Consider the following 57,143-nt stretch of genomic DNA (forward strand, 5'->3'; position numbering starts at 1 on the left):
CCGGCCACGAAGGGCGCAAAGGTGCGGATGAAAGGCATGAAGCGCGCAATGATGATGGTGACGCCGCCATGCTTTTCGTAAAACGCGTGGGCCGCATTGAACGCCTTGCGATTGAAGAAGCGCGAGTCCTCCCACTGAAACACCTTGGGCCCGAAGTACCGGCCGATGCTGTAGTTCAGCTGATCTCCCGCGATGGCGGCCACCAGCAGCAGGGCAATGGCCAGCGGCAAGCTCAGCGAGCCCGTGGCGGCCAGCGTGCCCACCATGAACAACAGCGAATCGCCTGGCAAGAAGGGCATCACCACCAGCCCGGTCTCGACGAACACGATCAGGAACAGCAAGGCGTACACCAGCGTGCCGTAGGCCTCGACAAACTCCTTGAGGTGCTTGTCGACGTGCAGGATGAAATCGATGAGGAAGAGAATGACGTCCATGAGGCCATTATCGAGCGGCTGTGGCCCCCATCAGCCCCTTTCAGCCCCCTCAGGCAGGCGTGCCACGTAAAATGCGTGGATGAGCCAAGCCCCCGCCGAACGCCGCACCATCCGCGAACTGCCCGACGAACTGATCAGCCAGATCGCAGCCGGTGAAGTGGTGGAGCGCCCGGCCTCGGTGGTGCGTGAGCTGGTGGACAACGCACTCGATGCCGGCGCCACCCAGGTCACGGTGAAGCTGCTGGCCGGCGGCATCCGCCAGATCCTGATCGAAGACGATGGCTGCGGCATCCCGGTCGACGAGCTGCCCCTGGCCCTCAAACGGCACGCCACCAGCAAGATCCGATCGCTCGACGACCTCGAACACGTGCTGACCATGGGCTTTCGCGGTGAGGCCCTGGCCGCGGTGTCGTCGGTGGCTGAAATGGCCATCAGCAGCCGCACGCCCGATGCCGCCCACGCCCACCGCCTCGATGCCCGCTCGGGCGAACTCAGCCCGGCCGCCCGCAGCCAGGGCACCAGCATCGAAGTGCGCGAGCTGTTTTTCAACACCCCGGCCCGGCGCAAGTTCCTCAAGAGCGAGGCCACCGAACTGGCCCACTGCCTGGAGGCCGTCAAGCGCCATGCGCTGGCCCGCCCCGACGTGGGCTTCACCGTGTGGCACGAAGGCAAGCTGATCGAGCAATGGCGCGCCGCACCGCTGGAGCAACGCCTGCGCGACGTGCTGGGTGACGACTTCATCCGCGACAGCGTGGCCGTGCAGTTGCAAGTAGGCCCGGTGCGGGTCAGTGGCCGCGCTGGCACCCCGGATGCCGCCCGCTCGCGCGCCGACCACCAGTACTGCTACGTGAATGGCCGCTACGTGCGCGACAAGCTGCTGGCCCATGGCGTGCGCTCGGCCTACGAAGACGTGCTGCACGGCAACCGCCAGCCGGTGTACGCGCTGTTCGTGGAGATCGCACCCGAGCTGGTCGACGTGAACGTGCACCCCACCAAGATCGAGGTGCGCTTTCGCGACGGGCGCGAGGTGCACCAGGCCGCGCGCAAGGCGGTCGATGCCGCACTGGCCGTGTCGCGGGCCGGTCAGCCCGATGTGGGCACAGGGCCCGCCGAGCTGCAGGGCGCCCCGCACGCACCCGGCACACCCAGCACGCACCCAGGCCCGACCCCGGCCTACGCCGCCGGCCAGCAAGGCATGCCCGCGGGTGTGAGCCACACAGCACCCCGCCCGGTGCCCACCCGCGAGCAAGACCGCCTGCCCTGGGGCACCGCCCCGGGCGTCGAGCCCCTGATGGCCCAGCGCTGGGCCGGCTGGCCCACGGACAGTGCGCAAGCCGCGCCATCCGCGCCCGCCATCCGTGCGCGGGCCGACGATGAAAACGGATTCGGCGCTGCCGTGGCCACGGCCCAGGAAGCCACCCCGGCCCTCGCCCGCGCACAGGGTAATGGCTGGAACCCGGTGGCGGCAAGCGCCGCACCGGCCAGCCAGGCCTTGCCTGAAACAGATGCAGGCCAAGATCCCACCTGGGCCGAAGCGGCCCCGGAAGACTGGCCCCTGGGCCGTGCCATCGCACAGCTGCAAGGCATCTACATCCTGGCCGAGAACGCCAAGGGCCTGGTCATTGTGGACATGCATGCGGCGCACGAACGCATCGTGTACGAGCGCCTCAAAACCCAGATCGCCCAGGAAAAGCTGCCCAGCCAACCCCTGCTGATCCCGGTCACCTTCGCGGCCACGCCCCAGGAAGTGGCCGCCGCAGAAACGCATGCCACCGCCCTGGAAACACTGGGCCTGGAGGTCAGCCCCCTGGGGCCCAAGACCCTGGCCGTGCGTTCGCGCCCCATGGCCCTGGCCCAGGCCGACCTGGTCGAGCTGGCCCGCTCGGTGCTGGGCGAGCTGGCCGGTTTCGATGCCACCACCGTGGTGCAGCGCGCCCAGCACGAACTGCTGGCCACGATGGCCTGCCACGGCGCCGTGCGCGCCAACCGCCGCCTGACGCTGACCGAAATGAACGCCCTGTTGCGCGACATGGAGGCCACGGAGAGGGCCGACCAGTGCAACCACGGGCGCCCCACCTGGCGCCAGCTCACCCTCGGTGAGCTGGACAACCTGTTCCTGCGCGGGCGCTGAGCGCTCGCCCCACCGCTTTGCCTGCCCGGACATGACCGAACGCAAGAAGATCAAGCTGCCCACCAGCAGCACCCCCAGCACCGACGGCCCGCGCCGTCGTCCGGTCCGCCCTGGCACCGCCCCGCGCACCCGCGTGCTCAGCGAGGTGCAGGCTGAACGCGCCGAGCGCAAGGCCAGGCAAGAGGCCTGGCAGGAGCGCGGTGAGGGCCGCGGAGACCGTGGTGATCGCGGAGATCGCCCCCCGCGCCGCGACGAACGTGGCCACTGGGAGGAACGCGGCCCTCGCAGCGAGCAGCGTGAGGGCTACCGCGATGGGCCACGCGAAGGCCAGCGAGGTGCACCCCGCGATGGACGACGTGACGAGCGACACAGCGATGACCGCCGTGGCCCGCGCCCTGATGGCCGTGGCCAGGGCCCGCGTGACACCCGCCAGGCCGACCGCGGTGACGCGCCCCACAAACCCCGCGAGCGCGTGAATCCCAAGCCCTGGGAGCGCCGCGACGACGGTGACCGGGGCTACCGTTCCGACCGCCCCCTGCGTCAGGAAGGCGACCGTGCGCGACGCGACGACCGGGATGAGCGCCACAGCCGCAACGACCGCCCTGAGCGCCTGGACCGCACCCTGCGCGATGACACGCCCCGCACTGCGGTGCCCACCGTGCGCCAGGCCCCTGAAGACGGCCGTGTGCGCCTGTCCAAGGTCATGAGCGAGAAGGGTCTGGCCTCGCGCCGTGAGGCCGACGACTGGATCGTCAACGGATGGGTGCGTGTCGATGGCCAGGTGGTCACCGAGCTGGGCACCCGCATCTTCCCTGACCAGCGCATCGACATCGACGCGCAAGCCCGCGCCGAGCAATCGCGCCAGGTCACCATCCTGCTGCACAAGCCCATCGGCTATGTCAGCGGCCAGGCCGAAGACGGGCACGAGCCCGCCGTGGTGCTGATCCACCCCGACAACCATTGGGCCGAAGATCCGATGCCCTGGAAGCTGCAACGCGGTCACCTGCACAAGCTGGCCCCTGCAGGCCGTCTGGACATCGACTCCACAGGCCTGCTGGTGCTGACGCAAGACGGCCGCATCGCCCGACAGCTGATCGGCGAAGACGCCCTGGTGGAAAAGGAATACCTGGTGCGCGTGGTGTGGCAAGGTGCCCCCGAGGCCGAGAACGTGATGGAAGCCACCCCGCCTGAAGTGCTGGAGCAGCTTCAATACGGTCTGAGCCTCGATGGCAAGCCGCTCAAGCCTGCCAAAGTGTCGTGGCAGAACGAACACCAGCTGCGCTTCGTGCTGCGCGAAGGCAAGAAGCGCCAGATCCGCCGCATGTGCGAGCAGGTGGGCCTGAAGGTGGTGGGCCTCAAGCGGGTGCGCATGGGCCGTGTGGTGCTGGGCAAGCTGCCCATGGGCCAATGGCGCTTCCTGCGCCCTGACGAACAGTTCTGAGGCCGCTGGCCCCCTTCATGAACCCGGTCGTCATCATCCTGGCGCTGTCGTTCCTGCTCGGCTTGCAGCCGGTGGCGACCGACCTCTACCTCCCCGCCCTGCCGCAGATGCAGCAGGCCCTGCAGATCACGCAGGCCGATGCGCAATGGACGTTGTCGTCCATCGTGCTGGCTTTCGGGGTCTCCCAGATGGTGTGGGGCCCGGTCTCCGACCGCATTGGCCGGCGCCCTGTGCTGCTGGCCGGCCTGAGCCTGTTCGTGCTGGCCTCGGCCGGCACGGTGCTGGCCCAGAACCTGGGGCAGATGGTGGCCCTGCGCACCGTGCAAGGGGTGGGCCTGGCCGCTTCGGTGGTGTGCGCCCGCGCCATGATCCGTGACCTGTACGAGCCCGAAGCCGGCGCGCGGGTGCTGTCCAAGGGCCTCAGTGGCCTGGGCGTGATCGCGCTGGTCGGGCCCATCGTGGGGGGCCTCACGGCGCAGCACCTGGGCTGGCGGGCCACCCTGGCCGAGGTGGGGCTGTTCGCTTTCGCCGGGCTGGTGTTCATCGCGCTGGCCCTGCGCGAAACCTTGCCCGTGCACCGTCGCCAGCGCGGCATGTCGCTGGGGCAGCGCCTGTCGCAATGGCACGAGATCACCGCCCAGCCCATGTTCCGCGCCTACACGGCCCTGACCTCATCCACCTATGGCGGGCTGTACGTGTTCCTCGCGGCATCGTCCTTCGTGTTCATCCAGGTGCTGGGTGTGAGCAAGCCCGTTTACGGCGGCATCATGGCCAGCATGTCGCTGGGCTATCTGCTGGGCACCGTGCTGTGCCGCGCCCGGCTGCGCACCATGGGCCTGCCCGACACCGTGCGCCTGGGCACCGTGCTGTCGATGGCGGCGGCCGTCTGGCTGATCGGTCTGTCGGCCGTGTGCGGGGTGCTGGACTGGGTGCCCCCTGCATGGGTGCTCATGCCCGGGCTGTGGTGCTATGCCATCGCCCACGGCGTGCACCAGCCCTGCAGCCAGGCGGGCGTGGTGGCATCGTTCCCGCAACAGGCGGGTGCGGCTTCGGCCCTGTCGGGCCTGGTGATGAGCGTGCTGGCCTTTGTCATCGGCGCCCTGCTGGCCGCCTGGAGCCAGCAACCCGGCTGGGCCGGCACCCTCTACCCCATGACCCTGGGGGTGGGCCTGGGCGCCCTGCTCACGGCCCATGTGGGACGCACCCGCGTGCAGCGCCATGGCCACCCGGTGGTCACCACGCAGATCGACTCGGGCATCACCGAGCCGGAGGGCACGGCATGAGCCCGGACACCCGCACCCTGATCCTCGCAGGGCCCACCGCCTCGGGCAAAACCGCACTGGCCCTGGCCCTGGCCGAACACCTGCCCCTGGAGATCATCAGCGTCGACTCGGCCCTGATCTACCGCGGCATGGACATCGGCACGGCCAAGCCCACGCCCGACGAGCAAGCCGCGGTGCCCCACCACCTGATCGACATCCTCGACCCGCTCGAGAGCTACAGCGCCGCGCGCTTTGTGGCCGACACCCGGCGGCTGATGGGCGAGATCCGGGCGCGTGGCCGCACGCCACTGCTGGTGGGTGGCACCATGCTGTACGTCAAGGCCCTGATCGACGGGCTGGACGACATCCCGGCCTCCAACCCCGAGGTGCGCGCACAGATCGACGAACGCGCCGCACGCGAAGGCTGGCCTGTGCTGCACGCCGAACTGTGCCGCGTCGACCCCGTGCTGGGCCAGCGCCTGGCCCCCCATGATGCGCAACGCATCCAGCGCGCGCTGGAGGTGTTCCTGAGCACGGGCCAACCCCTGTCCAGCTTCCAGCGCATCCACCAGGGCCCCTTGCCCTCTCAACAGGCCCAGGCGCCCGAGGGCACAGTGATGGTCTCGCTGGAGCCCGACAACCGCCGCTGGCTGCACGACCGCATCGGCCTGCGCTACCAGCTGATGATGCAGCAGGGCCTGGTCGACGAGGTGCAGCGCCTGCGTGCACGCGGCGACCTGCACCTGGAGCTGCCCTCCATGCGCTGTGTGGGCTACCGGCAGGTGTGGGAAGCGCTCGATGCTGGCCTGGACCTGAGCCAGCCCGCCGTGCAGGCCGAAGTGGCCGAACGCGGCGCGGCGGCCACGCGACAGCTGGCCAAGCGGCAGATCACGTGGCTGCGCAGCATGCCCTGGCGCACCGCCCTGCCCTGTGACACCCTCAGCCCGGCCGACATGCTCGCCGGTCTGCGGCAGGCACTGCGCTGTTGAGGCCGGCGCGTCGGCTCAAACTGTCACCGCGTCAGGGCCCCCAGAACCACCCGAAGCCTTGAATCGTTCGGCATTGGCCAGCAAACGACGCAGCATGCCCAGCATCTGCAGCCACTCGTCCTCGGTGAAGCCGCTCAGGTAAGCGTTCTGCACCTGCGACAGCACCACCGGCACCTGCTCGGCGGCCTGCCGACCGGCATCGGTCAGCTCCAGCAACGACACCCGTCGATCGGCCGTGCTGCGCACCCGGCGGCACAGCCCCTTGGCTTCCAGGCGGTCGAGCGTGCGGGTCAGCGCGCCCGGGTCAAGCTGCAGCTCGCGGGCCAGTTCTGCCAATGTGGATGCCCGGCCCTTGAACAACATGAACAACGGGGTCCACTGCGCGTGGGTCAGGCCCTGTTCGGCCAGGCGCCGGTCCACCTCACCCGTCATGGCGAGCATCAGGCGCTTCATCAGGAAGCCCATGGAGTTGTCACTGGAATAGGACTGCGCCGAGTAAAAGCAAGCGGGAGCGCCATCGGGCGCACCCGAGGAAGGATCGTCGGGGAGCATGGGTTCATCTTGATTGCCTGGGCAACCATTGTCAAGGCACGATAATGGTGGCATGAGTTCGTCTGCATCGCATTCCGCCCCGGTGGCCCCCGCCCCCCAGGAAGCCTCAAGGCCCGCCGTGGCACCGGGCGCCCTCAAGGCCCTGACCCCGTTCCTGCAGCCCTACAAGGGCCGCATTGCGCTGGCCGGCATCTTCCTGGTGATGGCCGCTGTCACCACCCTGGTGCTGCCACAGGCCCTGCGCCAGCTGATCGACCAGGGCTTTTTGCCCACCGACCCCGGCGAGCGCATTGCGGCCATGCGCGAACACTTCCTGGCGCTGGCCGCAGTGGGCGTGGCCCTGGGCGTGTTCTCGGCCCTGCGCTACTACTGCGTCACCTGGCTGGGCGAGCGCATCTCGGCCGACCTCAAAGACGCGGTGTATGCGCACGTTCTGCGCCAGAGCCCCCAGTTTTTCGAAACCACCCGCACTGGCGAGGTGCTGTCACGCCTGACGGCCGACACCACCCTGATCCAGAGCGTGGTGGGCTCCAGCCTGTCGATGGGCCTGCGCAACGTGATCATGGGCGTGGGCGCGCTGACCATGCTGGTGATCACCAACCCCACGGTGATGGCCTGGGTGCTGGGCGTGATCGGCCTGGTCGTGGTACCGGCCGTGCTGGCCGGGCGCCGGGTGCGCAAGCTGTCTCGGGCCAGCCAGGACCGCGTGGCCGACTCGTCGGCCATTGCGGGCGAAGTGCTCAATGCCGTCCACGAGGTGCAAAGCTACACCGCCGAAGCGCGTGAAGCCCTGCGCTTTGCCGATGCCACCGAGCTGGCGTTCAGCACCAGCGTACGACGCGCACGCACGCGTGCCGCCCTGGTGGCCTTCCTGATCAGCGGCATCGCCAGCGCTTTGCTGTGGGTTCTCTACCAGGGGAGCCAGGCCGTGGTCGAGGGCCGCATCAGTGCGGGCCACATGGGCCAGACTGTGGTGTACGTGATCCTGCTGATCAGCTCGACCGCCGCGCTGTCCGAAATCTACGGCGAGCTGCTGCGTGCCGCTGGCGCCACCGAGCGCCTGGTCGAACTGCTCAACACGCCTGCGAACATCGCATCACCATCGCAGCCCATGGCCTTGCCACCTGTCAGCCAGGGCACCGCCGTGCGTTTTGATCAGGTGGGATTTCATTACCCATCGCGCCCAGGCCAGCCTGCCCTGCAGCGCTTCGACCTGGCCATCGAGCCTGGCCAGACCGTCGCCCTGGTGGGCCCCAGCGGCGCTGGCAAGACCACGGTGTTCCAGCTGCTGCAACGCTTTTACGACCCCCAGCAAGGCCGCATCGTGGTCGATGGTGTGCCCATCCAGCAACTGAGCCTGGACGCCCTGCGCGGCCGCATCAGCGTGGTGGCACAAGACAGCACTGTGTTCTCCAGCTCCGCCCTGGAAAACATCCGATATGGGCGTCCCGACGCCACCGACGACGAAGTGTTCGCTGCCGCACGCGCAGCGCATGCGCACGATTTCATCCAGAATCTGCCCGAAGGCTACGACACCTTCCTGGGCGAACGCGGCGTGCGCCTGTCAGGGGGGCAACGTCAGCGCATCAGCATCGCCCGGGCGATTTTGAAGAACGCCCCGCTGCTGCTGCTGGACGAAGCCACCAGCGCACTCGACACCGAAAGCGAACGCGCCGTGCAGGCTGCCCTCGAGGCGGCCATGAAGGGGCGCACCACGCTGGTCATTGCCCACCGCCTGAGCACCGTGGTCAATGCCGACCGCATCGTGGTATTGGAAGGTGGCCAGATCGTTGACACGGGAACTCACCACGAACTGATGGGGCGAAATGGACTGTATGCGCGCCTGGCGGCCATGCAGTTCGACCGCTTCGAGCAAAGCGACGCCGCCTGACCCGGTCAACGCCGGCCACCGGCAATGCGTTGAACACCCAGCTTTCACTTTCACAGCCCCCATGACCCACACCGCACTGACCCGTCTGCCCGCCCGCCTGACCCTCATCACCGCCCTGGCCGCCACCGTGCTGGCCACCGGCTGCGCCAACATGGACGACACCCAACGCCGCACGGCCACGGGCGCGGCCATCGGTGCCGTGGCAGGTGCCGTGCTGGGCAAGGCCACCGGCAACAACGCCGGCGCAGGCGCGGCCATCGGTGGCATTGCCGGTGCCGTGATCGGCAACGTGTGGTCGCAGCGCATGGAAGCCCAGAAAAAGGCCATGGAGCAGGCCACTCAGGGCACGCCCGTCGAAGTAACCCGCACCGCCGACAACCAGCTCAAGCTGGAGATTCCGGCCGACATCTCGTTCGACAAGAACAGCGCCGCCATCAAGCCCGAACTGCGCAGCGTGCTCGACACCTTCGCCGACGGTCTGCGCAAGAACAGCACGGGCATGGTGGTGCGCATCGTGGGCCACACCGACAGCACCGGCAGCGACGCCATCAACAACCCGCTGTCGCTGCAACGCGCTGAAAGCGTCAAGGATTTCCTGACCGACCGCAGCGTGCCGGCCAGCCGCATCGAAACCCAGGGCCGCGGCTCGCGTGAACCCATCGCCAGCAATGCCACCACCGAGGGCCAGGCCAAGAACCGCCGCGTGGAAATCTTCCTGCGCGAGCCGGGCCAGAACGGCTGAAATCCCTCACCGGTCGCCAGCGCGCGGCAGTGAGACAATGCAAGGCCTCGGCACACCCGCCGGGGCCTTTTTCGTTGTCCAGCCAGTCGTCACCCAGTCGCCACCATGAGCCGCCCTGTCCGCAGCCAGTACGAAGACTTCATGCGCCATGTGCACACCCAAGGTGTGCTCAAGACCGACCGCACCGGCACCGGCACCCGCAGCGTGTTCGGCCACCAGATGCGCTTCGACCTGAGCGAAGGCTTCCCCCTGGTGACCACCAAGAAGGTGCATCTGAAATCGATCATCGTGGAGCTGCTGTGGTTCCTTCGTGGCGACAACAACGTGAAGTGGCTACAAGAGCGCGGCGTCACCATCTGGGACGAGTGGGCGCGTGAAGACGGATCGCTGGGCCCGGTGTATGGCGTGCAATGGCGCAACTGGCCCAAGCCTGGCGGCGGCCACATCGACCAGATCAGCGAAGTGATCAAGCAGCTGAAGACCAGCCCCGATTCGCGCCGCATCATCGTCAGCGCCTGGAACGTGGGCGAGATCGAGCAGATGGCCCTGCCGCCCTGCCACGCCTTCTTCCAGTTCTACGTGGCCCCACCGCAGGCCGAGGGCCAGCGCCCCAAGCTCAGCTGCCAGCTGTACCAGCGCAGCGCCGACATCTTCCTGGGCGTGCCCTTCAACATCGCCAGCTACGCCCTGCTCACCCACATGGTGGCCCAGCAGTGCGACATGGACGTGGGCGACTTCATCTGGACCGGCGGCGACTGCCACATCTACAGCAACCACACCGAGCAGGTCGAGCTGCAGCTCAGCCGCACGCCCCACCCCTACCCGGTGCTGAACATCAAGCGCAAGCCCGATTCGATCTTCGGTTACGAATACGAAGACTTCGAAGTGCTGGAGTACCAGCACCACGCGCCCATCAAGGCGCCCGTGGCCGTCTGACCACGGGCACTGGCTGCCGGTTCAGCGTCAGTCTCAGCGCCAGCTGCTGGCCACCAGGTTCACCAGCGTCTTGGGCGCATCGGCCGGCAGGCTGGTCGCACCTGCAGGTGGCGTGAAGCTGGCCATGGCCGACACCAGGGCGTCGACCTTGCTGGCGCTCAGGCTCTTGCCGTCCATGGCCCTGAAGGTCTCCACGCGGTAGGCGCTGCCCTTGTACCAGTCCTTCACCGTGACCTGGTCCTGCGAGCCCAGCACGCTGACCTGCAGGTCAGTGCCCACGCGCTTGAACCACAACTGGTTGGACGCACTGGCATTGAAACGTGCCGTGTCACTGACCAGCAAGGTGCTGTCGTTTTCCACGATCACGTCCTTGCCGAAGCCGGCATTGAACTCGTACAGGTCGGCGCCTTTACCGCCCAACAAACTGTCGTTGCCGGCACCGCCGTTGAGGGTGTCATTGCCGCTCAGGCCGCTCAGGGTGTCGTCCCCGATGTCGCCGACCAGCGCCTCCCGACCCGATGTGCCCGTGAGATTCAACGCGGCCGCGCGCTTCCACACGTCAGCCGTGGACAGCACCGTGCCATCGGCGAACTTCAGGGCGCCGATCCCCGCACTGGCCATCTGAATCACCACCGACTCCGACCGGCCTTTGAAGCCGACCCGGGTGTCGGTGTTGGTGCTCAAGGGCGTGGTGTCCACCCGCTGAATGACCAGGTCAGCAGCGTTCAGCCCCGCACCCAACACCACGGCATCGCCGTCGAACATGCGCACGGTGTCGTTGCCGTCGCCCACATTGAACAGGATGGTGTCGCGCCCAGACCCCATCACCAGGTCATTGCCCGCGCCACCTCGCAAGGTGTCGGCCAACGAGTCGTAAGACAAAGCGCTGTAGCCATAGGCGCTCACGTCTTCGTAGGCATACAGGCTGTCGTTGCCCGCCCCGCCCGAGATGAAGTCGGCGCCCTCCTGCCCGCGGATGAGGTCATTGCCACTGCCGCCCCACACCGTGTCGGCGCGTGAGCTGCCAATGACGGTCTCCCCGACGGCTTGGGTGCGATGGTCCAGGTTGACCGACACCGGCGCACGGCCCGTCAGGCGAGCGTTGGCGATGTCGGTGGCATCCCACACCTCACCGTTGGCGAATTCCACACGGTTGAGCCCGCCCACCGTCAGGCTGCCCGGCTGGTCGGTGAACGACAGCACCTGACGCTTCTTTTCGCCATCCTGCCAGCCCAGCTGCACATTCGACGGGTCGAGGCCCACGCCCAGTTTGACCGTCAAGGTGCCGCCATAGCCCCAGGCGCCGGGGTCGCGGCCGTAAAACACCAGTTGGTCATAGGCCTCGTCGAAACCGTCACCCGCGTTGTAGACCACCGTGGTGGCCTGGATGGTGTCGTTGCCTCGGCCGCCAGCCACCTCGGTGCCCGTCAGCACATCGTCACCAGCGGTGGGTTGTGCGCCGGCGGTGGCCACGGGCAGGCTCAACACCTGCATCTGCCCCGCCAAAGAAGCCTGCAACGCCGACGCCTGGATCACAGTGCCATCGGCAAACACCAATTGGCGCAAACCGGTGCGCGCAGCATCAGCAGGATCAGAGAATGACGACAGGCCTTCAAAGCGGCCCAGCTCAATGGCACCACTGCCATCGGCCATGGCCAGCACCAGGCTGTCGCTGGTATAGGCCCCCGAACGGTAGATCAGCACCAGGTCAGAGGGCTTCACCCCCGCTGCCAGTCGAACGTCGAACGTGCCTGTGCCAGGGGCGCGCGTGACGCGGTCGTCACCCTGGCCCGGGCCCCACTCCACGGTCACGGCCGTGCCTTGAAGTTGCACCACATCGTTGCCCGCACTGGCTTGCACGGTGTCGCCAGCCTGGGCCAGCAAGGTGTCGGCACCAGAGGTGCCCGCGATGGTCTGCGCCATGTCGATGTCTCCCTATGAACAGCGTTGGATGAATGCCGTCATTAGGCCAAGCATCGGGTGCGTCTCTCCTCTGGAATTTCCCTGAGCAGCCCCTGGGATAATCCCGGGCATGACCCGCCCGCTTATCAGCCTGATCGCTGCCGTGGCCGCCAATGGCGCCATCGGCAAGGACAACGACCTGCTCTTCAACGACCCGCGCGACCAGAAGCACTTCCGGGCCGCCACACTGGGCAGCCCGGTCATCATGGGCCGTCGCACCTGGGATTCGCTGCCCGAGCGCTTCCGCCCCCTTCCTGGTCGGCGCAACATCGTGGTCACGCGCCAGGCGGGCTGGCAGGCCCCGGGCGCCGAAGTGGCGCATTCGCTGCCTGAGGCGCTTGATCTGCTGGGGGACGCCGCCGCGGTGCCCAAGGCCTTCGTGATGGGAGGCGGCCAGTTGTACGCCGAAGCCCTGCCCCTGGCCGACGAGCTGGAACTCACCGAAGTGCATGCCGCATTCGAGGCCGACACCTTTTTCCCGGCCTGGCCGCGCGAGGCCTTTGAAGAAGTGCGCCGGGAACCCCACCCCGGCACCGCGGAAGGTGGTCCGGGCTTTGACTTCGTGACCTACCGCCGGAAAACCAGCACCTGACATTCAGGAAAAAACTGAAGATCAATCCACAACCATTCGCTGGCTGTTTATCCTGTCTGGCGTGAAGATCTGTGAAGTTATCCAAACACACACTCGTCACACCATGGAATTCCTGCTCGACCCGAACATCTGGATCGCTTTTGCGATGCTCACCGCCCTGGAAATCGTCCTGGGCGTCGACAACATCATTTTCATTTCGATCCTGGTGGGTCGTCTGCCCGCCGAAATGCGCGACAAGGCCCGCCGCCTGGGTCTGGGATTCGCGATGGCCTCTCGCCTGGCCCTGCTGTTCTCGCTGAGCTGGGTGATGGGCCTGAAGGAAGACCTGTTCCATCTGTTCGGGCAAGGCATCTCGGGCCGTGACCTGGTGCTGCTGGGCGGTGGCCTGTTCCTGCTGTACAAGGCCTCGCACGAAATCTTTGTCGAAGTCGAAGCCCGTGAAGAAGACGGCCCTCCCGCCACCGACGAAGCCACGCTCAAGGCCGCCGGCGCCCGCATGTTCTGGGGCATCATCGGCCAGATCGCCATCATCGACATCGTGTTCTCGCTGGACTCGGTCATCACCGCCGTGGGCATGGTCGACCAGATCGGCGTGATGGTGGCCGCTGTCGTCACCTCGGTGGGTGTCATGCTCTTTGCAGCCAAGCCCATCGGCGAGTTCGTCGATGCTCACCCCTCGGTGAAGGTTCTGGCCCTGGCCTTCCTGGTCATGGTGGGCATGGCCCTGACGGCCGAAGCCTTCGAAGTGCACATGCCCAAGGGCTACATCTACGCCGCCATGGGCTTCTCGCTGGCCGTGGAAGCACTGAACATCCGCGCTCGCAGCAAGCGACTGGCTCAACGCGCAGCCTGAGCCGGCGCAAGCTGGGTGGCGCAGAGGCGGGCACAATACGGCTCGCCTCTCCGAAGGGCCCGTCAGCCGTCACGCCATGGCGGCCCTGCTGAACCGAGATGGCCTCACCCCACCTCACCCTGCCCATGAAGCTCGCCACCTGGAACGTCAACTCCCTGTCTGTCCGACTGCCTCAGCTGATCGACTGGCTGGCCGCCAACCCGGTCGATGCCCTGGTGCTGCAGGAAACCAAGCTGACCGACGACAAGTTCCCGCAGGCCGACCTGGAAGCGGCGGGCTATCACGCCCACTGGTTCGGCCAGAAAACCTACAACGGCGTGGCCCTGCTCACGCGCGAGCCGGCCACCGACCCGGTGCGCAACATCCCCGGGTTGGCCGACGAGCAGGCCCGCGTGATCGCGGCCACCGTGCCCCACGCCACCCACGGGCCCGTGCGGGTGATCGGCGCTTACTTCCCCAATGGACAGGCGCCGGGCAGCGACAAGTTCGCCTACAAGATGGGCTGGCTGGAAGCGTTGAATGCCTGGGTGAAAGACGAGCTGTCGCGCCACCCGCGCCTGGTGCTGATGGGCGACTACAACATCGCCCCCACCGACGCCGACGTGTACGACCCCGTGGGATGGAAAGACCAGATCCACTGCACGGTCGAAGAACGCGAGCACTTCCAGCGCCTGCTGGGGCTGGGCCTGCACGACGCCTTCCGCCTGTTCGAACAGGCCCCCAAGCTGTGGAGCTGGTGGGACTACCGCAACCTGGCCTTCCGCAAGAACCAGGGCCTGCGCATCGACCACATCCTGGTCAGCGAGGCCCTGAAGCCCGCGGTCAGCGCCTGCGTGATCGACAAGGCCCCGCGCAAGAACGAACGCCCGTCGGACCACGCCCCGGTGGTGGTCACGCTGGCCTGACTTGACGTGCACGGCGCCAGCCCCTTACATTGAAGGCATGAACTCGCTGCACGTCGTTTCCCAACACACCGCCTCGTGGCGCTGGTGGCCCTGCCCACCGGCGAGCATGCGCGTGTGAACAGCCCCAGCAGCTGAACCCCCGACCACCATGCCGCCACACCGGGCGGCATGTGTGTTTCTGGCAGGCAGTTCCTGAAGCATCCATGGCCGCCCTGGCTGACACCCCCGCCTTCAGGAGATCACCATGCATGCTTTCAACACTGCGTTCGACGCCTCGTTCCTGCAGCCCCTCGTGGTGGCTTGCGACACCGTCCAGGAAGCCCTGACCCGTGCCGACCAGGCCCGCCGCCAGGTGGCACTGGCCCAGGCCGAACTGGCCCATTACGAAGCCCAGGCCCAAGCGCTGCGCCAACAGGTCGCTGCCCCCGCCACCGCACCAGCCCCTCAGCGCCCGGTCAACCAGCGCTGAAACGGGGCGGGAAAGCCCAGCGTGGCCATCCCTTCAGCGCTGCGGGGGCTTGGCCCGGCCGCCACGGGCTCCATGGCAGCCACCGGGTCAGCGGCCTGTGACGCTTGCAGCACAGCCTGCACGTCCACTTGGGCCGGCACGCTGAGGCGGCTGAGGTGCAGCACCCAGTCCAGGTGGGTCAGCACATGGGTGATGGGCGGCTGTGTGTCCACGCGCTCGGGCTGCAGGGCCTGCTGCACCCGCAGGGCGGCGCCTTCACTGGCCCACATGGGGAAGGTCCACAGGCCCGCCCACACGCCTGTGTCGGGGCGTTGTGCCACCCAGGTCTGTCCGCCCTGCTCGATCCACAGGCACCAGCTTTCACGGCGCGAGCGCTTGAGTTTGCGGGTCTTGACCGGCAACTCGGCGGCACGCCCGGCCTGCAGCCCCAGGCATTGCGGCTGCCAGGGGCACAGCAGGCACTGCGGCTTGCGCGGCGTGCACACGGTGGCCCCCAGGTCCATCAGGCCCTGGGTGTAGGCCGGCATGTCGGCACCCTGCTCGGGCACCAGCAGGCTGGCGGCGTCCCACAGCCAGCGCTCGTGGCGAGTCACCGACAGGTCGCCCTCCCAGTTCAGCGCCCGGGTCAGCACGCGTTTCACGTTGCCATCGAGGATGGTCACCCGCTCATCGAAGCAAAAGCCCGCGATGGCCGCCGCGGTGGACCGGCCAATGCCCGGCAAGGTGGCCAGCACCTCGGCCTGGCGCGGGAAGGTGCCGCCGTGCGCGCTCACCACGGCCTGCGCACAACGGTGCAGGTTGCGGGCGCGGCTGTAGTAGCCCAGCCCGGCCCACTGGGCCAGCACCTCGTCCAGGCTGGCTGCGGCCAGATCGGCCACGGTGGGCCACAGCGCCAGGAACCGGTCGTAGTAGCCCAGCACCGTGCTCACCTGGGTCTGCTGCAGCATGATCTCTGACAGCCACACCCGGTAAGGGTCACGGGTGTTCTGCCAGGGCAGGTGGTGGCGCCCATGCTGGCGCTGCCAGGTCACCAGGCGTTCAGACAGGGTCGGGCCCATGCCCTGGGCGGCTGCCATCAGGCGAACCTGCAGATCCGGCGTGCTCACCCGCTCAAGCTTCCAATCGAGGCGGCATCAGGCAGCACCGCCGGTGCCCATCAGCGCGGCGGCATCGAGCACCATGCGCTTCGGGGTGGCATCGACCACGGGCATCGGGTCACGGGAAGCCTCAGCCACCAGTTCCTCCACCAGCACGGTCAGGCGAGTTTGCAACTGCAGCACACGCTCGTCCTGGGCTTGCACTTCCTGCAGGCGGGTGTCGAGCTCGTTGGCCGCCGACTGGATGCGGTCCAGCGACTCGTAGCGGCGCTTGAAATTGCGGCGACGCTCGCGCAACTGGCCATCGACCTGGGCCGAGGCCGTCTTGTTCCACATCTCGATGTCGTTGCTGATGGTCTCGAACACCACGCGCAAGCGCGAGATCAGCATGCGGCGGAACTGTTCCTGGAAGCCCGGCTGGGCCAGACGGAAGGCCTGGCTCAGGCCCAGGTACTGCACGTAGTTCTTTTCGATCAGGTCGAGGTCATCGCGGTACTTGCGCACATCGATGGCCTGCTCGACCGCCAGACTGAAGCCGAACTCGGCATTGAGCTTGGCAAACGAGGCCACCAGCATGGCCTGGATCTCGTCGCTGCGCTGCTGGGCCTGCTCGATCAGGTCACGCAGGCGGGCGCACAGTTCGATGAAGGCGCGTTTGGCGCCCAGGGGCAGCCACGAGCCCCCCAGCACCTGCTGCAGCACATCGACCTCCTGGCGCAGGCGGTCAGACGAGAGGTCTTTCAGGGCCTCCTTGAGCATGCGGGCATGCACCGAACGCATGGCGGCCAGGCGGGCCGTGCACTGCTCGAACTCGGTGGCTTCGCCCTGCACGCGCTGCAGCATCAGCTGAACCTTGCCGCCGCTCTTGCCACGCAGGCTGCGCAGCTCGGACATCTGCTCGGCGTGCAGCCGGCGCAACTCGCCAAAGCGGCGGGTGAGCTGGTGCTGCAGTGCACGAGCACCGTCGACAGCGCCCGCCGCCAGGGTCTCACGCCGTCGGGGCAACAGCCCTTCGGACAAGGCCTGCTCCAGTGCGGGCAAGCGGCTTGCGTTCAGGCCTGCCTCGTCACCCGCAAGGCGGGCGGCCAGGCCCTGGCGTGCCGAAATCGGGAACACGTGCTCGTGCGGGATCTCGAGCGTCTGGGCCACGCTCTGGGCCTGGCGCTCGATGGTGGCCAGCACCTCCTGCGGTGTGCTCAGCGGATCGGCCAGCGTGTCGATCTTGTTGAGCGCCACGAAACGGGCCAGGGCCGGACCACACAGGTGGTCGCGCCAGATGCTCAGGTCGGAGCGGGTCACGCCCGTGTCAGCCCCCAGGATGAACACCGTGGCATGCGCCTGGGGCAGCAACCCCAGCGTCAGTTCGGGCTCGGTGCCGATGGCGTTCAGGCCCGGGGTGTCCAGCACCACCAGGCCGCGCTTGAGCAGCGGGTGCGGCAGGTTGATGCGGGCATGGCGCCACAGCGGCACCTCGACCTTGCCCTCGGCGTCACACGGCGGGTTGTCATCAGGGCGCTCGTCGTCCCAGAAACCCAGTGCAACGGCTTCGTCCTGGCTGACATGGCGGGTGCGCATGACCTCGGCCAGGGCCTGGGCCATGCCATCGGGGTTGTCCAGCGCCAGCGGGATGTGGGTCCAGGCGCCGGGCGAGCGACGGTACTCGGTCAGCGAAGTGGGCTCGAGCCGCGTGTCGATGGGCAGCAGCGACAGCCCCACCGGGTCTTCGGCGTCATAGCCCAGCTCGACCGGGCACATGGTGGTGCGGCCCGCAGAGGCCGGCATCATGCGGCGGCCCTTGTCGGAAAAGAAGATCGCGTTGATCAGCTCCGACTTGCCACGCGAAAACTCGGCCACGAAGGCCACCATGAGCTTTTCACCCGACAGGCGAAAACGCATGGCTTCGAACCATTCCGACAGGCCATCGTCCAGCAGGTCGTGCTCGCGCACGAACCGGGCCAGTTCGGCCAGGCGCGCGTCGGTGGCTTGCCGCCACTGGCCAAGCGCATCAAGGTGGGTGGCAAAAGTCGGTTTCATGACTTGGATGCTAGCTCATGGGGATGCATCACATCCAGAGTGAAAGTGGGGGAATGCACCACAGACCGACCAACGGTTCACCGACGCTGACAGGTGGCACAGAAATAGGTGGCACGCTGCCCCTGCACGATGCGCCGCACCGGCTGGCCGCAGCCCCCGCAGGGCAGCCCGGCGCGGTCGTAGACCCGAGTGGCCTGCTGGAAGTGCCCTTGCTGCCCCAAGGCGTTGCGAAAATCTCTCAGGGTGGTGCCCCCGGCCGCCACCGCCTCGGACAGCACCTCGCGCACGGCGTGCACCAGGCGTTCGCAGCGCGGTCTTGACAGCTTGCCAGCGGCCAATCGCGGGTCGATGCCCGCGCGAAACAAGGCCTCGCTGGCGTAGATGTTCCCCACGCCCACCACCACGTCTCCGGCCAGCAAGGCCTGCTTGATGGCCACGCGGCGGCCTTTCAAGGCCTGGTGCAGGTGCCGAGTGGTCCATGCGTCGGTCAGGGGCTCCACCCCCAGGCCCGCCAGCAGCCGCGCCACCTGCCCTTCGTCCAGGCCCTGCCCCCACACCAGCGCCCCGAAGCGCCGCGGATCGTGCAGGCGCAGCAGGCCGCGGTCGGTCAGCATGTCGACGTGGTCGTGAGGACCTCGGGGCGGCGCACTCTGGCCCGGCCACCAGCCCAGCGAGCCTGACATGCCCAGGTGCCAGAGCAGCCCACCCGAAGAGCGCTCCGGCGCATCGGCCTGCAGGGGCATCCACAGGTACTTGCCCCGGCGCTGCACCGCACCGATCACCTGCCCGCCCACGACCGCAGGGTCGCATCCCAGGGGCCAACGCAGCGGCTTGCCCATCTGCAAGGCCAGCACACGCGCACCAGCCATGGCCTCGTCCACCGTTCGGCGCGTCACTTCCACTTCGGGCAATTCAGGCATGCACCCCACTCCTGCGAGCGTTTCGATCAGCCCCTGATCTTCGCTCAAAGCGGGGGGCTGTCGCCTGCGTCACACACTTGTCCCGACGTTTCTCCGGTCATCAGGCGCACCGGGCATGCCTAGAATGGGGCGCATCACTGGAGTGTCCATGCGCCTTCGCACCGCTGCCCTTGTCAGGTCTGCCTTGTCTCTGCCTCTGCCTGCCGCCCGGCGCCCGACCGCCACGCCGTGGCCGCTGGGCCGCATCACGGCCGGCCTGGTCATGTCGCTGGGTGCCCTGGCGAGCCCGGCCCTGGCTGCCCCTGCCCCAGAAGTGACCGGAGACAGCCCAGCCAGCCGCCCGCTTCGTGGCCCGGAAGTGGTCAACTCCGCCATGGACGCACAGCTGTTCTATCAGCTGCTGATCGGCGAAATCGCTGCGCGCGACGGTGACCTGGGCACGGCCTACCAGCTCTACCTGGAGGGTGCCAAGCGACAACGCAGTGCGCAACTCTTCCGCAAGGCCGTCGACATCGCCCTGGCCGGTCGAGCGGGTGAGCAGGCCCTGACCGCAGCACGCGCATGGCGAACAGCGCTGCCCCAAGACCGGGATGCCGCCGAGTTCAGCGCCCAGATCCTGATGGCCCTGGGCCGCTACGATGAAATGGCCGAACCGGTTCGCGCCATGTTGCGCAACAGCCCCCCCGAAGCGCTGCCCGGCCTGCTGACCGGACTGCCTCGCTCGTTCCTGCGCATCAGCGACCGGCAACGTGCCGCCCAGCTGATCGACGAGACCACCGAACCCTGGCGCAGCGGCAACGGCGCACAGGCCGCAGCATGGACGGCCAGCGCCGAGGGCTGGCTGATGGCTGGACAACCGGACAAGGCCCGCGCGGCCCTTCACCAGGCACAGGCGCTCAATGCCGACGAACCGGCCGTGGCCCTGGTGGCTTCCGAGCTCATGGCCAGTCACCCTGACACTGAAGCACTCATCACGGCCCAGCTGGCCCGCAAGCCACAGGATGTGGTGCGTCTGGCCTACGCACGGCGACTGATCGCCGGGGGCCGGCTGGCCGATGGCGCCCGACAGCTCGACGCCGTGGTGGCCAACCAGCCCGACAACGTGACCGCCCTGATGACCCTGGCTGCGGTGCAGGTCGAATTGCGCCAGCTGGCACCAGCCGAAACCCACCTGCAAAAGCTCCTGAGCCTGAACACAAACCGCAAGGAAGGCCAGCCGACCATCGACACGGAAACCGTGTACCTGCTGCTGGCCCAGGTGGCCGAACTGCGCAAGAAACCTCAGGACGCAGACCAGTGGTTGCGCATGGCCGACCCGCAACAGGCTCGCATCAAGATCCAGACCGCGCGAGCGCGTCTGCTGGTGCAGCAAGGCAAGATGAAGGAAGCGCGTCAGCTGCTGCGCCAGATGCCTGAAACCGAACCGCGCGATGGCGTGGTCAAGGCCCAGGCCGAAGCCCAGTTGCTCAAAGAAGCCCAGGCCTGGCCAGATGCCCGACTGGTGCTGCAGCAGGCCAACCAGCGCTTCCCTGATGACCCGGATCTGATGTACGAGCAGGCGATGGTGGCCGAACAGATCGGCCTGTTCGATGAAATGGAAACCCTGTTGCGCAAGGTGCTGATGATCCGGCCGCAAGATGCCTCGGCACTCAATGCCCTGGGCTACAGCCTGGCCGACCGCAATGTGCGCCTGCCCGAAGCACGCGACCTGATCACCCGGGCCTTGGCGCAACGCCCGAAAGACCCCTTCATCACCGACAGCCTGGGCTGGCTGTTGTACCGCGAGGGTGATCTGCCCCAGGCCCTGAAGGTGCTGTCGGAAGCGTACGAACAACGCCAGGACGCCGACATTGGCGCCCACATCGGTGAAGTGCTCTGGCAGCAAGGCGACAAGGCCGGCGCCGTCCGTTATTGGAAAGACGCCCGCCAGCGTGACCCGGGCAACCGCACGCTCAAGGAAATCCTGCAGCGCCTCAAGCCTGAACTGTGAACCAGACCACCCACACCGCCAGGCTGGCACGCACGCTGTGCACCCTGGCCTGCAGCCTGTGGCTGGGCGCCTGCGGCCACACACCCCGCCCGGCGCCTGGCACACCCCAGCCCACCGACGCGCAGGCACTGGCACCGTCAGCCCCCACCGAACCGCCCACCACCACACCGGCCCCCAGCTTGCTGTCAGGTCAGTGGGCCGGCAGACTCAGCCTGAAGCTCGGCGCCTGGCAGGGGCAATCGGCCAGCGGCATCACCCTGGCCTTTGACCTGAACAGCCAGGTCCAGCAAGGGGTGCTTGACCTGTCCACCGCGCTGGGCACCCAGGTGGCCAGCCTGCGCTGGCGGCTCGATGGGGCACAGACCACCGCCGAACTTGACACCGCCGATGGCAGCAGCCGCTTCGACAGCCTGGAAACCCTGAGCCAGGCGGTGCTGGGCGAGGCGCTGCCGCTGCAAGCCCTGCCGCACTGGCTCAGTGGCCAGCCGGCACCCTGGCTGCCCCATGCACCCGGTCTGGCCCCGGGGCATTTCGAGCAGGCCGGCTGGCGGGTGGATGCAAGCGAATTGCCGCGGGGCCGACTGAACCTCGAACGCCCCGCCAGTGACACCCAGCGTGGTGTCACACTGCGCGTCCGACTCGACCTGTGAACCATGTCCATCACGCCTGCCAGCCTGACCGACCTCAAGGCCCCCGCCAAACTGAACCTGTTCCTGCACGTGACCGGGCGTCGCGCCGACGGCTATCACCTGCTGCAGTCCGTGTTCGTGCCCATCGACTGGTGCGACACCCTGCACCTGCACCTGCGCACCGACGGCCAGATCACACGCCATGACCTCACGGCCACCCTGCCCCCAGAAGACCTCTGCCTGAAAGCAGCCCGCTTGCTGCAGCAACACAGCGGCACCTCACTGGGCGCTGACGTCCACATCGACAAGCAGGTGCCTTGGGGGGCTGGCCTGGGCGGCGGCAGCTCGGACGCCGCCACCGTGCTCAAGGGCCTGAACACCTTGTGGGGCCTGCACTGGCCCACCGAGCGTCTGGCCGAGCTGGCCGTGCAGTTGGGTGCCGATGTGCCCTTTTTCATTCACGGACGCCCGGCCTGGGTCGAAGGCGTCGGCGAACAGATCACCCCCATTGAACTGCCCCAGGCCTTGTTCGACACCCCGGTGGCGGTGCTCAAACCCCCCGTGGCGATTCCGACACCCGCCATTTTTGGCAGCGAAAATTTGCGCAGGGACGAAAAACCTGCTATAGTCGCAGACTTTCTTGCAGCGCCCAAGCAATTTGGATGCAACAACCTGGAAGAGCCCGCAAAGGCCTACAGCCAGGAAGTGGTTCAAGCGCTTGAGTGGATGCAGGCCCGATTCGGCAACAGCCGCATGACGGGTTCTGGCAGTGCAGTGTTTGCCTGGGTCGACACCCTCTCACACCAACGCCAGCCTTTCACGCCAGCCGATGTCGGGGTGAGTGATCTCACGCAGACGGGCCCTTGGGTCGGTCGCATGTGCCGGTTGATTCGGCAAGCCTGACGAAACAAAAAATTTCGAGTCGCTTGCAAAACAACAAAAAAACGGCATATAATGTGAGTCTCACGCAGACAACCGGATAACGGCTTCAAGCAAAACGCAAGTCAAGCTTGAATCCAGTGTAGGGGAGTCGCCAAGTTGGTTAAGGCATCGGATTTTGATTCCGACATACGAGGGTTCGAATCCTTCCTCCCCTGCCAACCTGCACTTCCGGTTCGAAGCGACAGCCAATTCAAACAACCCGCTGTGCCGCCCCTGATCTTCGCGATCAATCCAAGGGCGGCATTGGTTTTTTCTGAGTTCGCCCATGCTCTCTGACACCGTCGTTTTCACCGGCAACGCAAACCCTGCGCTGGCCCAGGAAATCGTTTCTCACCTCGGCCTGGAGCTGGGCAAGGCACAAGTCGGCCGCTTCTCTGACGGCGAAACCACCGTCGAGATCCAGCAAAACGTGCGAGGCCGTGAAGTCTTCGTGGTGCAGTCCACCTGCGCGCCCACGAACGACAACCTGATGGAACTGCTGATCATGGTCGACGCCCTCAAGCGTGCCTCGGCCCAGCGCATCACAGCGGTCATCCCCTACTTCGGTTACGCCCGCCAGGACCGCCGCCCCCGCTCCACCCGCGTGCCCATCTCGGCCCGCGTCGTGGCCAACATGCTGGAAGCCGTGGGCGTGAACCGCGTGCTGACCATGGACCTGCACGCCGACCAGATCCAGGGCTTCTTCAACATCCCCGTCGACAACATCTACGCGTCGCCGGTGCTGCTGTCTGACCTGCAAAGCAAGAACTACGAAGACCTGGTGGTCGTTTCGCCCGACGTGGGCGGCGTGGTGCGTGCGCGCGCTCTGGCCAAGCAGCTGGGCTGCGACCTGGCCATCATCGACAAGCGTCGTCCCAAGGCCAACGTGTCGGAAGTGATGCACGTCATCGGCGAAATCGAAAACCGCAACTGCGTGATCATGGACGACATGATCGACACTGCCGGCACGCTGGTGAAGGCGGCCGAAGTGCTGAAGGAGCGCGGCGCCAAGAGCGTGTACGCCTACTGCACCCACTCGGTGTTCTCGGGCCCGGCCATCGAGCGCATCAAGGCCTCGCACCTCGACGAAGTCGTGATCACCAACACCATCCCGCTGAACGAGTCGGCCAAGGGCACGCCCAAGATCCGCCAGCTCAGCACCGCTTTCCTGTTCGCCGAAACCATCCGTCGCATCACCGACGGCGATTCGGTGACCTCCCTCTTCTCGGAACAGAACAACAACTTCTGATCAGTCCGAGTAGTCAGCCGCCTGGCGGCGACTGCCAATCTCTCGGAACAGAACAACAACTTCTGATCCGAAAGACGCCCGGTTAGAATGCCGGGTTTTCCTTTCAGCGCCTGGTCGCGGGCGCTTCAACCAACTGGAGCTTTTCCATGAAATTCGTCGCTTTTGAGCGCAGCCTGCAGGGGACCGGAGCGAGCCGCCGCCTGCGCACCGCCGGCAAGGTGCCCGGCATCGTTTACGGCGCTGGCCAACCCGCCATGATCGAAGTCGATCACAACGCCCTGTACCACGCCATGCGCAACGAGGCCTTCCACTCGTCCGTGCTGGACATGGAACTGAACGGCCAGAACACCAAGGTCCTGCTGCGCGACTACCAGGCTCACCCCTACAAGCGCCAGGTGCTGCACGTGGACTTCCAGCGCGTGGACGCCACCACCCGCATCACCAAGAAGGTGCCCCTGCACTTCGTGAACGAAGCCGAATCGCCGGCCGTCAAGCAAGACAAGTGCATCATCAACCACGTGACCACCGCGCTGGAAATCGAGTGCCTGGCTGAACAGCTGCCCGAATTCATCACCGTGGACCTGGCCAACGCCGTCAAGGGCCAGATCATCAATGTGGAAGACCTGAACCTGGCTTCGCACATCAAGGTGCTGACCCACGGTCGCAAGGCCCCGACCATCGCCACCGTGGTCGAGCCCGTGGAAGAAGTGATCGTTGCCGCCCCCGTGGTCGCCGACACCGGCAAGGGCAAGAAGAAGAAGTAATCCTTCTTCGCTGCGCCCGCAGCCCAGGGCCTTCGGGCCCACCGTCAAGCCCCGCCCGTGCGGGGCTTTTCTTTGGGCGCGCGGCGCGCCACCATTGCACCTCTGACCTCATCGCCATCATGATCCGACTGTTTGTCGGCCTGGGCAACCCGGGCCCTGAATACGACGACACCCGCCACAACGCCGGCTTCTGGTACATCGACCAGCTCGCCCGCCGCCTGGGTGTGAACCTCGTGCACGACCGCGCCTACCATGGCTTCGTGGCCCGCGCCAACCTGCCTGGCGGCCCGGTGTGGCTGCTCCAGCCACAGACCTACATGAACCTGTCGGGCAAGTCGGTGGCGCCGCTGGCGCGCTTTTTCAAGATCGCGCCCGAAGAAATCCTGGTGGCCCATGACGAACTCGACATCCTGCCCGGGCAGGTCAAGCTCAAGCAAGGCGGCAGCCATGCCGGCCACAACGGCCTGAAGGACATCCACGCCCAACTGGGCTCGCCCAGTTACTGGCGCCTGCGCCTGGGCATCGGCCACCCCGGCGTCAAGGGCGAGGTGGCCGCCTATGTGCTGCGCAAGCCTCCGCTCAGCGAACGCGAGCTGGTCGACAAATGCATCGACAAGGCACTGGACGCCACCGAGGCCCTGCTCAAGGGCGACATGGCCAAGGCCACAGCCGCCATCCACGCGGGCGAGCAGCGCCCGAAACCACCGCGCATCCCCAAAGGGGAGGTATCGCCCCCCGAGACCTGATCCCGCACAATGCCGATGGGGTCCGAAGCCAGCACCCACAGAGTCGCGGCCGGAATCCACCCCATCCAACATTCCAGGGAGATGTCACCATGTCGATCGCCAAGATCGTGCTGACCGCAGGCCTGCTGGCCTTGCAGGCAGCACTGTTGGCCTTGCTGCATTCGGGCGAGGCCCGCTCGGCCACCGTGTACCAGTGCAATGGCCAGTACCAGCAAATCGCCTGTTCAGGCGCAGGCAACCACCGCACCATGCTGGTGGCCGATGCCCGTCATGCGGCACAGGTGCAGCACGCCACGCAGCAGTTGCGCCTGATGCAGCGACAGTCAAAGGCTTCGCGTAGCACCTCGGTCAAGGCACGCAACAGCCGCAATCGCATCCACACTGGCGCCCAGCAGGCGGTGGGCCTGACGGCTCACCGACACGGCGACGCCCCTTTCCGCAATGGGCGGCAGGTGGGCGTGGGCTCGGTGCTGCAGGACCGGGCCTGCGTGCAGATCGGTGGCAGCCGGGTGCGACATGGCCATGACACTGGCCAAGGCTGTCAGAGGCTGCCCCGGCACCGCTGAGGCGGGAGGGCACCCAACAGCCACTGGCCATGGTGCAGCGGCCTTGCGCAGCTCAGGCGGGGCGCACTGCCTTGGCCGCGGCCTGCAGCCGTTCGTACTTCTGCATCAGCTGTTCCGGGCTTTCGGAGTGTTCCGGGTCTTTGGGAATGCATTCCACCGGGCACACCTGCACGCACTGGGGCTCGCCGAAATGGCCCACACATTCTGTGCACTTGTTGGGGTCGATGACATAAAAGTCAGCCCCCATCGAGATCGCCTGGTTGGGGCACTCGGGCTCGCACACATCGCAGTTGATGCACTCGTCCGTGATCTTCAAGGCCATGGTGTGCTCACTGCTTCTTCACGCGCGCCTGCAGGCGCGCCAGCACCGAAGGCGCCACGAACTTCGACACGTCACCGCCCAGGGTGGCGATCTCGCGCACAAAAGTGCCTGACACGAACTGGAACTGGTCAGACGGTGTCAAGAACACGGTTTCCACATCGGGCATGAGGTGGCGGTTCATGCCCGCCATCTGGAACTCGTAATCGAAGTCGCTGACCGCACGCAGGCCACGCACCACCACCTTGCCGCCGTGGTCCACCACGAAGTCGCGCAGCAGGCCGTCAAAAGCGATCACTTCCACATTGGGGCAGGCGGCAGCGACCTCCTTGCCCATGGCCAGGCGCTCTTCCAGGCTGAACATGGTTTTTTTGTGGTGGCCGGCCGCCACCGCCAGGATCAGCCGATCGAACAGCCGGCTGGCGCGGGCCATCAGGTCGGCATGACCCAGGGTCATGGGGTCGAAGGTACCGGGGTACACCGCGGTCAGCTTGGCGGTCTGTGGGGCCTTGGCAGTCATGGGCGAAGTGTAGTGGGGTCGTCAAGGGCGCGGAGCATGCTCAGGCTCCACCCGGCCGTGGGCAGGGTCAAGCCATGCGCTCGAACAGGTGATAGTGCACGGCGCCCGCGCGGTCATGGCGGTGCAGGCGCAAATGGGGCAATGCCGCCTGGGGAGCATCGGCTTCCAGGTAGATCCAGCCGCCGACGGGCACGCACTGGCTACCGGCTGCCAAGGCCTCGGCAAACATCTGCTCGCCAAACGGAGGGTCGAGGAACACCAGGTCGTGCGCCGGGGCCGGCTGGCGACGCATCCAGGCCAGCGCATCGGCGACCTGCACCTGCACCTGGCGGGCGCCCAGTTGCCGGGCATTGGCCTCGATCTGCCGCGCCAAGGCAGGCTCCTTCTCCAGGGCCAGCACAGCCGCAGCGCCGCGCGAAGCGGCCTCCAGCCCAAGGGCACCGGTGCCGGCAAAAGCGTCCAGCACCCGCCAGCCGTTGAGGTCCTGACCCAGCCAGTTGAACAGGGTTTCGCGCACGCGGGCGGGCGTGGGGCGCAGGCCGGGCCACACCGGCACCTTCAGGGGCGAGCGCTTGTACGCCCCCCCGATGATGCGCACCTCCAGGGGCGCCTGGCGTGCCACCCTTTCAGCCTGGGCCCGCGCCGACTGGCCACCGCCCGCTGCGCCCGAAGCACCCGAAACGCCCGGCGCAGGGGCATGGGATCGATGGCGGGAATGCGGGGCTCGGCTCGACATGGTGCGGTATGGAAACTGGCGGGCCCTGCAGGCTGGGGGCCGTGTGCGCCACCCCTGGATTCTAGGCGCCACCACCACAGGGTGCCCGCCTACAATCACGCCATGTTCAGTTTCATCAAGAAGAAGCTGGGGTGGGGTCAGCCCGAGAAAGCCGATCCGGCTGACAAGGCCACCGCACCCGAGGCTTCGCCCGCCCCCGCGCCTGCCGCGCCCTCCCCTGCCGCTGCGCCCGCTTCTGCGTCCGCTTTTGGACTCGCTTCTGCGCCGTCCCCGGTCGCATGGGTGCCGCAGGCCCAGGACGACACCCAGGCCAAACCCACCGATCGCCGCTCATGGCTCGACCGCCTGAAGAGTGGCCTGCGCAAGACCGGCTCGTCGATCGCGCAGGTGTTCACTGGCACCCGCATCGACGACGCGCTGTATGAAGAGCTGGAAGCGGCCCTGCTGATGGCCGATGCCGGGGTGGCGGCCACCGAGCACCTGCTGGCCGACCTCAAGCAGCGCGTGAAAGACACGAAGGCCACCGACCCGGCCGCCGTGAAAGCCTTGCTGGCCGACGGCATTGCCGAGCTGCTCAAGCCGCTGGAACAGTCGCTGCAGATCGGGCAACACACGCCCACCGTGATCATGGTGGCGGGTGTCAACGGCGCTGGCAAGACCACCACGATCGGCAAGCTCACGCGCCACCTGTCCGACCACGGCGCGCAAGTGCTGCTGGCTGCGGCCGACACCTTCCGCGCAGCGGCCCGCGAGCAACTGGCCGTCTGGGCCGATCGCAACCGCGTGCAGATCGTGAGCCAGGAAGGCGGTGATCCGGCGGCCGTCACGTTCGATGCGGTCACTGCGGGCAAAGCCCGCGGTTGTGATGTCGTGATCGCAGACACCGCCGGTCGCCTGGCCACGCAGATCCACCTGATGGACGAGCTCAAGAAGGTCAAACGCGTGATCGGCAAGGCCATGGACAGCGCCCCCCACGAGGTGCTGCTGGTGGTTGACGGCAACACCGGCCAGAACGCGCTGACCCAGGTGAAGGCTTTTGACGACGCGCTGGGCCTGACCGGTCTGGTGGTCACCAAGCTCGATGGCACCGCCAAGGGTGGCGTGCTGGCCGCGATTGCCCTGTGGTCGCGTCAACGCGGCACGCCGGTGCCGGTGTATTTCATCGGGGTGGGAGAAGGTCTGGAAGACCTGCAGACCTTCAACGCACGCGAGTTCGCACGCGCACTGCTGGAGTGACCCCAGCGAGGACCTCAGCGCACCCGCTCGGGTTGATCGAGCGGGGTGTGCCCCGAGTGCACCGATTCGAACCACAGCGACATGCGCTGTGAACTGCCATCGCCGTCGGGTTTGTCTCCCAGGTTGTCACCCACGTCGGTGGGCACGTCGATGTCCTGTGGCTCAGAGGGGTCGACATCCAGATCGACCGCCACACCGCCCTCGCCTCCGCGCTTGCGGATCAAAGCCGAGGTGTCGACCAGGGTGGCGCCTGATTTGGTGGTGAACACCACCGAGCCCCCCAGCACGGTTTCGCGTGCCACCGCGGGGCCCGGCAAAGCGCCTTCCAGCCACACGTGCACGGGAATGTTGGCCGCTGCCAGCACGCGGTCGAGGCGGCCATGGCGCTTGAGCGTGCGGTCCTTGTCCTTGCCCTGACCCACCGGCTGGCGGATCTCGACCACCGCCACCACCTGGGCGTTGGCATCGCAGACCACCAGATCGGCGCACAGCGAGCCCGCACGGCGCAACCACTCGGAATACGAGTTGCGCGTGGGCACTTTCAGAAAACGGGCCAGGGGCACCTGAGCCAGCACCATGTGCTCGGGCAGGGCCTTGTGCAGGATGTGCCATGCCTCGCGCTCGGCGTGCGTCAGCACACGGGTGGCCGCAGGCTCCCAGCCTGTCACGGTGTCGAGTTCTTCGTTCTGCGCAGGGCGTTTCCCATTGGTGCCAGGCCGGGCCAGGCGCCTGCGGCTTCGCAGCACATACACACCGCCAGCCAGCAGCACCAGCCCCAGAAGGGCCGTCATCGCGATCGGCTGCATCAGTGTGTCCATGGTCTTTCCCTCGTCTCGGTTGGTGAGTGTGGCGGGCCTGAGGCCTCAGCGCATCCCGGGGAAGCCCTTCATGCCTCCCATGCGCTTCATCATCTTGAACAGCCCACCACCGCGCATCTTCTTCATCATGGTTTGCATCTGCTCGAACTGATTGAGCAATCGGTTGACGTCCTGCACCTGAACACCCGCCCCGGTGGCAATGCGACGCTTGCGGCTGGCCTTGATCAGGTCAGGCTTGCGGCGCTCTGCCGGTGTCATGGAGTTGATGATGCCTTCCATGCGGCGCACGTCGCGCTCGGCCTTGTCCATGTCGGCCTGACCGGCTTTGGCGGCGATTTCCGAGGGCAGCTTGTCGATCAGTGACGACAGTCCCCCCATTTTCTTCATCTGCGAGATCTGGGCAAGGAAGTCATTGAGGTCGAATTCGACCCCAGATTTGACCTTCTCGGCCAGCTTCTGAGCGGCTTCGAGGTCCACACCCTTCTGAACCTCTTCGACCAGGGCCACGATGTCGCCCATGCCCAGCACGCGGCCGGCGTGCCGATCGGCATCGAACACCTCCAGACCATCGATCTTTTCCGACACCCCGGCGAACTTGATGGGCGCCCCTGTGATCTGGCGAACCGACAGTGCTGCACCACCGCGAGAGTCACCGTCGAGTTTGGTCAGCACCACGCCGGTCAGGGGCAGCGCCTCGCTGAAGGCCTTGGCGGTGTTGATGGCGTCCTGGCCCTGCATGGCATCGACCACGAACAAGGTCTCGATCGGCTTGAGCACGCCGTGCAGTTCCTTGATCTCGGCCATCAGGGCTTCGTCGATGGCCAGGCGGCCCGCCGTGTCCACCAGCAGCACATCGAAATAGTGCTTGCGGGCGTATTCATAGGCAGCCGCGGCAATGTCGCGCGGCTTCTGGGTGCCATCAGAAGGGAACCACTCGGCGCCGGCCTGTCCGGTGACGGTCTTGAGCTGCTCGATGGCCGCCGGGCGGTACACGTCGGCCGAGACCGTCAGCACCTTCTTGCGGCGCTTTTCCACCAGGTGCTTGGCCAGCTTGGCGGTGGTGGTGGTCTTGCCCGCCCCCTGCAGGCCCGCCATCAGTACCACGGCCGGCGGCTGGGTGGCCAGGTTGAGGTCGGCCACGCCTTCGCCCATGGTGGCGGCCAACTCCTTCTGCACGATGCTCACCAGCACCTGGCCCGGAGTGAGCGAGCCCACCACCTCCGCACCCAGGGCCTTTTCCTTCACACGGGCGATGAAGTCACGCACCACCGGCAAGGCCACATCGGCTTCCAGCAGGGCCATGCGCACTTCGCGCAGCATGTCCTGGACGTTGTCTTCGCTGATGCGGGTCTGGCCGCGCATCGTCTTGATCAGACGACTCAGCCGTTCGGTGAGGTTGGATGCCATGGAGGGGGGTGTTGCAATTCGAGAAGCAGGCGGTCAATGCAGGTTCGGCGCAGGCGCCGGGACCGTACACTGTCCAGATGATTCTATCGCCCACCACCCTGTTCACTTCGGCCACCTTCGCCGCCGTGGGCGCCTACGCGCTGGCAGCGCTGTGGCCACAGGCAGGTGAGCCCTCCGACACGCCCCCCGCCGATCGTCTGGGCCTCAAACGCTGGCCCCCGGCCTTGTGGCTGCTGGCCGCGGGCTGGATGGCGCAATCGCTGGCGATCGCCCTCGACGTGCTGGACTGGCAGGCTGGCGCGCCTGTGGCTCGTTTCGGCTTTGCTCCGGCGCTGTCCTTCACGGTGTGGATGGTGCTGCTGATTTACGCCATCGAACGCCTGGAGGTCGATTCGCTCGCCGCACGCCGCAGCCTGGCCTGGCTTGCCGTGGCCAGTTGCGTGCTGGCGTGGCTGTTTCCCGGGCAGGTGCACCCGTCGCAACATGCCCTGGCCCCGCTGCACTGGGTGCTGGGACTGTCGTCTTACGGGCTGTTTGGTGCCGCCTTGCTGCATGCCGCCTTCATGCGCCGTGCAGAAAAGCGCCTGAAGCAGCGCCTGCCACCAGCGGGCATCCCCTTGCTCAAGCTGGAGTCGCTCACCTTCCGCTTCGTGATGGCCGGCTTTCTGGTGCTGTCGGCCACCCTGCTGCTGGGTTACGCCTTCGCCAGCCCCTGGCGCTGGGACCACAAGACCGTGTTCTCGGTGCTCTCCTGGGGGGTGTTTTCCACCCTGCTGCTCGGGCGGCACTGGATGGGCTGGCGCGGGCGCACGGCAACGCTCTGGCTGAGCGCAGGCTCTGTGCTGCTGTTGCTGTCCTACGTGGGCTCGCGTTTCGTGCTGGAAGTGCTGCTGCACCGCCCGGCCGCCTGAAGCTGCTTCGGCCATGCCGACCACCCGCTCGCCCCATCACCCCGAACCACGCTCGGCACCATCGCGTTCGGCAGTGCGCGCAGGCGCGCACCCCGACCTCGACGCCTCGACACTGCCCGCCGACACCGGTGCCTCGTGGTTCGGCGGGCTGGAAGACGCCGAGGCGTCGCGCCAACCTGCCCCAGACAGCCGCTCGGCGCGAGGGGCTCCGGAGGATCTGACCGCCAGCACACGCTGGTGGCAGGCCCCCTGGCGGGCGCCACTGACCGGCTCAGGTTCCGGTCCTGCGCTGGGCCGCCTTTACCGCGCCTTCCTGGCGGCACGTGTGGCCCTGGCCGTGGTGCTGCTGGCCGGTCTGGCCGCCTCCTGGTGGATGGACCGCCGGGGGGCGCTGGCCCTGGGCGGGCTCACCCTGGGCTATGCGCTGGTCACTGCGGTGTGGTGGTGGCTGCCCTCGCAGCGACAGGCCTTCACGCAAGGACAGCAGCGTCTGAGCACGAAACAGGCCCTGGCCACCTTGGGAGTCGACCTGGCCACCTTCGCGGTGTTTGGCTTCGTGGACAAGGTACTGAACCTCAATGCAGCGGCCCTGATGGCCCTGCCCGTGCTGATGGGTGCCGTGCTCCTGCCCCGATTCCTGGCCGTGGCCACGGCCGCCGCAGCCACACTGATCATCCTGACCGGCACCTTGCTGTCGGGCCTGTTCCATGACGATCTGGCTGCGGCACTGCCTGGCGCAGGGTTGGCGGGTTTTGGCCTGATGCTGGTGGCCTTGATGGTCAGTGAGCTGTCCTCCCGTCTGGCACGTGAGCAGAGCAGTGCCCGAAGCCACCAGGAACAGGCTCGCCAGCAGGGCCAGCTCAACCGACTGGTGATCGAAGAAATGAGTGAAGGCGTGCTGGTGGTCGACCGCCATGGCCGCGTGCGCAGTGCCAACCCTTCGGCGCGCAAGCTGTTGTCGGCCCATGGCAGCACACCCCAGCCGCCCTTCCAGCTTCGCGGCGTACCGGCCTGGAGGCCGCTGGTCGAAGCCATCGAATCGGCCTTCAACAAGCCCCCACGCCCTCACGACACGCACGACCTGGCGCTGCTGTTCGACGACCGGACCCGCCGCCTGCTCCGCATGCGGGTGAAGTTCACACGCGGGCGCACCGGCCAGCGCCTCGACGACCTGTGTGTGCTCTTTCTGGAAGACCAGCGTGTGGTGCAGGCACGCGCCCGTCAGGACAAACTGGCGGCGATGGGCCGCATGACCGCCGGCATTGCACACGAAGTGCGCAACCCGCTGGCGGCCATTGCCCAGGCCAATGCCCTGCTGGCTGAAGACGCCACCGACCCCACACAGGTGCGTCTGAACACCATGATCGCCGACAACGTCGAGCGGCTCAAACGCATCGTCGACGACGTGCTGACCGTGGCGCCGGGCCAGCGCCCCGATGCGCCGGCCATCGAGCTGGACCGCATGCTGCGCACCATTGCCGACGAATGGCAGGCGCTGCACCCCGAGGCAGCCAGCCAGCAGCGCCTGAAGGTGCAACTGCAAGGGCTGCCCCCACGCGAGCTGGGCTCGGTGGTGCGCGTGCTGTTCGAGCCCGAACACCTGCGTCGGGTCATGGTGAACCTGCTGGACAACGCCTGGCGCCACAGCAGCGCCGAAGCAGGCGCCATCGAACTGAACGCTGAACTGCTGCGCGACAGCGACACCGGCACGCTGCAAGCCCTGGTGTCGGTGGCCAGCGACGGCAAAGCCATCGACGGCGACACAGAACGCTCCCTGTTCGAGCCTTTCTTTTCCACCCGCAGCCGCGGCACTGGCCTGGGCCTGTACATCAGCCGTGAACTGTGCGAGCGCCACGGCGCCACGCTCGATTACCGACAGCACCCGCCCATGGTGCGCCACCGCAACGAGTTCTACCTGCTGCTGCCACTGGTGCCCCAGGCGCCAGAGCAGCCTGCCACCCCATGAGCACACCGCGCCCTGCCCGTCTGCTGGTCCTCGACGACGAGCCCGACCTTCGCACCTTGTACGAGCTGACCTTGCTGCGAGAAGGTCACGACGTCGACACCGCTGCCTGCGTGACCGACGCACTGCAACTGCTGGCCCAGCAAGGCTATGACGCCGTCATCACCGACATGCGCCTGCCCGACGGCAGCGGACTGGACATCCTGCGCCAGCTCGAACAGCAGCAGCGGCCCGAGAAGGCCGTCGTGATCACCGCCCATGGTTCGGCCGACAACGCGGTCGAGGCGCTCAAAGCCGGAGCCTTCGACTACCTGACCAAACCGGTTGACCTCAAGCAGTTCCGAGCCGTGGTGAGCTCTGCCGTGGCCGCGCGCGGCACCCTTGCCCCCAGCCTGCGCAGCCTGGCCGAGCCCGAGGCACCATCGCTCCGCACCGCACGTCCCCCACGGCAGGCCAGTGATGCTGGCGCGCCCCCCAAGGCCGAACCAGGCACATCGCCCTTGTCCAGTCAGGCCGCGATGGCCCGCCTGATCGGCCGATCTCAGGCCATTGAACAGGTGCGCACCCTGATCGACAAGGTGTCCCGGTCGATGGCCCCTGTGCTGCTGTGGGGCGAATCCGGCACGGGCAAGGAACTGGTGGCACGCGCCATCCACGACGTCAGTGCGCGCCGTGCAGCGCCTTTCGTGGCCGTGAACTGCGGCGCCATCCCTGAACACCTGCTGGAAGCCGAGTTCTTCGGCTACCGCAAAGGCGCCTTCACCGGAGCGCAGGAAGACCGCGAGGGTTTTTTTCAGGCAGCGCGCGGGGGCACACTCTTCCTCGACGAGATCGGCGACCTGCCCCTGAGCATGCAGTCAAAGCTGCTGCGGGCCATTCAGGAGCGGGCTGTGCGGCCGGTGGGTGCTGTCAGCGAACTGGCCGTGGACGTGCGCATCGTCAGCGCCAGCCACAAAGACCTGGCCGAAGAGGTGCGCGAGCAACGCTTCCGCCAGGACCTGTTCTACCGCCTCAATGTGATCCTGATCGCGCTGCCGCCCCTGCGCCAGCGCCTCGACGACTTGCCCCTGATCTGTGAGCAGGTGCTGCGCCGCATCGCCCACGAATCAGGGCTGAACCCCGCGCCGGAACTGGGGCATTCGGCCCTGGAGGCCCTCGCTCAGCATGCGTTCCCAGGCAATGTGCGCGAGCTCGAAAACATGCTGCACCGGGCCGTGGCCCTGAGTGCCGGACACACCATCGAAGCCGAAGACCTGGGTCTGTCGCCCGCCCAACGGCAAGGCCAGGCCCCCACGCCCGCTCACACCACAGGCGTCGGGTCCATCGCGCCCGACAGCCCACCACCGGTCCCCGCCGACCTGGTCGCTCACCTGGACCGGATCGAGCGCGAGATTCTGGTGCAGGCCCTGGAGCAGCACCGACTGAATCGCACGGCCGCTGGCGCCGCCATGGGCCTGTCCCTGCGGCAAATGCGTTACCGCATGGCCCGCCTGGGCGTTCAGGTGGGCCCACAAGGCCTGGAAATCGGCGAGCGCTTTGTGGCCGACGCCGACCCCGAGGGGCAGGAATGAACGAACACTGCCCTGCCACGGCCTGGCGCCATGGCTGGTGGCAGAGCGCCCGCCTGGTGCCCTCGCCCAACTTCGGACCGCGCCCAGCCGGCATGCCCATCACCCTGGTGGTGGTGCACTCGATCAGCCTGCCGCCTGGGCAGTATGGTGGCCCCGAGATCGAGCAGTTCTTCACCAACAGGCTCGACACCACGGCCCACCCCTACTTCGCGCAACTGCAAGGCGTGGAAGTGTCGGCCCATTTCGTGATCCGACGCACCGGTGAAGTGCTGCAGTTCGTGTCGGTGCTGGACCGCGCATGGCACGCCGGCCGGTCTCACTGGCTGGGCCTGGACAACTGCAACCACCACTCGGTGGGCATCGAACTGGAAGGTCTGGAGCACCACCCTTTCGAGCCCGCCCAATACAGCGCACTGGCGGCCCTGATGCTGTCGCTGCAGCAGGCCTGGCCCGTGCACCAGGTGGCCGGACACGAACACATCGCCCCAGGGCGCAAGGAAGACCCTGGACAGGCCTTTGACTGGACACGGCTGAGGGCCCTGCTTCGATGGCCCACCAGCGCCTTCCCCCCGGTCTTTCAGGCACCGTCCGACGCCTCTTCGGGGGCAGCCCCCAGCCGCCCCGACAGCCTAGAGTCAACACTCTAAAGCTGCGCCACAGTGCACAAGCCGGGACTGCGCAGGCCCAAAAACCTGTGGCGACAAGCACTTGGCGCAGGGGCCTCGAACCGCCTTGAGCTCGCGGACGCCCTGTGCGGGCTTTCCCGGATGGACCCCGCAAACACGGGGGCGGCTCAAAAAGGCGTTATAGTCAGCCCCGGACACTACAGGTAGTGCTTGAGCCCCCTCAAAACACCAGATATAGTGTCCACAGAAATTGCGCCCCAGGCGCTCTGATGTGCCCCCCGCAGCCCTTTCTCCCGCATGAAACGGCTGCTTTTCTCTAGGGAATCCCATGCAATCGACCACGACCAGCGCCACGTCCACCCCGGCATCCGTCCTGGCAGGTTTGCCTGCTGAAGGCGCCGCCCCCCGTCAGTCGGCCTTCTCGGCCTACCAGATCATCCGACGCAACGGCGCTGTCGTCTCGTTCGAGCCCAACAAGATCGCCGTCGCCCTGATGAAGGCCTTCCTGGCCGTGCACGGCACCCAGGGCGCCGCCTCGGCCTCGGTGCGCGAGACCGTCGACCAGCTGACCGAAGCCGTGGTGCGTGGCCTGCTGCGCTCGCGTCCCAACGGTGGCACCTTCCACATCGAAGACGTGCAGGACCAGGTCGAACTGGGCCTGATGCGCGGTGGCCACCATGAAATCGCCCGCGCCTATGTGCTGTACCGCGAGCGCCGTTCGCAAGAGCGTGCCAAGCAGGCGGCCGAACACCCGAGCGAAGTGCCCACCCTGCACGTGATCGACCGCGGTCAGCGTGTGCCCCTGGACATCGCCGCGCTCAAGGCCCTGATCGAAACTTCGTGCGAAGGTCTGGGCGCCGATGTCAAGGCCGCCCCGATCCTGGCCGAAACCCAGCGCAACCTGTACGACGGCGTCTCCATCGACGAGGTCTACAAGGCCGCCATCCTGGCATCGCGCACCCGCATCGAACACGACCCGGCCTACACCCGCGCCACCGCCCGCCTGCTGATGCACACCATCCGCCGCGAGATCCTGGGCGAAGAAGTCACCCATGCGGAAATGGCCACGCGCTATGCCGACTACTTCCCTGGCTTCATCAAGAAGGGCATCGAGGCCGAACTGCTCGATGAAAAGCTCGGCCAGTTCGACCTGGCCCGCCTGGGTGCTGCACTGAAGTTCGAGCGCGACCTGAACTTCGACTACCTGGGCCTGCAGACCCTGTACGACCGCTACTTCCTGCACAACCAGGGCACCCGCATCGAAATGCCCCAGGCATTCTTCATGCGCGTGGCCATGGGCCTGGCCCTCAACGAAATCGACCGCGAAGCCCGCGCCATCGAGTTCTACGAGCTGCTGTCCTCGTTCGACTTCATGTCGTCCACGCCCACGCTGTTCAACTCGGGCACCCGCCGCTCGCAGCTGTCGTCGTGCTACCTGACCACCGTCCCTGACGACCTCGACGGCATTTACGAAGCCATCAAGGAAAACGCCCTGCTGAGCAAGTTCGCCGGCGGCCTGGGCAACGACTGGACCCCGGTGCGCGCCCTGGGCTCGCACATCAAGGGCACCAACGGCAAGTCGCAAGGCGTGGTTCCCTTCCTGAAGGTGGTCAACGACACCGCCGTGGCCGTGAACCAGGGTGGCAAGCGCAAGGGCGCCGTGTGTGCCTACCTGGAATCCTGGCACCTGGACGTCGAAGAATTCCTGGAGCTGCGCAAGAACACCGGTGACGACCGCCGCCGCACCCACGACATGAACACGGCCAACTGGATCCCCGATCTGTTCATGCGCCGCGTGATGGAAGGTGGCGACTGGACCCTGTTCTCGCCCGCCACCTGCCCCGACCTGCACGACAAGTTCGGCATCGCCTTCGAAGAGGCCTACACCGCCTACGAGGCCAAGGCCGACCGTGGCGAACTCAAGCTGTTCAAGCGCGTGAAGGCCACCGACCTGTGGCGCCGCATGCTGTCGATGCTGTTCGAAACCGGCCACCCCTGGATCACCTTCAAGGACGCCTGCAACGTGCGCTCGCCGCAGCAGCACGTCGGCGTGGTGCACTCGTCGAACCTGTGCACCGAGATCACCCTGAACACCAATGGCGGTGAAATCGCCGTGTGCAACCTGGGCTCGGTGAACCTGTCGCAGCACATCAAGGACGGTGGCATCGACCACGAGAAGCTGCGCAAGACGGTCACCACCGCCATGCGCATGCTCGACAACGTGATCGACATCAACTACTACGCCGTCAAGAAGGCCCGTGACTCGAACCTGCGCCACCGCCCGGTGGGCCTGGGCATCATGGCCTTCCAGGACGCGCTGTATCAGCTGCGCACCCCTTACGCCAGCCAGGCCGCTGTCGAGTTCGCCGACCGCTCGATGGAAGCCGTCTGCTACTACGCCTACTACGCATCGACCCAGCTGGCCGAAGAGCGCGGCCGCTACAGCAGCTACCGCGGCTCGCTGTGGGACAAGGGCATCCTGCCGATCGACTCGCTGAAGCTGCTGGCCGAGCAGCGCGGCGGCTACGTCGAAGTCGACACCTCGACCACCCTGGACTGGGACGCCCTGCGGGCCCGCATCGCCACCTACGGCATGCGCAACAGCAACTGCGTGGCCATTGCCCCCACCGCCACCATCTCGAACATCGTCGGCGTCGACGCCTCGATCGAACCCTGCTTCGGCAACCTGTCGGTCAAGTCCAACCTGTCGGGCGAGTTCACCGTGGTCAACGAGTACCTGGTGCGCGACCTCAAGAAGCTGGGCCTGTGGGACGACGTGATGGTCATGGACCTCAAGCACTTCGACGGTTCGCTGCGTCGCATCGACCGCGTGCCGGAAGACCTCAAGGCCCTGTACGCCACGGCCTTCGAAGTCGAACCCATCTGGCTGGTCGAAGCCGCCTCGCGTCGCCAGAAGTGGATCGACCAGGCCCAGTCGCTGAACATCTACATGGCGGGTGCATCGGGCAAGAAGCTCGATGAAACCTACAAGCTGGCGTGGGTGCGTGGCCTCAAGACCACCTACTACCTCCGCACCGTGGGCGCCACGCACGCTGAAAAGTCGACCGTGTCGCGCGGCCAGCTCAACGCCGTGTCGGCCACCGCAGGTGGCATGGCGATGGCCCCGGCCGAAGCCCTGACCAGCGAACCGGCCACCGACGTCAAGTTCTGCTCGATCGACAACCCCGATTGCGAAGCTTGCCAATAAAGCGCACTGGGGTTTGACAGGCATCGGCCGGAAAGGCCGATGAACACTGGGTTCTCGGGGCACGGGGTTCTTTCTGAACCTGGTGCCCCCTCAAAAAAGGGCCCTGTTCATCATGCTTTTTGCCGATGCATTCGATGCAAGCCAGCAACAGAACTGGCTTGCACATGTCAACAAGTGCTTGGTGTTTTTCGCAACACCCTTTCATAATCCGACTCCATAGGATGCACACCATGTTGGTCTGGGACGACAACACTCCGACACCTTCGAACGCGCCACCTCAAGCGCCTTCCGGTTCCGTGCCGCCACTCGGTGGTTTTGCACGGGACGCGCATCCGTCGCCTGCTCACGCTGCTCCGGGTCTTCAGCCCATCTCGGCCACGCTGGCATCGGCTCAGGCCTTTGCGCAGCAGACCGCGGCATCAGCCCCGTCCGCATCGCGTGCACCTCAGGCCAGCAGCACCGCTCGCCGCGTGAACGTGGCAGACAAGCGCATCATCAATGGTCAGACCGATGTCAACCAGCTGGTGCCCTTCAAGTACAAGTGGGCCTGGGAAAAGTACCTCGCCACCTGCGCCAACCACTGGATGCCCCAAGAGGTCAACATGTCTCGCGACATCGCCCTCTGGAAAGATCCGAATGGCTTGAGCGAAGACGAGCGGCGCATCATCAAGCGCAACCTCGGCTTCTTCGTGACCGCCGACTCGCTGGCCGCCAACAACATCACGCTGGGCACCTACCGCCACATCACGGCGCCCGAGTGCCGCCAGTTCCTGCTGCGTCAGGCTTTCGAAGAAGCCATCCACACCCACGCCTACCAATACATCGTTGAAAGCCTGGGCTTGGACGAATCCGAGATCTTCAATGCCTACAACGAGGTGTCGTCGATCCGTGACAAGGACGAGTTCCTGATCCCCTTCATCGAGGCGATCATGGACCCGAACTTCAAGACGGGCACCACCGAAAACGACCAGACGCTGCTGAAGTCGCTGATCGTGTTCGCCTGCCTGATGGAAGGCCTGTTCTTCTACGTGGGCTTCACGCAGATCCTGGCCCTGGGCCGTCAGAACAAGATGACCGGCGCTGCCGAGCAGTACCAGTACATCCTGCGTGACGAGTCGATGCACTGCAACTTCGGCATCGACCTGATCAACCAGCTCAAGCTCGAGAACCCGCACCTCTGGACCTCCGAGTTCAAGGCCGAGATCAAGGCCCTGTTCCTCAAGGCCGTCGAGCTGGAATACCGTTACGCCGAAGACACCATGCCGCGTGGCGTGCTGGGCCTGAACGCCTCCATGTTCAAGGGCTACCTGCGCTACATCGCGAACCGCCGCGCCACCCAGATCGGTCTGGACGAACTCTTCCCCAACGAAGAGAACCCCTTCCCCTGGATGAGCGAAATGATCGACCTGAAGAAGGAACGCAACTTCTTCGAAACCCGCGTCATCGAATACCAGTCCGGTGGTGCGCTCTCCTGGGATTGAGCCATGCAGCACATTGCACGGTCAGCCTCGATGGACAGCCACCTTCGGCTCACCGTGTTCATCACACCGCGTCCAGATCCTAGGGGACGTTGGGTGATGGATCGCTGCCCGACGCTCCGTCGTGCAGTGTGCTTTGCAACTTGATCAAGGAGATACGTATGGCAACTGCAAAGAAGGCACCGGCCAAAAAGGCCGCCGCCAAGAAAGCTGCTCCGGCCAAGAAGGCAGCCGCTCCCGTGAAGAAGGCCGCCGCACCGGCCAAGAAGGCTGCCCCCGCCAAGAAGGCCGCCGCTGTGAAGAAGGCGACCCCGGCCAAGAAGGCGGCACCTGCCAAGAAGGCTGCCCCCGTGAAGAAGGCTGCGGCGCCTGCCAAGAAGGCCGCTGCACCGAAGAAGGCTGCCGCTCCGGCCAAGAAGGCTGCCGCTCCGAAGAAGGCTGCTGCCCCTGCCAAGAAGGCCGCCGCCCCCAAGAAGGCTGCTGCGCCCGCCAAGAAGGCTGCCGCTCCGGCCAAGAAGGCTGCTGCCAAGCCTGCCGCCGCCCCCAAGAAGGCTGCTGCCAAGCCCGCTGCTGCCCCCAAGAAGGCCGCCGCCAAGCCTGCTGCCGCCCCCAAGAAGGCTGCTCCGGCCAAGGCCGCCAAGACCACGCTGAGCCCCCAGGCAGCATGGCCTTTCCCGACCGGCAACAAGCCCTGAGCTTGAGCCACTCGCCGGCGCGCTGGCGATGTCGACAACCCGGCTTCGGCCGGGTTTTTTCATGGTGGGCCGGCGCACTTTCTCGCCCCGCGAAATGCCCACCTCCGGGTGGCTCGAAAGTGAACGCCAGACACCCCCGCACTTGGGTGCTACCCCCCTGGCCGGGCGCATCCAAGCACTTCAGTGGCTGCGTACAGTGACACATCGGCTGCAGCACGCCTCTGGTTGCAGCGATGCAGTCCCCGCACTGACCAGAGGCGATCGGAGCCCACCATGTCGAGCATGCCCATCCAACCCGCCCCTTCGCAGAACCTGTCGGACGTGCAATCGGCGCTGCTCGAACTCCATGAAGGCCTGATGAGCCTGAAGGCCTCGCTGCTGGAACTGGCCCGCAGCCACGAAGAAGAAGCCGCCATGCACACCGCCCGCGTGCAGGCCTGTGCCCTGATCGACCGCATTCGCCGCCAGGCCTGAAGCCGTCTGCCCCACAGAACAGGCCGACCGCGTGTCGGCCTTTTTGCTGCCCGAACGACGCTGAACACCCTGGCTTGCCTTAAGCTATCGGGTTGACCCGCAGCCCCGCGTGCCCTCGCCGCGACCCCCTGCAGACTCCGCATCCCCGGCGCGCAACGCAGTCTTGCCGCCCCACCAGCTGAACACGCACACACCATGGCGCAATACGTCTACACCATGAACCGCGTCGGGAAGATCGTTCCCCCGAAGCGGCAGATCCTCAAAGACATCACCCTGAGCTTCTTCCCTGGCGCCAAGATCGGCGTGCTGGGCGTGAACGGCTCGGGCAAATCCACCTTTCTGAAAATCATGGCCGGTGTCGACAAGGACATCGAAGGCGAAGCCGTGCCCATGCCCGGCATCAAGATCGGCTACCTGCCCCAGGAACCCGAACTGAACCCTGAGCAGACCGTTCGCGAAGCCGTGGAAGAAGGCATCGGCGGCGTGCTGGCCGCCAAGAAGCGCCTGGACGAGGTGTACGCCCTGTACGCCGAACCCGACGCCGACTTCGACGCCCTGGCCGCCGAACAAGGCGAGCTGGAAGCCATCATCGCGGCTGCCGGCTCTGAGAACACCGACCTGCAACTGGAACTGGCCGCCGACGCCCTGCGCCTGTCGCCCTGGGACGCCAAGATCGGCAACCTGTCCGGCGGTGAAAAGCGCCGTGTGGCCCTGTGCCGCCTGCTGCTGTCCAAGCCCGACATGCTGCTGCTCGACGAACCGACCAACCACCTGGACGCCGAATCGGTGGACTGGCTGGAGCAGTTCCTCAGCCGATTCTCGGGCACCGTGGTGGCCATCACCCACGATCGCTACTTCCTGGACAACGCCGCCGAGTGGATCCTTGAACTCGACCGCGGCATGGGCATCCCGTACAAGGGCAACTACTCCGACTGGCTGGACGCCAAGGAAAAGCGCCTGGAAGCCGAACAGAAAACCGAAGACGCCCGCGCCAAAGCCCTGAAGCAGGAACTGGAATGGGTGCGCAAGAACGCCAAGGGCCGCCAGGCCAAGAGCAAGGCGCGTCTGGCCCGCTTCGAAGAGCTGAGCGACGTCGAATACCAGAAGCGCAACGAAACCAACGAAATCTTCATCCCGGTGGCCGAGCGCCTGGGCAATGAAGTGATCGAGTTCAAGAACGTCACCAAGTCCTTCGGTGACCGCTGCCTGATCGACAACCTGAGCTTCAAGGTGCCCGCGGGCGCCATCGTCGGCATCATCGGCCCCAACGGCGCCGGCAAGTCCACCCTGTTCCGCATGATCCAGGGTGTCGAGACCCCGGACAGCGGCGAAGTCACCATCGGCAAGACCGCCCAACTGGCCTTCGTCGACCAGAGCCGCGAAGGCCTGGCTGGCGACAAGACCGTGTGGGAAGACGTCTCGGGTGGCCTGGACAACATCATCGTCGGCAAGTTCGTGATGCCGTCGCGCGCCTACCTGGGCCGCTTCAACTTCAAGGGCAACGACCAGCAGAAGCTGGTGGGCAACCTGTCGGGTGGTGAACGCGGTCGCCTGCACCTGGCCAAGACCCTGGCCAAGGGTGGCAACGTGCTGATGCTCGACGAACCCTCGAACGACCTGGACGTCGAAACCCTGCGCGCCCTGGAAGACGCCCTGCTGGAGTTCGCCGGCAGCGCCATGATCATCTCGCACGATCGCTGGTTCCTCGACCGCATCTGCACCCACATCCTGGCCTGCGAAGGCGATTCGCAGTGGTTCTTCTTCGACGGCAACTACCAGGAGTACGAAGCCGACAAGAAGAAGCGCCTGGGTGAAGAAGGCGCTCGCCCCAAGCGCGTGCGCTTCAAGCCCATCAAGTGATGCGCTCCGAAAGCCCGGCACTGCCGGGCTTTTTTCATGCGCAGGCCAAGTGATGCCATGGGACAACCCCTAGGCTTTCATGGCACTTGATGCAAGCGCCTGAAGCTAGAATTTCCCGGATACCCTGCGCCTGGCCACAGCGCACCGAAACCCGTACCTCACCACGTTGAACAGGCCTTGATGCCTGCCCCGACGCCCCTTTCGGAGACCCTCGATGATTCCCAGGATGACCCGCCTTCTGACCGCCACCGTGATGGCTGTGTCGGCCATGACCATGAGTGGCTGTGCGCTGCTGCAATCGGGCGCTTCTGGCGTCACCCTCAACATCCTGGAAGAAGGCTTCACGCCCCCGGCTCTGCGCCTGGCCGACGCCGACATGGTGTGCAAGTTCGCCACCGTGAATGGCCCGCTGGTGGGCGCCGCCCGCGAGTTCCACGGTGACCCGTCGCTGATGGAAGCCACCCTGTACACCACCGCCTCGTTCTGCTCGGAAGCCGAGGCCGTGACCGAAGAGCTGCGCTACATGCGCGCCGTGCGCGACAAGCGCCCTGACGAAGCCACCGACGCGCGCATCGCCCAGAAGCGCCTGCTGGCCCTCACGGCCGAGCGTCAGTACCTGGCCTTCCAGCGCATGAAGACCAAGCTGGAGCAGAAGTACTTCTTCCAGTACGGCAAGACCTGCCCCCGCTTCCGCCGTGACTTCGACGAGCTGGTGTACCTGTCGGGCACCATGGCCGGCCTGCTGGCCGTGACCAACGACTTCCAGTCGCAGCAGTCGGTGGGCGTGCCGACCGACATCGCCCCGCAGTCCGACTTCGCCATGACCTGCCTGAGCAACGAGAAGTGGTGGGGCGTGCCCTCGGCCGCACGTGCCGTGGTCTGGAGCCTGCTGCCAGGTGGCTCGGAAGGCAAGGACGTCAAGGGCACCTTCGAAAAGGCCATGGCCATTGGCGAAGCCAAGGGTGTGCGCCTGCCGCACGTGTTCCAGGTGGTCGCCGCCGTGTCGGCCGACGACACCGAGACCGCTCGCAAGACCATGAAGCGTTTCGCCAATGTCGAAAACTTCAAGCCCAACGACGACTACCGCATCTTCGACGTGATGGCCAAGATGCAGATGAACAACATCTCCGACCGCATGTGGACGCAAGCCACCGGCTCGCGCACCCCCTTCGGTGGCCTGGGCAAATTCTGGGATGAGAAGCCCAAGAACGACGTGAACGTGGACAATTTCCTGAATTGATCCCACCCCCCGTGAAAACCCTTCCCTTGCTCGCGTGGGAAGGGTTTTTTTTGACCTGGGGTTGAAAGATATAGTTACGGAATTCAATGCACTTGTTCAATTTTCGTAATGAATTGAACGCGCATTGATCAACAGGAAGCAAGGGTGAAGCCCTTTCACCCAGGTACCGTAGGAGATTGCATGAAGCTCGACAAGACCCTGGTGGCGCTCGGCGCCGGTCTGATGATGGCGGCCTCGGCGCAGGCCTCGCAGAAGTTCTGTGTGTACGACATGCTGGGCGCCTCCGGCGACCTGTTCAACATGGCCAAAGACTATGTCGTGGCCATGCAGAAGCACGGCGTCACGATCGAACTCAAGGCCTACAACAACGAAGGCGTGGCCTCTGACGATTTCAAGGCTGGCCAGTGTGATGCCTTCGTGGCCACGGCCTTCCGCACCCGCCAGTTCAACTCGGCCGCAGGCTCGATCGACACCCTGGGTTCGACCACCATCGTGCGCGACGGCAAGATCGACATGGCCGGCAGCTACGACGTGGTGCGCAAGCTGGTGCAGACCTACTCGGCCAACTCGCCTGCGGTCAACAAGCTGATGGTCGAAGGCAACTACGAAGTTGGCGGCATCGTGCCGATCGGCGCGGCCTACCCGATCGTGAACGATCGCCGCATCAACACGGTCGAAGCACTGGCCGGCAAGAAGATCGCCTCGTTCGACTACGACAAGGCCCAGGCCGTGATGATCCAGCGCATCGGCGCACAGCCCATCTCGGCCGACGTCACCAATTTCTCGACCAAGTTCAACAACGGCTCGGTGGACATGATTGCGGCGCCCAGCCTGGCCTACAAGCCGCTGGAGCTGTACAAGGGCATTGGCAGCAAGGGTGCCATTGCACGCTTCCCGATCATGATCCTGACCTACCAGGTCATCATCAACCGCACCAAGTTCCCTGAAGGGTTCGGCGACAAGTCCCGCGACTACTGGCTGACCCAGTTCGACCGCGCCATGCAGCTGATCAAGCAGGCCGACGGCAGCATCCCTCCGGGCACCTGGATGGAGCTGAGCCCCGAGAACGCCTACAAGTACACCCTGATGCTGCGCGAGTCGCGCATCGACATCGCCCAACGGGGCTTGTATGACAAGCGCGGCCTGAAGGTCATCAAGAAGGTTCGTTGCTCGGTGAACCCGGCCGACCCGGAATGCTCGACCAAGTCGGAAGAAGAATGGAAGTGATCCGCTGCGCCTGACACTTCAGGCGGCTGGCGACGGAGGGGGGAAACCCCCTCCTGTTTTTTGTGTGATGGGCACCAGCATGGTGCACTGCGCTGCGAAAGTACGAGATGGAACACCCTCAAGGCCCGAAGGTATTGGGCAGAACGCTGATGGAATGGCTGGCCAGCCTGCCCATCTTCTTCCTGTTGATCATGACCCTGGTGATCGGCACTGGCGAAATGGTGCACGGCCAGCTGCTCAAGGCGGGCGAAGCCATGTTCGGCAACCCGGAGGCCGGCGTGCAGTACTTCATGCTGCGTGCCGAGCCCGAGAAGCCTGACTGCACGATCGTCACCGACATCGATGCGGCCATCGCCAAGGCCTCGTCTGAAAGCAGCGCCGGTGGCGACGACATCGACGACCTGTTTGGTGACAGCGCCAAGGTCGATCCGGCAGTTCAGCGCAAGTCGATCGAGCAGGCGAACCAGATCTGCCAGACCAAGCTCGACATGTACAAGAAGATCGTCGAGCACCAGACCCCGCAGGTCCAGACCTACCGATTGATCGAAACCAGCTTCTTCAAGCTGTTCGAGATCGGCACGTCGAACCGCTCGCTGATCCTGCTGCTGATGGTGGTGATCGCCGGCATTTCGGCCACACTGGCCAACCACCACATCGGCATCCGCCCGCTGCGCTACACCAAGGACCACCGCCTGGCCAATGCCACGATGGCCATTGCCGCCGGCCTGCTGCTGCACTCCAGCATCAGCTACTACAACATCCTGCATGCCTCGGGCACCGAGGTGGAGCATGTGCATCTGCACTACCTGTGGTGGTTCTTCTTTGGCACCATGCTGGCCATCACGCTCAAGCGTGCCATCGTGCCGCCACACTGCCCGGACGGCGAAGGCACCTGGGGCCTGGCCGGTCTGGCCGTGCCGCTGTTCGCCAACATGTCGCTGATCGCCGGCTTTTATTTCCTGGCCAAGGGGCACCCCGCTGGCCTGGCCATCTACATCAGCCAGCTGATGGAGCTGCCCGCCATCTTCCTGAACCTGGGTCTGTTCATCCTGGCCGGCATGCTGCTCAAGCAAAGCCGCGTGGTTGACCTGTTCATGAACCTGCTGCGCCCGTGGCGCCTGTCGCCCCAGCTGCTGACCTACATCATCTTGCTGGCCGCAGCCCTGCCCACGGCCTACACCGGCGCCTCAGGCATCTTCGTGATCGCCGCCGGCGGCATCATCTATCACGAGGTGCGCGCCTCGGGAGGCTCGCGTCAGTTCGCTGCCGCCGCCACGGCCATGTCCGGCTCGCTGGGTGTGGTGCTGCGCCCCTGCCTGCTGGTGGTGCTGATTGCTGCGTTGAACAAGGAAGTCACCACCAATGGCCTGTACCACTGGGGCTTCTATGTGTTCCTGCTGACCTCGACCATGTTCTTCCTGGCCTCGCAGATGCTGCGCACACAGCGAGCCAACATCGAGTCGCCGCGTGTGGCCATCCCGGCCATGCTCAAGGAAGTGCCGCCACTGCTGCCCTATGTGGCCGTGGTGCTGGTCATCCTGTTTGCCTACGAACACGGTCTGGACACCCAACTCAACGAAATCACCGCGCCGATCATCGTGCCCATCATGCTGATCCTGGTGCTGATCTTCGACAAGGTGCTCAACCGCGGCAAGGCCGAGATCACCCCTGACTACGCCAGCCACCGTCAAAAGGGTGTGGAAAGCTCGATCCGCTTTGCCACCAACGAGACCATCGGCCACATCGGTGCCCTGATCACCCTGATGACCCTGTCGCTGGCCATCGGTGGCGTGATCGAACGCTCTGAAGTGATGAGCCTGGCCCCGCAGGTGTTCGAGAGCCCCTGGACCGCCATGGCCTTCCTGATGGCCGTGCTGATCTTCCTGGGCATGGTGATGGACCCCTTCGGTGCCGTGATCCTGGTGTCGGGCACGCTGGCCCCCATCGCCTACGCCAACCACATCGACCCGCTGCACTTCTGGATGGTCGTGCTGGTGGCCTTCGAGCTGGGTTACCTGTCGCCCCCCGTGGCCCTGAACCAGCTGCTGACCCGTCAGGTCATTGGCGAGAAGGAGATCGACCTGGCCGACGAAGAAGTGCGCAGCAAGAGCTTCTACTACCGCTACGAGCGCTGGATCCTGCCGACCGTGGTGATGCTGCTGGGCCTGATCATCATCGCCTTCGGTCCGCTGGCCGTGAGCGACATCCCCTTGCTGGAAGGTGTCAAGGGCCTGTTCCCACCACCGCCCGCACTGTGATGCGTGGCGTGGCCTGAGTGCCCGCCTGCCAGCCAAAGCCGCGTCCGATGACGCGGCTTTTTTCATGGGGAGCACCACACCCGTCTGCCACCCTCTTGTCGGGGTTCCGGCAAGGTGGGCACCGCGCGGCACAATGCATGCATGACGCACAGCCTGTCGCTTTCCAGAACTGCACTCGCCATCGGCCTGCTGGGCGCACTGTCGGCCTGCAGCCACCTGCCCTGGCTGGCGACACGCCCGGGGCCAGCAGCCACAGCCCAGGCCGGAGCCACTGCGCCTGCCCGTCAGCACACGTCACAGCCCACGTCACAACCCACACCACGCGCCCCCGTGACGCCCCCTGCAGGGCCAGTCGCCACCAAAGCATCAGCAGGGACAGCGCCCCCGGCCGGCGGCCAAGGGGCGGCCGCTGCCAACTCCGGGGCGAACACGCCACCACCGTTCGAACAGGTGGCACGAGGTGCCGAGCGCATTCAGGGCTGGTTGCCGGTGTGGCGCCGTCAGGACAAGGTCTGGGTCGAGCTCAAGCCGTCTGATTTCAACCGCCCGATGTACCTGTCGCCCCGTCTGCGCACGGGCCTGGGCGAAGGCGGTCTGTACGGTGGGCTCATCGCCAGCCGCTTCGGGCTGGTCGGTCGCCCCCAGTGGGTCGAATTCCGAAAGCTGCACCAGCAGGTTCAACTGGTGGCGGTGAATGCAGCGTTCATGGCACAAGCGGGCACACCGCGCAGCCTGGCCGTGGCCCAGGCGTTTTCGCCCAGCCTGCTGGCCAGCGTGCCCCTGGCCAGTGCGCCCAGGGCCCAGGACGAGGCCGTGCTGGTGGAGCTGTCGGCCCTGATGCTGGGCGACATTCAGGGCCTGGGGGCACAGCTCAATGCAGCGTTTCGCCAGGGCCATGCACTGGACGGCCGCAACTCGGCCGTGACGGATGTGCGCGTGAGCCCCACAGGCCTGACACTCGATGTGGTTCAGCACTTCTACACGGCCAACCTCAGTGCCGCAGCACCGGCCCCTGGGCAGGCTGCAGCCAACCCACCCAGCGGCCTGCCCGATGCCCGCAGCCTGCTGCTGAACCTGCGCTACACCCTGGCTCCCCTGCCCGAGGCCATGCCACAGCCGCGCCCGGCCGACCCGCGCGTGGGCTACTTCACCACCACGGTGAACGACTTCAGCAACGACCTGGCTCGCACGCCCCGGGTGCGCCACATCAACCGCTGGCGCCTCGACAAGCAAGACCCGGCAGCGGCCTTGTCCCCCCCTGTGCGTCCCATCGTGTACTGGCTGGACCACAGCATCCCCACCGAGTACCGCCCAGCCATTCGCGAAGGCGTGCTGGCCTGGAATGCAGCTTTCGAAGCCATTGGCATCCAGGGGGCACTGGAGGTGCGTGAAGCCACCGACACCGAGCCACAAGACATGGTTGGCAAAGGCCAGGCCATCATCCGCTGGATGACCAACCACCGGCCCAGCTTCGGTGCCATCGGCCCCACGCATGTCGACCCGCGCACTGGCGAGATCCTCACGGCCGACATCGGCATCGAGAGCCTGTCATCGCGCTCGATCAGGGTTCAACGCAGCCAGATCCTGCCAGGGCTGGGAATGGGCGGCATGCCTCCAGGGGCGCCCACCGACGGCACAACGCATGCACATGGCGAACACTGCCAGCATGGCGAATGGGCCACCGAGCAGCTGGCCATGGGCCTGGCGATGCATGGGTTCGATGGCGCCGCCGCCGAGCAGCCAGACGCCCCGGAGGTCAGGGCATTCGTGGAGGCCTACCTCAAGGACGTGACCATGCACGAGGTGGGGCACACGCTGGGCCTGCGGCACAACTTCAAGGCCTCGCAATGGCGCACGGCCGCCGAACTGGACCAGGCCGACCTGACGCGCCGGCATGGCCTGGCGGCCTCGGTGATGGACTACCTGCCCATCAACCTGAACCTGCCAGGGCAACCTGCGGGGGCCCCCTTCCAGACCACGCTGGGCCCGTATGACTTCTGGGCCATCGAGTATGGCTACCGCCCGCTGACCGGCTCGGCCGACCAGCAGCGTGCGGCGCTGCGTGCCGTGGCCGACCGGGCAGAACACCCTGGACAGGAGGCCCTGGCTTACGGCACCGACGAAGACAATGCCCTGGGCCTGGACCCCACCGTGCAGGTGTTCGACCTGGGCAATGAACCGCTGGCTTTTGCGGCACGGCGTCTGGCCTTGTCGGGGGCGCTGCTGCAGCGGGCCGAAGCCCAGTCGGGCCAACGGGCCGCCACGGTGGACGACGCGGCCCACACGCGCCGCCTGGTGGGGTATGCCTTGCGCGAACGTGAACGCGCAGCCGGTGTGTTGCTGCGTCAGGTGGGTGGCCTGCTCACGCGCCGTGACCTGCCCGGCAGTGGCCGAGACCGCCTGGAGCCCTTGCCCGCAGCGCAGCAGCAAGCCGCCTTGCAGATGTTGCTGGGCCACTGGATGGGGGCTCAGTCCCTGCGGCTCTCGCCCCGCCTGCAACGCCAGATGGCGCCCGACTACTTCGAGCGCACGGAGGGCACGGGCCTGCCCAATGCCGCTCCGGTGGTCACCGACTTCTCGGTGGCCGAGCAGGTGGCCCAGACCCAGCGCGGTCTGCTCGACGCGCTGATGTCCGACACCCTGGCGGTGCGCCTGCTGGACAACATCGACCGTGTGCGCGACCGTGAAGCCCGCCCCTTGACCCTGCGCGCCCTGCAGACACAACTGCGCGAAGTGGTGTGGCAACGCCCCGAGGGCGAGCCGGAACCCTGGCGACGCAACCTGCAACGCGAGTACGTGAACCGCCTGGCGGTGGCCCTGGTGCGCGGTGGTGCCCGCGCCGATGTGCGGGCCCAGTGGCTGGCCCAGGGCCGCGCGCTGGAAGCTGAACTGAAGGCCAGCCTGAAGGCCGACCGCGGTGATGCGCTCAGCACCGAAGTGGCCCATCGCCGTGACTGCCTGGAAACGCTGCAGCGCTCGCTGCAGGCCGCCGTGGTGCGCACCACCCCCTGATTGCTCCCTGTTCATGGACCTGCAAGACGACATCCGCGCCATCTTCGCGGCCGACGGCCCACTGGCCCGGGCCCTGCCCGGCTACCGCGTTCGACACGAACAGATCGAGATGTCGCTGGCCATTCTGGAGGCCATCGCCACCTCGGGCACCGCCGTGCTGGAAGCAGGCACGGGCGTGGGCAAGACCGCGGCCTACCTGGTGCCCAGCATGCTGGCCGGAGGCAAGGTGATCCTGTCAACCGGCACCAAGGCGCTGCAAGACCAGCTCTTCAACCGTGACCTGCCCAATGTGCGCGACGCGCTGGGCCTGCCCATCAAGGCCGCACTGCTGAAGGGCCGCAGCAACTACCTGTGCTTCCATCACCTCGAGCGAACCAACCAGGACGCCACCTTGCTGGCCAGCCGGCAGGAGGTGCGCGACCTGGGCCAGATCAACCGCTTCCGCACCCTCACCAGCACGGGCGACAAGGCCGAATGCGCCACGGTGCCAGAAACCGCACCCATCTGGATGCGCGTCACGTCCACCCGCGAGAACTGCCTGGGCAGCGATTGCAGCTTCCACAGCGACTGCTTCGTGCTCAAGGCCCGACGCGAAGCCCAAGACGCCGACGTGGTCGTGGTGAACCACCACCTGTTCTTTGCCGACCTGGTGCTGCGCGAAGAAGGGGCCACCGAACTGCTGCCCTCGGCACAGACCATCGTGTTCGACGAGGCCCACCAGCTGCCCGACACGGCCACCATGTTCTTCGGGGAAAGCGTGAGCAGCGCCCAGCTGATGGACCTGCTGCGCGACACCAAGGCCATCGGGATGTCGCACGCACGCGATGCCTGCCACTGGCCCGACCAGATCGCCCCGGTGGACAAGGCCCTGAAAGACCTGCGCCTGTGCTTTGACGGTGGCATCTCGAAATGGTCGCAAGGCCAGCTGCCCGCCAGCCACCCGCTGTGGCAAGCCCTGCCCACCCTGCGAGACAGCCTGCGCGAGCTGCGTGACCTGCTGCACCTGCACGCCGAACGCAGCGCCGACCTGGCCAACCTGCACCGCCGCGCCGACGAGCTCATGCAGCGCCTGTGCGCCTGGGGCCACCCCGAACGGGCGCACGAGCCCGAACTGTGCTGGCTCGACGTCAGCCAGCTGGGCTTTCAGCTGCACCGCACGCCCATTTCCGTGGCCGATGTGTTTCGGCGCCAGCGCCTGGGCGACGCCGCTGGCCCCGATGGGGATGACCATGCGGCCCATGACGAGGGCCTGGCCTGGTCAGACGACACCGACACACCCCACACCCCACAGGAAGTGCCGCGCAAAGCCTGGGTGTTCACCTCGGCCACGCTGGCCGTGAAGAACGATTTCAAGCACTTCCAGGAGGCGCTGGGCCTGCAGGACGCGCACTGTGCGGCCTGGTCCAGCCCCTACGACTACCCCCAGCAGGCCATGCTGTATGTGCCCCAGGGCATGCCAGCGCCCACCTCGCCCGACTTCACCGACGCGGTAGTGAACGCGGCCTGGCCCCTGATCGTGGCCAATGGCGGGCGGGCCTTCCTGCTGTGCACCAGCCACCGCGCCGTGCAGCGTGCCACCGAGACCCTGCGCAAGCGCATCGAGGCCGAAAACGCCCAGCTCACGGTGCTGATGCAGGGCGATGGGCCCCGGCCCATGCTGCTCGATGAATTCCGGCGCCTGCGCCGCGCCGTGCTGGTGGGCAGCCACAGCTTCTGGGAAGGCATCGACGTGAAGGGCGACGCGCTCACGCTGGTCGTGATCGACAAGCTGCCCTTTGCCCCGCCCGATGACCCGGTGCTGGCCAAGCGCATGGAGCTGCTGGAGCAACGCGGCGGCAACCCCTTCATGGAGCACCAGGTGCCCCAGGCCATCATCGCGCTCAAGCAAGGCGCCGGGCGCCTGATCCGCAGCGAGACCGACCACGGGGTGCTGATGATCGGCGACACACGCCTGGTGGACAAGCCTTATGGTCGGCGCATCTGGCAGAGCCTGCCACCGATGCGGCGCAGCCGCGTGCAGGACGAAGCGCTGGTTTTTCTCAAGGGCCTGCAAGAGCGCCCTGCGGGCGAGGGCTGAGGCCGAGGGCAAGGCCCTTCAACCCGCCGCCATTCGCCTCACAGCTCGAGGTTGTCAATCAGGCGGGTCTTGCCCAGCTTGGCTGCGGCCAGGCTGACCAGCGGCTCGCCGCGCACCAGGTCCTCGTCGGTGGCGGGCAGCAGGTCACGCTGGCGGCGCACCAGCACGTAGTCGGGCTTCCAGCCCCAGGCCGTGAGCGCCGCCATGGCCTGAGCCTCCAGCTGGGCCACGCTGGCCAGGCTCAAAGTGGCGTCGTTGCGTTGGGCCTTCACGGCCTCACGGATGCCCTGGAGCACGGTGATCAGCTGCACCGCCTCCGAGCGCTCCTGGGCGCTGAGGTAGCCATTGCGCGACGACAGGGCCAGCCCGTCGTCGGCCCGCAGGGTGTCGCTGCCATGGATCTCGATGGGCAGCCCCATCTGCGTGACCATGTTGCGGATGATCATCAGCTGCTGGTAGTCCTTCTTGCCGAACACGGCCGCCTGCGGCTGGACCAGGTTGAACAGCTTGTGCACCACCGTGCTCACCCCTGTGAAGAAGCCGGGGCGGAAGTGGCCTTCCAGGATGTCGGCCAGCTCGGTGGGCGGCACCACCTTGTAGCCCTGGGGCTGAGGGTACAGCTCGGCCTCGGTGGGTGCGAACAGCACGTCGCAACCCGCGCTGGTGAGCAGCTCGATGTCGCGCGCCATGGTGCGCGGGTAGGTGTCGAAATCTTCGTTGGGACCGAACTGCAGCCGGTTCACGAAGATGCTGGCCACCACCGGTGCACCCGTGGTGCCTGCCAGCTCGCGGGCACGGTGGATCAGGGCCAGGTGGCCGTCGTGCAGGTTGCCCATGGTGGGCACGAAGACGGGGGCGGCAGGCTGGGCGCGCAGGTGTGCACGCAGCTCGGCGATCGTGTGGATGACACGCATGAGAATCAGCTGGGAAAGATCAAGACAAGGCCAAAGAAGCGAGCTCGTTCATGCGCATTCAATACGCATGGATGCTTTCGTCAGGGAAGTGCCCCGCCTTGACCTCGCTGACGTAGCGGCCAATGGCGTCTTCCACCGAACCGCCTTCGGCCATGAAGTTGCGCACGAAGCGGGGCAACTTGCCGCGGGTCACGTGCAGCATGTCGTGCAGCACCAGCACCTGGCCTGCAGTGGCATTGCCAGCACCGATGCCGATCGTCATCACGCCGGGGTTGTCGGCCTGCACCTGGGCAGCCACCGCAGAAGGCATCAGCTCCAGCACCATCATGGCGGCGCCGGCCTGGGTCAGCTCTTTCGCGTGGCGGCGCAGGGTTTCCACACCCGCCTCGTCACGGCCCTGGATGCGGTAGCCGCCCAGGGCGTGCACGCTTTGCGGGGTCAGGCCGATGTGGGCGCACACGGGAATGCCACGCTCGGTCAGGAAGTGCACGGTGTCGGCTGTCCAGCCGCCACCTTCGAGCTTGACCATGTGGGCACCGGCCTGCATCAGGGCCACGCTGCTGCGCAATGCCTGCTCGCGGCTTTCCTGGTAGCTGCCAAAGGGCAGGTCACCCACCACCCAGGCGCTGCGGTTGCCTCGGGCCACACAGCGGGTGTGATAGACCATCTCGTCGAGGCTGACGGGCACCGTGCTGCTGTGGCCTTGCACCAGCATGCCCAGCGAATCGCCCACCAGGATGCAGTCAACGCCACACTCGTCGACCAGGCGGGCGAAGGTGGCGTCGTAGGCCGTGAGCATGGTGATTTTTTCACCCTGTGCATGCATCTCGCGCAGGCGGTGCAAGGTGACAGGTTTGCGTGCAGGCGCGGCAGGGGTGCTCATGAAGGTCCTTGCCCCGACGAGTTCCTCCGCACGAACGTTCGTGCGAAAACCACGGCCCGTCAGGTGGCGCGATTCTAGGGCAGACCCTGAGTTCCGACAAACGCTCAACACCGAGACACCTGACCAACGGATGCCACACAAAATTTCGCGCACATGTCACCATGGTGATCAGATGAATTTGGCCGTTTTGAAGAACACCGCATGCCGCACACCACCCGAGGACACAGGCTGACCCTGTGCATGGCTTTGCTGGGCCTGGCGCTGATGTCCGGGTGCCGATCGGAAGCGCCTGCCAACACCCCAACCAACGCCAAGCTCACCCGAACGGGCAGCCAGCCGAGTGTGGAAGAGGTTGCCCGAGGCTTTGAACACCCCTGGGCGCTGGCCTTCTTGCCAGACGGCCGCATGCTGGTGAGCGAACGGGGTGGGCGGCTTTGGCTGTTGTCGGCCGACGGGCAACAGCGCCAGCCTGTGAGGGGTCTGCCACCGGTGGTGGCCCGCGGGCAAGGCGGCTTGCTGGATGTGTCGGTGGCCCCAACCTCGGTGGTACCAGGCGCCGATTCCTGGGTGTACTGGACCTACAGCGAACCAGGCACAGGCGCAGAAGCCCGGCTGCAAGGCACGGCCGTGGCCCGAGGACGACTGGTGGGGGACGAATTGCTCGACGTGCAGGTGGTGTACCGGCAGGTGCCCAAAACCTCAGGCCATGGACACTATGGCAGCCGTTTGGTGTGGGGCCGTGACGGCCACCTGTTCGTGACCTTGGGCGACCGCCAGCGCGACGACCCGTCACGTCCGGGTCGCGAGCACGCGCAAAACCTGGGCACAACGCTGGGCAAGGTGGTTCGCCTTCGCGCCGACGGCACGGTGCCTGCCGACAACCCACGCTGGCCGACGCCTGGCGCGCGACCGGAGGTCTACAGCCTGGGGCACCGCAACGCGCAGGGTGCGGCCCTGCACCCAGACACCGGAGAGCTTTGGTTGACCGAACATGGGCCTCAGGGCGGCGACGAACTCAACCGTGTGCTGCCCGGCCGCAACCATGGCTGGCCGCTGGTCAGCGCCGGGTGCCCCTATGGCAGCCCGGAAGTGCACACATGTCAGGTCAACGGGGGGCACCACGAACCCGATTTCGAGCCCCCCTTGAGTGTGTGGGCGCCCTACTCCACGGCGCCCAGCGGCCTGGCCTTCAACACCGCCAAGCGCTACCCGGGTTGGGAGGGGCATCTGTTTTCAGGCTCGCTGAGTGGCGAGACCTTGTGGCGAATCGAATTGAAAGACCACCAGGTCGTGGCACGCCAGCCACTGCTGGAGCGCAAAGTAGGTCGCATCCGTGACGTGCGCATGGGCCCCGACGGCTGGCTGTACCTGGTGACCGACGAAGAGGACGGCCGCATCCTGCGCCTGGTGCGCTGAAAGCCTGCGCCGAACTCAGGAGGGCTGGTAGGCCAGACGCACGTAGACCGGCGCGAAAGCCTCGGCCTGCGTGATCTCGAGCAAGCGCTCCTTGGTCAACTCGAGCATCGCGATGAAGGTGACCACCATGACGGGTGCGCCTCGGCTCACGTCGAACAGGTCCTGGAACTCGACGAACTTGCGGCCTTGCAGGGTGCGCAGCACGATGGACATGTGCTC

Annotated in this window: 48 protein-coding genes and 1 tRNA gene (2 of these 49 running past the window's edge); 35 read left to right on the forward strand and 14 right to left on the reverse strand. The window is 66.3% G+C overall.

Annotation, left to right across the window (positions count from 1 at the left end):
• On the reverse strand, positions 1-434 hold the 5' portion of the coding sequence (locus EYS42_RS01300) for a DedA family protein (protein ID WP_130966058.1). Its footprint begins 208 nt before the window's first position; 434 of the gene's 642 nt are visible here — the first part of the coding sequence; the start codon lies at positions 432-434; its stop codon lies off the left edge, out of view.
• Between the two features lie 79 nt (positions 435-513).
• On the opposite strand from EYS42_RS01300, the gene mutL reads away from it, so the two are divergent.
• Genes mutL through miaA form a run of 4 tightly spaced genes read left to right on the forward strand, consistent with a single transcriptional unit; the run spans position 514 to position 6,257 of the window.
• On the forward strand, positions 514-2,565 hold the full coding sequence (gene mutL / locus EYS42_RS01305) for a DNA mismatch repair endonuclease MutL (RefSeq protein ID WP_130966059.1): 2,052 nt from the start codon (positions 514-516) through the stop codon (positions 2,563-2,565).
• A gap of 31 nt (positions 2,566-2,596) precedes the next feature.
• Positions 2,597-4,006 carry a pseudouridine synthase gene (locus EYS42_RS01310; RefSeq protein WP_130966060.1) on the forward strand — a complete coding sequence of 470 codons (1,410 nt, stop codon included), beginning with the start codon at positions 2,597-2,599 and terminating at the stop codon, positions 4,004-4,006.
• 17 nt (positions 4,007-4,023) lie between these two features.
• Complete coding sequence (locus tag EYS42_RS01315) at positions 4,024-5,289, forward strand: multidrug effflux MFS transporter (RefSeq protein ID WP_130966061.1); 1,266 nt, start codon at positions 4,024-4,026, stop codon at positions 5,287-5,289.
• On the forward strand, positions 5,286-6,257 hold the full coding sequence (gene miaA, locus EYS42_RS01320) for a tRNA (adenosine(37)-N6)-dimethylallyltransferase MiaA (RefSeq protein WP_130966062.1): 972 nt from the start codon (positions 5,286-5,288) through the stop codon (positions 6,255-6,257). The genes EYS42_RS01315 and miaA overlap by 4 nt, the downstream gene beginning before the upstream one ends.
• A gap of 15 nt (positions 6,258-6,272) precedes the next feature.
• Here the strand turns inward: miaA and EYS42_RS01325 are convergent, their stop codons facing one another.
• Entirely contained in the window at positions 6,273-6,809 is a 537-nt protein-coding gene (locus tag EYS42_RS01325; RefSeq protein WP_207301083.1) for a MarR family winged helix-turn-helix transcriptional regulator, read from the reverse strand.
• Positions 6,810-6,861: 52 nt separating this feature from the next.
• Between EYS42_RS01325 and EYS42_RS01330 the strand changes: the two genes are divergently transcribed.
• The 3 genes from EYS42_RS01330 (at position 6,862) to EYS42_RS01340 (ending at position 10,378) form a co-directional block, all read left to right on the forward strand.
• Positions 6,862-8,700 carry an ABC transporter transmembrane domain-containing protein gene (locus EYS42_RS01330; protein WP_130966064.1) on the forward strand — a complete coding sequence of 613 codons (1,839 nt, stop codon included), beginning with the start codon at positions 6,862-6,864 and terminating at the stop codon, positions 8,698-8,700.
• A gap of 61 nt (positions 8,701-8,761) precedes the next feature.
• Positions 8,762-9,442: a YiaD family glycine zipper/OmpA-like lipoprotein gene (locus tag EYS42_RS01335; RefSeq protein WP_130966065.1), complete on the forward strand. Its 681-nt coding sequence runs from the start codon at positions 8,762-8,764 to the stop codon at positions 9,440-9,442.
• Between the two features lie 105 nt (positions 9,443-9,547).
• Positions 9,548-10,378: a thymidylate synthase gene (locus EYS42_RS01340; protein WP_130966066.1), complete on the forward strand. Its 831-nt coding sequence runs from the start codon at positions 9,548-9,550 to the stop codon at positions 10,376-10,378.
• Positions 10,379-10,411: 33 nt separating this feature from the next.
• On the opposite strand, the gene EYS42_RS01345 is transcribed toward EYS42_RS01340, so the two are convergent.
• The gene (locus EYS42_RS01345) at positions 10,412-12,301 is read right to left on the reverse strand and encodes a calcium-binding protein (RefSeq protein WP_130966067.1); all 1,890 of its coding nucleotides are present in this window, start codon (positions 12,299-12,301) and stop codon (positions 10,412-10,414) included.
• Positions 12,302-12,410: 109 nt separating this feature from the next.
• On the opposite strand from EYS42_RS01345, the gene EYS42_RS01350 reads away from it, so the two are divergent.
• The 4 genes from EYS42_RS01350 to EYS42_RS01365 all read left to right on the forward strand — a co-directional run bounded on the left by EYS42_RS01350 (position 12,411) and on the right by EYS42_RS01365 (position 15,159).
• Positions 12,411-12,932, forward strand: a complete 522-nt coding sequence (locus tag EYS42_RS01350; RefSeq protein WP_130966068.1) for a dihydrofolate reductase — start codon at positions 12,411-12,413, stop codon at positions 12,930-12,932.
• Between the two features lie 103 nt (positions 12,933-13,035).
• Entirely contained in the window at positions 13,036-13,785 is a 750-nt protein-coding gene (locus EYS42_RS01355; protein ID WP_130966069.1) for a TerC family protein, read from the forward strand.
• 125 nt (positions 13,786-13,910) lie between these two features.
• Positions 13,911-14,690, forward strand: coding sequence for an exodeoxyribonuclease III (gene xth / locus EYS42_RS01360; RefSeq protein WP_130966070.1), 780 nt, complete (start codon positions 13,911-13,913; stop codon positions 14,688-14,690).
• Between the two features lie 244 nt (positions 14,691-14,934).
• Positions 14,935-15,159 (forward strand): hypothetical protein, encoded by a 225-nt coding sequence (locus EYS42_RS01365; protein ID WP_130966071.1) that lies wholly within the window; start codon positions 14,935-14,937, stop codon positions 15,157-15,159.
• Here the strand turns inward: EYS42_RS01365 and mutY are convergent.
• From mutY to mutM, 3 genes are all read right to left on the reverse strand, one after another.
• Positions 15,135-16,217 (reverse strand): A/G-specific adenine glycosylase, encoded by a 1,083-nt coding sequence (mutY, locus tag EYS42_RS01370; protein ID WP_130966501.1) that lies wholly within the window; start codon positions 16,215-16,217, stop codon positions 15,135-15,137. The genes EYS42_RS01365 and mutY overlap by 25 nt on opposite strands.
• Positions 16,218-16,292: 75 nt before the next feature.
• Positions 16,293-18,290, reverse strand: coding sequence for a dynamin family protein (locus tag EYS42_RS01375; RefSeq protein WP_130966072.1), 1,998 nt, complete (start codon positions 18,288-18,290; stop codon positions 16,293-16,295).
• Between the two features lie 77 nt (positions 18,291-18,367).
• Positions 18,368-19,210 carry a bifunctional DNA-formamidopyrimidine glycosylase/DNA-(apurinic or apyrimidinic site) lyase gene (gene mutM / locus EYS42_RS01380; protein WP_130966073.1) on the reverse strand — a complete coding sequence of 281 codons (843 nt, stop codon included), beginning with the start codon at positions 19,208-19,210 and terminating at the stop codon, positions 18,368-18,370.
• Positions 19,211-19,358: 148 nt separating this feature from the next.
• On the opposite strand from mutM, the gene EYS42_RS01385 reads away from it, so the two are divergent.
• The 8 genes from EYS42_RS01385 (at position 19,359) to EYS42_RS01420 (ending at position 26,075) form a co-directional block, all read left to right on the forward strand.
• Positions 19,359-21,200: a tetratricopeptide repeat protein gene (locus tag EYS42_RS01385; RefSeq protein WP_165456598.1), complete on the forward strand. Its 1,842-nt coding sequence runs from the start codon at positions 19,359-19,361 to the stop codon at positions 21,198-21,200.
• The gene (locus EYS42_RS01390; protein ID WP_130966075.1) at positions 21,197-21,850 is read left to right on the forward strand and encodes a lipoprotein insertase outer membrane protein LolB; all 654 of its coding nucleotides are present in this window, start codon (positions 21,197-21,199) and stop codon (positions 21,848-21,850) included. Before EYS42_RS01385 ends, EYS42_RS01390 begins: the two co-directional genes overlap by 4 nt.
• A gap of 3 nt (positions 21,851-21,853) precedes the next feature.
• The gene (gene ispE, locus EYS42_RS01395) at positions 21,854-22,732 is read left to right on the forward strand and encodes a 4-(cytidine 5'-diphospho)-2-C-methyl-D-erythritol kinase (RefSeq protein ID WP_245503454.1); all 879 of its coding nucleotides are present in this window, start codon (positions 21,854-21,856) and stop codon (positions 22,730-22,732) included.
• A gap of 120 nt (positions 22,733-22,852) precedes the next feature.
• Positions 22,853-22,929 (forward strand) — tRNA-Gln (locus tag EYS42_RS01400).
• 107 nt (positions 22,930-23,036) lie between these two features.
• Complete coding sequence (locus tag EYS42_RS01405) at positions 23,037-23,999, forward strand: ribose-phosphate pyrophosphokinase (protein WP_130966076.1); 963 nt, start codon at positions 23,037-23,039, stop codon at positions 23,997-23,999.
• A gap of 146 nt (positions 24,000-24,145) precedes the next feature.
• The gene (locus tag EYS42_RS01410) at positions 24,146-24,763 is read left to right on the forward strand and encodes a 50S ribosomal protein L25/general stress protein Ctc (RefSeq protein WP_130966077.1); all 618 of its coding nucleotides are present in this window, start codon (positions 24,146-24,148) and stop codon (positions 24,761-24,763) included.
• Positions 24,764-24,882: 119 nt separating this feature from the next.
• Positions 24,883-25,509 carry an aminoacyl-tRNA hydrolase gene (pth, locus tag EYS42_RS01415; RefSeq protein WP_130966078.1) on the forward strand — a complete coding sequence of 209 codons (627 nt, stop codon included), beginning with the start codon at positions 24,883-24,885 and terminating at the stop codon, positions 25,507-25,509.
• Positions 25,510-25,598: 89 nt separating this feature from the next.
• On the forward strand, positions 25,599-26,075 hold the full coding sequence (locus EYS42_RS01420) for a hypothetical protein (RefSeq protein ID WP_130966079.1): 477 nt from the start codon (positions 25,599-25,601) through the stop codon (positions 26,073-26,075).
• A gap of 52 nt (positions 26,076-26,127) precedes the next feature.
• On the opposite strand, the gene EYS42_RS01425 is transcribed toward EYS42_RS01420, so the two are convergent.
• From EYS42_RS01425 to rsmD, 3 genes are all read right to left on the reverse strand, one after another.
• A complete protein-coding gene (locus EYS42_RS01425) occupies positions 26,128-26,397 on the reverse strand; it encodes a YfhL family 4Fe-4S dicluster ferredoxin (protein WP_130966080.1) in 270 nt (89 codons plus the stop codon).
• Between the two features lie 7 nt (positions 26,398-26,404).
• Positions 26,405-26,914, reverse strand: coding sequence for a pantetheine-phosphate adenylyltransferase (gene coaD / locus EYS42_RS01430; RefSeq protein WP_130966081.1), 510 nt, complete (start codon positions 26,912-26,914; stop codon positions 26,405-26,407).
• Positions 26,915-26,981: 67 nt separating this feature from the next.
• A complete protein-coding gene (rsmD, locus tag EYS42_RS01435) occupies positions 26,982-27,650 on the reverse strand; it encodes a 16S rRNA (guanine(966)-N(2))-methyltransferase RsmD (RefSeq protein WP_130966082.1) in 669 nt (222 codons plus the stop codon).
• 102 nt (positions 27,651-27,752) lie between these two features.
• Here rsmD and ftsY point away from each other — a divergent pair, with 102 nt between their 5' ends.
• Complete coding sequence (gene ftsY / locus EYS42_RS01440) at positions 27,753-28,886, forward strand: signal recognition particle-docking protein FtsY (RefSeq protein WP_130966083.1); 1,134 nt, start codon at positions 27,753-27,755, stop codon at positions 28,884-28,886.
• Between the two features lie 14 nt (positions 28,887-28,900).
• Here the strand turns inward: ftsY and EYS42_RS01445 are convergent, their stop codons facing one another.
• A complete protein-coding gene (locus tag EYS42_RS01445; RefSeq protein WP_130966084.1) occupies positions 28,901-29,704 on the reverse strand; it encodes a DUF2726 domain-containing protein in 804 nt (267 codons plus the stop codon).
• A gap of 45 nt (positions 29,705-29,749) precedes the next feature.
• Entirely contained in the window at positions 29,750-31,111 is a 1,362-nt protein-coding gene (gene ffh / locus EYS42_RS01450; RefSeq protein WP_130966085.1) for a signal recognition particle protein, read from the reverse strand.
• 77 nt (positions 31,112-31,188) lie between these two features.
• Here ffh and EYS42_RS01455 point away from each other — a divergent pair, with 77 nt between their 5' ends.
• The 14 genes from EYS42_RS01455 to yoaA all read left to right on the forward strand — a co-directional run bounded on the left by EYS42_RS01455 (position 31,189) and on the right by yoaA (position 53,711).
• Positions 31,189-32,022 carry a cytochrome C assembly family protein gene (locus EYS42_RS01455; RefSeq protein WP_130966086.1) on the forward strand — a complete coding sequence of 278 codons (834 nt, stop codon included), beginning with the start codon at positions 31,189-31,191 and terminating at the stop codon, positions 32,020-32,022.
• A gap of 13 nt (positions 32,023-32,035) precedes the next feature.
• The gene (locus EYS42_RS01460) at positions 32,036-33,988 is read left to right on the forward strand and encodes a sensor histidine kinase (RefSeq protein WP_130966087.1); all 1,953 of its coding nucleotides are present in this window, start codon (positions 32,036-32,038) and stop codon (positions 33,986-33,988) included.
• Positions 33,985-35,556 (forward strand): sigma-54-dependent transcriptional regulator, encoded by a 1,572-nt coding sequence (locus EYS42_RS01465; RefSeq protein ID WP_130966088.1) that lies wholly within the window; start codon positions 33,985-33,987, stop codon positions 35,554-35,556. Before EYS42_RS01460 ends, EYS42_RS01465 begins: the two co-directional genes overlap by 4 nt.
• On the forward strand, positions 35,553-36,203 hold the full coding sequence (gene ampD / locus EYS42_RS01470; protein ID WP_130966089.1) for a 1,6-anhydro-N-acetylmuramyl-L-alanine amidase AmpD: 651 nt from the start codon (positions 35,553-35,555) through the stop codon (positions 36,201-36,203). Before EYS42_RS01465 ends, ampD begins: the two co-directional genes overlap by 4 nt.
• A gap of 307 nt (positions 36,204-36,510) precedes the next feature.
• Positions 36,511-39,390: a ribonucleoside-diphosphate reductase subunit alpha gene (locus tag EYS42_RS01475; protein ID WP_130966090.1), complete on the forward strand. Its 2,880-nt coding sequence runs from the start codon at positions 36,511-36,513 to the stop codon at positions 39,388-39,390.
• 230 nt (positions 39,391-39,620) lie between these two features.
• Positions 39,621-40,871: a ribonucleotide-diphosphate reductase subunit beta gene (locus EYS42_RS01480; protein ID WP_130966091.1), complete on the forward strand. Its 1,251-nt coding sequence runs from the start codon at positions 39,621-39,623 to the stop codon at positions 40,869-40,871.
• Between the two features lie 158 nt (positions 40,872-41,029).
• Entirely contained in the window at positions 41,030-41,563 is a 534-nt protein-coding gene (locus EYS42_RS01485; protein WP_130966092.1) for a histone, read from the forward strand.
• A gap of 273 nt (positions 41,564-41,836) precedes the next feature.
• A complete protein-coding gene (locus EYS42_RS01490; protein ID WP_130966093.1) occupies positions 41,837-42,037 on the forward strand; it encodes a hypothetical protein in 201 nt (66 codons plus the stop codon).
• 195 nt (positions 42,038-42,232) lie between these two features.
• Complete coding sequence (ettA, locus tag EYS42_RS01495; RefSeq protein WP_130966094.1) at positions 42,233-43,897, forward strand: energy-dependent translational throttle protein EttA; 1,665 nt, start codon at positions 42,233-42,235, stop codon at positions 43,895-43,897.
• Positions 43,898-44,123: 226 nt separating this feature from the next.
• Positions 44,124-45,137 carry a hypothetical protein gene (locus tag EYS42_RS01500; protein ID WP_245503455.1) on the forward strand — a complete coding sequence of 338 codons (1,014 nt, stop codon included), beginning with the start codon at positions 44,124-44,126 and terminating at the stop codon, positions 45,135-45,137.
• Positions 45,138-45,317: 180 nt separating this feature from the next.
• On the forward strand, positions 45,318-46,364 hold the full coding sequence (locus EYS42_RS01505; RefSeq protein WP_130966096.1) for a putative solute-binding protein: 1,047 nt from the start codon (positions 45,318-45,320) through the stop codon (positions 46,362-46,364).
• 107 nt (positions 46,365-46,471) lie between these two features.
• Positions 46,472-48,622 carry a TRAP transporter large permease subunit gene (locus EYS42_RS01510; RefSeq protein ID WP_130966097.1) on the forward strand — a complete coding sequence of 717 codons (2,151 nt, stop codon included), beginning with the start codon at positions 46,472-46,474 and terminating at the stop codon, positions 48,620-48,622.
• A gap of 141 nt (positions 48,623-48,763) precedes the next feature.
• Positions 48,764-51,634: a zinc-dependent metalloprotease gene (locus EYS42_RS01515; protein ID WP_130966098.1), complete on the forward strand. Its 2,871-nt coding sequence runs from the start codon at positions 48,764-48,766 to the stop codon at positions 51,632-51,634.
• Between the two features lie 13 nt (positions 51,635-51,647).
• Entirely contained in the window at positions 51,648-53,711 is a 2,064-nt protein-coding gene (gene yoaA / locus EYS42_RS01520) for a DNA repair helicase YoaA (protein WP_207301084.1), read from the forward strand.
• Between the two features lie 38 nt (positions 53,712-53,749).
• Here the strand turns inward: yoaA and panC are convergent, their stop codons facing one another.
• Both panC and panB read right to left on the reverse strand, forming a co-directional pair.
• Positions 53,750-54,625 carry a pantoate--beta-alanine ligase gene (gene panC, locus EYS42_RS01525; protein ID WP_130966099.1) on the reverse strand — a complete coding sequence of 292 codons (876 nt, stop codon included), beginning with the start codon at positions 54,623-54,625 and terminating at the stop codon, positions 53,750-53,752.
• Positions 54,626-54,683: 58 nt separating this feature from the next.
• On the reverse strand, positions 54,684-55,508 hold the full coding sequence (gene panB, locus EYS42_RS01530; RefSeq protein ID WP_130966100.1) for a 3-methyl-2-oxobutanoate hydroxymethyltransferase: 825 nt from the start codon (positions 55,506-55,508) through the stop codon (positions 54,684-54,686).
• 201 nt (positions 55,509-55,709) lie between these two features.
• Between panB and EYS42_RS01535 the strand changes: the two genes are divergently transcribed.
• The gene (locus EYS42_RS01535; protein WP_130966101.1) at positions 55,710-56,924 is read left to right on the forward strand and encodes a PQQ-dependent sugar dehydrogenase; all 1,215 of its coding nucleotides are present in this window, start codon (positions 55,710-55,712) and stop codon (positions 56,922-56,924) included.
• A gap of 15 nt (positions 56,925-56,939) precedes the next feature.
• Here EYS42_RS01535 and EYS42_RS01540 read toward each other — a convergent pair whose 3' ends face one another.
• On the reverse strand, positions 56,940-57,143 hold the 3' end of the coding sequence (locus EYS42_RS01540) for a segregation and condensation protein A (protein ID WP_245503456.1). It continues 645 nt past the right edge of the window; 204 of the gene's 849 nt are visible here — the last part of the coding sequence; the start codon falls outside the window, past its right edge; it ends in the stop codon at positions 56,940-56,942.

The sequence above is a fragment of the Aquabacterium lacunae genome, from assembly GCF_004310865.1.
In the GTDB taxonomy this organism is placed as follows: Bacteria; Pseudomonadota; Gammaproteobacteria; order Burkholderiales; family Burkholderiaceae_C; genus Aquabacterium; species Aquabacterium lacunae.

What these genes read in the sequence shown, in the direction of transcription:
- yoaA (WP_207301084.1), top strand. Translation starts at nt 51,648, where the DNA reads ATGGACCTGCAAGACGACATCCGCGCCATCTTCGCGGCCGACGGCCCA.
- EYS42_RS01330 (WP_130966064.1), top strand. Translation starts at nt 6,862, where the DNA reads ATGAGTTCGTCTGCATCGCATTCCGCCCCGGTGGCCCCCGCCCCCCAG.
- pth (WP_130966078.1), top strand. Translation starts at nt 24,883, where the DNA reads ATGATCCGACTGTTTGTCGGCCTGGGCAACCCGGGCCCTGAATACGAC.
- ettA (WP_130966094.1), top strand. Translation starts at nt 42,233, where the DNA reads ATGGCGCAATACGTCTACACCATGAACCGCGTCGGGAAGATCGTTCCC.
- mutL (WP_130966059.1), top strand. Translation starts at nt 514, where the DNA reads ATGAGCCAAGCCCCCGCCGAACGCCGCACCATCCGCGAACTGCCCGAC.
- EYS42_RS01510 (WP_130966097.1), top strand. Translation starts at nt 46,472, where the DNA reads ATGGAACACCCTCAAGGCCCGAAGGTATTGGGCAGAACGCTGATGGAA.
- EYS42_RS01345 (WP_130966067.1), bottom strand. Translation starts at nt 12,301, where the DNA reads ATGGCGCAGACCATCGCGGGCACCTCTGGTGCCGACACCTTGCTGGCC.
- coaD (WP_130966081.1), bottom strand. Translation starts at nt 26,914, where the DNA reads ATGACTGCCAAGGCCCCACAGACCGCCAAGCTGACCGCGGTGTACCCC.
- ispE (WP_245503454.1), top strand. Translation starts at nt 21,854, where the DNA reads ATGTCCATCACGCCTGCCAGCCTGACCGACCTCAAGGCCCCCGCCAAA.
- EYS42_RS01310 (WP_130966060.1), top strand. Translation starts at nt 2,597, where the DNA reads ATGACCGAACGCAAGAAGATCAAGCTGCCCACCAGCAGCACCCCCAGC.
- EYS42_RS01375 (WP_130966072.1), bottom strand. Translation starts at nt 18,290, where the DNA reads ATGAAACCGACTTTTGCCACCCACCTTGATGCGCTTGGCCAGTGGCGG.
- xth (WP_130966070.1), top strand. Translation starts at nt 13,911, where the DNA reads ATGAAGCTCGCCACCTGGAACGTCAACTCCCTGTCTGTCCGACTGCCT.
- ffh (WP_130966085.1), bottom strand. Translation starts at nt 31,111, where the DNA reads ATGGCATCCAACCTCACCGAACGGCTGAGTCGTCTGATCAAGACGATG.
- panB (WP_130966100.1), bottom strand. Translation starts at nt 55,508, where the DNA reads ATGAGCACCCCTGCCGCGCCTGCACGCAAACCTGTCACCTTGCACCGC.
- EYS42_RS01460 (WP_130966087.1), top strand. Translation starts at nt 32,036, where the DNA reads ATGCCGACCACCCGCTCGCCCCATCACCCCGAACCACGCTCGGCACCA.
- ampD (WP_130966089.1), top strand. Translation starts at nt 35,553, where the DNA reads ATGAACGAACACTGCCCTGCCACGGCCTGGCGCCATGGCTGGTGGCAG.
- mutY (WP_130966501.1), bottom strand. Translation starts at nt 16,217, where the DNA reads ATGGGCCCGACCCTGTCTGAACGCCTGGTGACCTGGCAGCGCCAGCAT.
- EYS42_RS01475 (WP_130966090.1), top strand. Translation starts at nt 36,511, where the DNA reads ATGCAATCGACCACGACCAGCGCCACGTCCACCCCGGCATCCGTCCTG.
- EYS42_RS01325 (WP_207301083.1), bottom strand. Translation starts at nt 6,809, where the DNA reads ATGCTCCCCGACGATCCTTCCTCGGGTGCGCCCGATGGCGCTCCCGCT.
- EYS42_RS01455 (WP_130966086.1), top strand. Translation starts at nt 31,189, where the DNA reads ATGATTCTATCGCCCACCACCCTGTTCACTTCGGCCACCTTCGCCGCC.
- EYS42_RS01485 (WP_130966092.1), top strand. Translation starts at nt 41,030, where the DNA reads ATGGCAACTGCAAAGAAGGCACCGGCCAAAAAGGCCGCCGCCAAGAAA.
- rsmD (WP_130966082.1), bottom strand. Translation starts at nt 27,650, where the DNA reads ATGTCGAGCCGAGCCCCGCATTCCCGCCATCGATCCCATGCCCCTGCG.
- EYS42_RS01420 (WP_130966079.1), top strand. Translation starts at nt 25,599, where the DNA reads ATGTCGATCGCCAAGATCGTGCTGACCGCAGGCCTGCTGGCCTTGCAG.
- EYS42_RS01410 (WP_130966077.1), top strand. Translation starts at nt 24,146, where the DNA reads ATGAAATTCGTCGCTTTTGAGCGCAGCCTGCAGGGGACCGGAGCGAGC.
- EYS42_RS01425 (WP_130966080.1), bottom strand. Translation starts at nt 26,397, where the DNA reads ATGGCCTTGAAGATCACGGACGAGTGCATCAACTGCGATGTGTGCGAG.
- EYS42_RS01355 (WP_130966069.1), top strand. Translation starts at nt 13,036, where the DNA reads ATGGAATTCCTGCTCGACCCGAACATCTGGATCGCTTTTGCGATGCTC.
- miaA (WP_130966062.1), top strand. Translation starts at nt 5,286, where the DNA reads ATGAGCCCGGACACCCGCACCCTGATCCTCGCAGGGCCCACCGCCTCG.
- EYS42_RS01445 (WP_130966084.1), bottom strand. Translation starts at nt 29,704, where the DNA reads ATGGACACACTGATGCAGCCGATCGCGATGACGGCCCTTCTGGGGCTG.
- mutM (WP_130966073.1), bottom strand. Translation starts at nt 19,210, where the DNA reads ATGCCTGAATTGCCCGAAGTGGAAGTGACGCGCCGAACGGTGGACGAG.
- EYS42_RS01535 (WP_130966101.1), top strand. Translation starts at nt 55,710, where the DNA reads ATGCCGCACACCACCCGAGGACACAGGCTGACCCTGTGCATGGCTTTG.
- EYS42_RS01500 (WP_245503455.1), top strand. Translation starts at nt 44,124, where the DNA reads ATGACCCGCCTTCTGACCGCCACCGTGATGGCTGTGTCGGCCATGACC.
- EYS42_RS01405 (WP_130966076.1), top strand. Translation starts at nt 23,037, where the DNA reads ATGCTCTCTGACACCGTCGTTTTCACCGGCAACGCAAACCCTGCGCTG.
- EYS42_RS01315 (WP_130966061.1), top strand. Translation starts at nt 4,024, where the DNA reads ATGAACCCGGTCGTCATCATCCTGGCGCTGTCGTTCCTGCTCGGCTTG.
- EYS42_RS01465 (WP_130966088.1), top strand. Translation starts at nt 33,985, where the DNA reads ATGAGCACACCGCGCCCTGCCCGTCTGCTGGTCCTCGACGACGAGCCC.
- EYS42_RS01515 (WP_130966098.1), top strand. Translation starts at nt 48,764, where the DNA reads ATGACGCACAGCCTGTCGCTTTCCAGAACTGCACTCGCCATCGGCCTG.
- EYS42_RS01335 (WP_130966065.1), top strand. Translation starts at nt 8,762, where the DNA reads ATGACCCACACCGCACTGACCCGTCTGCCCGCCCGCCTGACCCTCATC.
- EYS42_RS01385 (WP_165456598.1), top strand. Translation starts at nt 19,359, where the DNA reads ATGCGCCTTCGCACCGCTGCCCTTGTCAGGTCTGCCTTGTCTCTGCCT.
- EYS42_RS01350 (WP_130966068.1), top strand. Translation starts at nt 12,411, where the DNA reads ATGACCCGCCCGCTTATCAGCCTGATCGCTGCCGTGGCCGCCAATGGC.
- EYS42_RS01480 (WP_130966091.1), top strand. Translation starts at nt 39,621, where the DNA reads ATGTTGGTCTGGGACGACAACACTCCGACACCTTCGAACGCGCCACCT.
- ftsY (WP_130966083.1), top strand. Translation starts at nt 27,753, where the DNA reads ATGTTCAGTTTCATCAAGAAGAAGCTGGGGTGGGGTCAGCCCGAGAAA.
- panC (WP_130966099.1), bottom strand. Translation starts at nt 54,625, where the DNA reads ATGCGTGTCATCCACACGATCGCCGAGCTGCGTGCACACCTGCGCGCC.
- EYS42_RS01505 (WP_130966096.1), top strand. Translation starts at nt 45,318, where the DNA reads ATGAAGCTCGACAAGACCCTGGTGGCGCTCGGCGCCGGTCTGATGATG.
- EYS42_RS01365 (WP_130966071.1), top strand. Translation starts at nt 14,935, where the DNA reads ATGCATGCTTTCAACACTGCGTTCGACGCCTCGTTCCTGCAGCCCCTC.
- EYS42_RS01340 (WP_130966066.1), top strand. Translation starts at nt 9,548, where the DNA reads ATGAGCCGCCCTGTCCGCAGCCAGTACGAAGACTTCATGCGCCATGTG.
- EYS42_RS01490 (WP_130966093.1), top strand. Translation starts at nt 41,837, where the DNA reads ATGTCGAGCATGCCCATCCAACCCGCCCCTTCGCAGAACCTGTCGGAC.